Raw genomic sequence first — 52,304 nt, 5'->3', positions numbered from 1 at the left:
TCGCCTGCTTGCCGGCGATGACCAGATCCGCGCCTTCGGCCTTGGCGACCTCGGCGATGATCTTGGCGACGGCCAGCGGCTCGATGTCCTGATGAACGTCATCGGCGGCGACGACCAGAATGGCGCGATCAGCGCCCATGGCCAGCGCGGTGCGCAGGGTTTCCTGGGCCTGCTTCACCCCGATCGACACGGCGATAACTTCGGTCGCGGTGCCTTTTTCCTTGAGCCGGATCGCCTCCTCGACCGCGATCTCGTCGAACGGGTTCATCGACATTTTGACGTTGGCCAGATCGACACCCGAACCGTCGGCCTTCACACGGGCCTTCACGTTGTAGTCGATCACGCGTTTGACTGGCACGAGAACCTTCATCGTCCTCTCTCCCTTTTAGTTGCGTCACCTGTTCGGTGGATTTGTTAGCGGGCTGGTCGGGGCAATGACAGGGAAAAAACGACGCCGTAACGTCGCATCGCAACGATCCTGCCCCGATGTCGCTAGCGGCTGGCGCCGGGCACCCAGAGGATGTCGTTGGTGCCGTTTTCATTGGCGATGCGACCCGCCACGAACAGCCAGTCCGACAGGCGGTTGAGGTATTTCAACGCGGCGGGGTTGGCATCCTCGGTCGCGGCAAGGGCCACGGCGGCGCGCTCGGCGCGGCGGGCGACGGTGCGGCACAGGTGCAGATGCGCGGCAAGCGGGCTGCCGCCCGGCAGGATGAAGCTGCGCAAAGGCGTCAGCGCGGCGTTCATCACGTCGATTTCGGTTTCCAGCCGTGCCACCTGCGAATCGATGATGCGCAGCACCGGATAGGGGGCCTGAGCATCCTCATCCATACGCGGGCGCGACAGATCCGCGCCCAGATCGAACAGCTCATTCTGGATGACCGCGATCTGTCCGGCCAGATCGCCTGTCGCATGCAGGCGGGCCAGACCCAGCGTCGCGTTCAGTTCATCCACGGTGCCATAGGCTTCGACGCGAGGGGCGTTCTTGGGCACGCGTTCGCCATTGGACAGGGCGGTGTCGCCCTTGTCGCCGGTGCGGGTGTAGATTCGGTTCAGGACGACCATCAGTGCCCCCTTGCCCAGAGATAGATCAGGAACACGGCAATCGCGACGGCCTGCGCGATGATGCGCCAGCGCATCAGCCGGTTGCCGTGCTTGCGGTTGAATTCGCCGCCCTTGGCAAAGCCGCCGATGCCGGTCGCGAGGATGGCGACAACGGCCAGGCAGCAGATCGCCAGCAGGATGAGCAGGGTTTTGTCTTGCATCTTGGGGGCCTTTCCGGGCGAGCCTAGCTGCGGCGTGCGAACCAGTCCAGTGCGCGCGTCGAAAACAACCTGCGCCCGATCCCCGAGATATAGGTGGGCGTGGTCACATAGTAGCGCGGGCGGGGATTGGCGCTTTCCAGCGCCTGTGCAATCCGCGCGCTGACGGCCGAAGGCGGCAGCTGGAAGCGGTCCTTGCGACCGGCGGCATCGTAAAGGCGCTTGATCAGGGTGTTGCGATACTGATCCGCCCGCGCGCTGGATTGCCAGTCGATCCAGCGTTCGAAATGCGGGATCGAGTTCTGGCGGATCTTGGTGCCGATCGGGCCGGGCTCGATCAGCACGAATTTGACCGGGGTGTCGGACATTTCCACCCGCAGCACGTCGGTCAGCCCCTCCAGCGCGAATTTCGTCGCCACATAGGCGCCGCGCCACGGAATCCCCACCAGCCCAAGGACCGAGCTGATATTGACCACCCGCCCGCCATGCTGACGGAAATGCGGCAACATCCGGCGGGTCAGGTCATGGGTGCCGAACAGGTTTGCCTCGAATATGGAACGCAGCGCGCCGCGGGGCAGATCCTCGGCCGCACCCGGAATGGCGAAGGCCGCGTTGTTCACCAGCGCGTCGATCCGTCCCAGCGCCAGCGCGGCTTCCGCGGCGCGGGCCACGCTGTCGTCGTCGCCCAGTTCAAGGTGGATCGCGTCGAAACCCTCGGCGCGGCGGGCCTCAAGGTCCTCGTCCCGGCGGCAAGTGGCGATGACGCGCCAGCCGCGCCCGCGCATGTGATGCGCCGCATCCAGCCCGATGCCCGAGGAACAGCCGGTGATCAGAACGGTTTTCATACCAAGGCCCCTTGTTGCGCGATGGTTCTGCGCCAAGCGGGGCGTTCGCGCAATACGCGCATTTCCGGCTGGACCGAAGGCGCGGGCGGGAATATTCAGGCTGGCATGTCAGACGATCCGAACGTTCCCGATCCCCGCGAGGATCAGACCAGCACCGAGCCACTTTCGCGCGCCATTGGCGAGCGTTACCTGACCTATGCCCTGTCGACGATCATGCACCGGGCCTTGCCCGATGCCCGCGACGGGCTGAAGCCGGTGCATCGCCGCATCCTTTATGCGATGCGCGAGTTGCGGCTGTCGCCCACCGGGGCCTTCCGGAAGTCCGCCAAGATCACCGGCGACGTGATGGGCAACTATCACCCGCATGGCGACGCGGCGATCTATGACGCGATGGCGCGTCTGGCCCAGCCCTTTGCCATGCGCTACCCGCTGGTCGACGGGCAGGGGAACTTCGGCAATATCGACGGCGATAACCCGGCCGCCGCGCGCTATACCGAGGCGCGGTTGACCGCCGCCTCCGAGGCGTTGATGGAAGGGCTAGCCGAGAATGCGGTCGATTTCCGCCCGAACTATGACGGCACGCTGGAGGAACCGATCGTTCTGCCCGCGGCCTTCCCGAACCTGCTATGCAACGGGGCCAGCGGCATTGCGGTCGGCATGGCCACCAACATCCCGCCGCATAACCTGCACGAGGTCATCGACGCCTGCCTGCATCTGATCAAGGCGCCCGACGCGCGGGATGAAACCCTGATCAACATCATGCCGGGGCCGGATTTCCCGACCGGCGGCGTGCTGGTCGAAAGCCGCGAGACCATCGCCGAGGCTTACCGCACCGGTCGCGGCAGCCTGCGCCTGCGCGCACGTTGGGCGGTCGAGGATCTGGGCCGCGGCAGCTGGCAGATCGTCGTCACCGAGATCCCCTATCAGGTCCAGAAATCCAAGCTGATCGAGCGCCTAGCCGAGGTGATCCAGCTGAAGAAGGTCCCGATCCTTGCCGATGTCCGCGACGAATCGGCCGAGGATGTGCGGATCGTGCTGGAACCCCGCGCCCGGACGGTCGATCCCGAGCAATTGATGTTGGCCCTGTTCCGGGTGTCCGAGCTGGAGATCCGCTTCGGCCTGAACATGAACGTGCTGATCGACGGCCGCCAGCCCAAGGTCTGCTCGCTCAAGGAAGTGCTGCGCGCCTTCCTCGATCACCGGCGCGAGGTGCTGGTGCGCCGGGCGAACCACCGGTTGGACAAGATCGCGGCACGGCTTGAGGTGCTGGAAGGCTATATGATCGCCTTCCTCAACCTTGACCGGGTGATCGAAATCATCCGCTATGAGGACGATCCGAAAGCGGTCTTGATGGCCGAATTCAAGCTGTCCGATGTTCAGGTCGAGGCGATCCTGAACATGCGCCTGCGTGCCTTGCGCCGGCTTGAAGAAATCGAGCTGCGCGCCGAGCATGAAAACCTGACCAAGGAACGCGAAGGTCTGGTTGCCATGCTGTCGGATGAGGGCAGCCAATGGGCCAAGATCGCCGAGCAGCTGCGCGAAACGCGCGGCAAGTTCGGCAAATCCGCCCCCGGCGGCCAGCGCCGCACCGAGATCGGCGAGGCGGGCGAAGTCACCGCGATCGACATGGATTCGATGATCGAGCGCGAACCGATCACCGTCATCCTGTCGAAAATGGGCTGGATTCGGGCGATGAAGGGGCATCAGCCTCTGGATGCCGAGGTCAAGTTCAAGGATGGCGACGGGCCGTTCATGGCGCTGCATGCCGAGACCACCGACAAGCTGATGGTCTATGGCGCGAATGGCCGCTTCTATACCCTGCCCGCGAACAACCTGCCGGGCGGGCGCGGCATGGGCGAGCCGCTGCGCCTGATGATCGACCTGCCCAATGATGCGGCGGTGATCGACATGTTCCCGTGGCGGGACGGTGCGCGCTATCTGATCGCGTCAAAGGCCGGTGACGGGTTCATTGTGACCGCCGCCGATATTCTGGCCCAGACTCGTGCCGGCAAGCAGGTGCTGAACGGCGATGCGTTGCTGTGTCGTCCGGTCAGCGGCGACCATGTCGTGACCGTGGGCGAGAATCGCAAGATGCTGGTCTTTGCGCTGGACGAACTGCCCGAGATGGGCCGCGGCAAAGGCGTGCGTCTGCAGAAGTTCAAGGATGGCGGATTGTCGGATGCGATCTGCATCACGCTGGCCGAGGGGCTGCGCTGGCAGGAATCCGGGGGTCGCACCCGGACCGAGCCGGACCTGACCGAATGGTTGGGCAAACGCGCTAGCGCAGGCTTCATGGCGCCGCGCGGCTTCCCCCGCGACAACAAGTTCAACTGACAAGCAGCTGGGGCCGGGGATCACCCGGCCCCGTTGCGTTTTAGCTGTTCGTCCGCGGCCTCAGGATGATCGTCGTGCCATCTGGCGCGGTGGTCGTTGATGCAGTCGTGTCTGTCTTGGTCTTGCTATAGGGGCAGGCCGACAGGGGCAGGGCGGCCACGGACAGGATCATGGCAGCGGCGGCGATGATTTTCGTCATGTCGTCGACTCCGTGGGTCAAGGGCGCGAATGGAGAATTGGGCCGTCATCCGCGCACGGTTGGCCGGTTCAGCGTCTCACGCCAGGATGATTCGTTCAATTACACTGCCTAGCGATCACGAACCTGTTTGCGCCCGTTCAGCATTGGCCGCACCAGATCCTCGCGCTTCCAGAAGCGGTAGAACAGGATCACCGCGACATGCAGCAGGACAAGGATCAGGATGACGTTCGCGCCGAATTCATGCCAGCCGACGGCCTTGGACCGGGTGCTGCTGCTGACATAGGACGCCAGCGGGCCGACATTGATATAGTCGTCGGGGTCCGAGATCAGCCCGCTGCTGACCTGCGCTGCCAGCACCGCCAGCATGGCGATGACCGAAAGCGCGCCCAAGGGGTTGTGCCCCGGCCAATAGCTGGGCTCGCGCAGCATCAGCCCGCGCAGATAGCCCGCGACCGCCCCCGGCCCGCGCAGGAAATGCGAGAACCGCGCCGGGGCCGGGCCGACAAATCCCCAGACCAGCCGAAACAGCAACAGCCCGATCACGACATAACCGCACCAGAAATGCAGGGTCATCTTGGCCGGGCCGAACTGGCCCAGACACCATGACGCCGTGACGAAAAAGGCCAAGGCCCAGTGGAACCCGCGCAGGAACGGGTCCCACAGCCTGACCTCGCGGACGGGGTCAGGGCTGGGGGCGCCCTTCGGCATCAGCTTTTCTCGCGATAGACGTCATGACAGGCCTTGCAGGCGCCGCCCAGTTTGCCGACCACCGGGCCGACCTTGTCCTGCCCGCCCTTCACGGCCTCGGAGGCGCCGGTCGCAGCTTCGACCAGCCCGCCGAACTTGGTCTTGAAATCGTCCATATTGGTCCAGATCTCGGGCTTGGCCGCGCTGTCCTTGATCTGCCCCGAGGCGGTTCCCTCAACAAAGAGGCTGGGCAGGTCGTAATGGGTCAGCGCCTCGATATTGGCGGCGGCGCGGCTGGCGGTTGCCTCGTCATAGGGGGTCTCGCCCTTGGCCATGCCGGCCAGCGTGCCCATGTTCATCGCAAGCATCTGGTAGAAACCGTGCCGGGCCTCAAGCAATTCGTCCAGCGCCTCATCGGCGTGGGTGGTCATCGGCAGGGTTACGGTAAAGGCAAGGGCAGCGGCGGAAAGAAGGCGCATGTCGTCGTTCCTCTCATGTGGCTCTTGGGCTGCAAGTGTCTGACGCCACGCAAGAGTTGCACAGGCCGGGCATTCTGCCAACGCCCGCGTCATGCCGATTTCGTGAGCAGTCTAGCCCAGCAGATCGGTGGCCGGATTATCGGCGATCTCGATATCGGCGTAATAGCTTTGTGCCTGATTGACGCTGCGATGAAGCGACAGCTGCATGGCCGCGGCCAGAGGTGCGCCGTCCAGCGCCGCCTGCGTCAAAAACCCGGCGCGCAGCCCGTGCGGACTGGCGAAATCCGGCGGATAACCCGCCAGAACCAGACGGCGGCGCAGCATGTCGCGCAGCCCGTCGGCGGAGAGGCGACGGGTCAGCACCCGATCGGCAAGGCTGACCGGGCGAAACAGCGGCCCCGATTCGATGCGCGAGACCACGATCCAGCGCATCACCGCCTTGGCGGCACGGCCTTTTAGCGGCAGGCGCGGGGCGCGGTCCTGCCCGGTGGTCTTGGTGGTCAGCAGCCGGATGCGCAGCAGTCCCTTCTCGGCAAACTCCTCGGTGTCGATATCGTCGCGGTTCAGCGCCACGATTTCCGATCTGCGCCGCCCGCCCGAGGCCCAGCCCAGCATCAGCGCCGCGCGGTCGCGCATGCCGCGATGGCTGTGGTCGCAGGTGGCCAGGATCGCTTCCAGCACGTCGCGGGTGATCGGATGTTCGGATTTGCGCTGGCGCGGCCGCGCCGCCGCCCGCCTTGCCCGCCCCCTTGCCTGCGAGATCAGCGGCGCATCAAAGGGCGAGGGCAGGTTCTTCATCCGGTGAAAGGCCCGCCAGCTGGCAATGCGGCGATCCAGCGTCGAGGGTGCGGGACAGGCCAGACTGCGGCGCAGCCCGGCGGCGATCAGCGCATCTGCGACCTCGCGCGCGGGGGTCTGCACGGTGCCAAGGTCGATCGAGTGATCCAGAATGAAGCGCAGCGCCACGGCCTCGGATTCCGGCCAGTCCAACGCCGCGCCAAAGGCCGCCTGTTTCCAAGCCGCCAGATAGGCCAGATCGCGTTCCCATGCGCGGATGGTATTGGCGGGCGTACCACGGCGGTAAAGCTCGGACAGAGCTTCGGCTTCGGCGGCGGACAGGGCTGGGGGCGCGACGGGCAGGATCATGCCGCCATCCTTTCCGGCTGCGCGGGTGGCGGTCAAGACGGCTTCTCGACCGAAGAAAGGGCTGCAGCACCATGCATCCGTAGGTTGCGCTCCGCTTTTTTCAGCGTCTGGGCGAAATTTTGGCGAAAACTTGGGCAGAACTGCAGTCGGGACGGGCGACGATTGGTTTCCAGTTGAGCGATTCTGCAATGCAGCGCAACCTGAGATGGACGGGGGTCCGCATCCCCGCCAACCCCGAGCCGCACGGGGTCTTCATGGCAGTGCCGCCGTTCCAGTCGCGTCTCTCCTCCCTCCAACGCGTCACCGGAACGGCGGCCTTTTCCCGCTCACCAGTCCAGATCGACCCAGACCAGCCGATGGGCCGAGGCCGTGGTCACGACTGTCGCCATCTCGCCGCTGGCGGGCCAGACCACGCCCGAATCCAGCACGCGCAGATCCTTGGCGGGCAGGACGTAATCGACGCGCAGGTTTCCCGGCGGGCGGTCATCGGGCCAGTCGGCGGTGTCCAGCGCCGGGTCGCCCTTGTGCTTGGCGTTCAACCCCGAACCGGCCGCCACCTTGCCCCCCTCACTGCGGGGCTGGGGGTCGATGACATGGGTCATGATCCGGGCCAGCGACTCGGGGCGGCCCTCGCTGTCGGCGGCGTCGAAATTCAGGTTCCCGGCCAGCACATAGGGCGCTTGCGGCAGGTGGTTCTGCCAGAAGGCCAGTTCATCATGGTTGCGGCGGCCATTGCGATCCTCGGGGCCGTCAAAGACCGGAGGCGTTGCCGACATCGCCAACAGATGCAGATCGCGGCCAGCGACCGATACCGTCGCGTCCCAATGTGCCACCGAGGACAGGCGCTGCTTGGCCGCGACCTCCGGGGTGGCCTCTGGCATCAGGTTGCCGGGCAGGTCGTGCCATAGTCGATCGCTGTAATCCGCGACCGCGCTGATCGGGTGGCGGGACAGGATTGCCATGCCGCCCTGTCCGGTGAAGCGGCCAAAGCCCTGCCGGTCCTGCGCCTCGCCCAGTTTGCCGTCGCCGTCCAGATCCAGCCCGCTGGGCATGCCCGCATTCGGACGGGCGGCGAAGCTGTGGGGGTAATCGATCCCGGCCTTGGCCAGTCTGTCGCGCAGGGCGGCCAGCGCCCGGCCGTCGCCATCCCAGTCAAGGCTGGTCAACAGCAGGATATCCGGATGCGCTTCGGCAATAACGCGGATGGCTGCGTCGATCTGGTCATCCTTGCGGCCCAGATCGCGCAAAAGAAGCCCCGGCCCGTCGCGCGACAGGTCGGGGTCATAGGTCGCGATCCGCAGCGGATCGGCAGATGCGGGCAGGCCAAGGGCGGCAATCAGCACCGCCCCGGCCAAATACCTCAGACCCAAGGGCGGCTCTGGGCCATTTGCGCCTCATAGGCGTCGATCGAGCCGGATTTCTCCATGGTCAGCCCGATATCGTCCAGCCCGTTCAGCAGGCAGTGGCGACGGAACGGGTCCAGTTCAAAGCCGAAGCTCTGCCCGTCCGAGGTGGTGACGGTCAGGTTTTCCAGATCGACGGTCATGCGGGCGTTGGCACCCTTGCGGGCATCCTCCATCAGCACGTCGACGACTTCGGCAGGCATCACGATCGGCAGGATGCCGTTCTTGAAGCAGTTATTGTAGAAAATGTCGGCGAAGCTGGTCGAGATCACGCAGCGGATGCCGTAATCCAGCAGCGCCCAGGGCGCGTGCTCGCGCGACGAACCGCAGCCGAAATTGTCGCCCGCGACGATGATCTGGGATTCGCGCCAGGCCGGCTGGTTCAGCACGAAATCCGCGACTTCGCTGCCATCGGCATTGAAGCGCATCTCGTCGAACAGGTTCTTGCCCAAGCCCGAGCGATGGATGGTTTTCAGGAACTGCTTGGGGATGATCATGTCGGTGTCGATGTTGACCAGCGGCATCGGCGCCGCGATTCCGGTCAACGTGGTGAATTTGTCCATTTACTTCCTCGCAGAATTGACTGGCCGCGTAGGTGGCCGTTAACTTTTTCGGCGACGGATTGTGTATTCCGCCACTGGGATGGTGTGATGATCGAGTATTCTGGTTTCGCCGGCCTGCGCCGTTGCATTGCGGCCGACTGGTCGCCCCGGATCGGAGATCCGAATATCGGGGCGTGGATTACGGTGGTGGCCTATCTGGCCTGCTGCGTTCTTGCGGTGATGGTGCTGCGACGGCGGCCAAGGGGTGCTGCCACCGGACTTTGGGCCGTGATCGCGCCGCTGACCGGGTTTCTGGCCGTGAACAAGCAGCTGGACCTGCAAAGCGCGCTGACCGCCGCAGGACGGTGCATGGCGCATATGCAGGGCTGGTACGATTACCGCTTCTTCGTGCAGATCGCCTTCATCGCAATACTGGTGATGGTCGTGGTGATGGCGTTGATGACGGGCCTGCGCCTGCTGCGCGGTCAGCTGCTGTCGAATGGCCTTGCCCTGCTGGGGCTGGCCATCCTGTGCGGCTTCGTGCTGGTGCGGGCGGTGGGTTTCCATCATGTCGACCGTCTCATCAGCATGGATTTCGCGAACATTCGTTTCAACTTCCTGTTCGAGAATGCCGGGCTGGTGATGATTGCCTTGAATGCCATCTTCCTGCTGAGGCGGGGCGCAGCGCCCCGCCGTACAGGGTTCAGGCCATCTCGGCCATGAACTCACGCACATCGGCCAGATGGCCCTTGATGCCCGCGACGGCGGCCATCACCGGCGACATCAGGTGCGTGCGGCCACCACGGCCCATACGGCCCTCGAAGTTGCGGTTCGAGGTCGCGGCGCAGCGCTCGCCCGGTGCCAGCTGGTCGGGGTTCATGCCCAGACACATCGAGCAACCGGCCAGACGCCATTCGAAGCCGGCATCGGTAAAGATCTTGTCCAGACCTTCTTCCTCGGCCTGCAGACGGACCAGACCCGAGCCGGGAACGACCATGCCGCGCACGCCCGGTGCCAGTTTCTGGCCTTTCAGGATGCCAGCGGCGGCGCGCAGGTCCTCGATCCGGCCATTGGTGCAGGAGCCGATGAAGACCGCGTCGATCTTGATCTCATTCAGCGGGGTGCCGGGCTTCAGGCCCATATAGTCAAGGCTGCGGCGCGCGGCCTCGATCTTGCCACCTTCGAAATCCTCGGCGGCAGGAACCTTGTCGGTGATCGCCAGCACGTCCTCGGGCGAGGTGCCCCAGGTCACGACCGGGGCGATATCCTCACCGCGGATGGTGATGACCTTGTCGAAATGCGCGCCTTCGTCGGTGAAAAGGGTCTTCCACCAGCTGACGGCGGCTTCCCATGCGGCACCTTTCGGCGCATGCGGGCGGCCCTGGCAATAGGCGAAGGTCTTTTCGTCCGGAGCGATCAGGCCAGCGCGCGCGCCACCCTCGATCGCCATGTTGCAGACGGTCATGCGGCCTTCCATCGACAGCTCGCGGATGGCTTCGCCGCAATATTCGATGACATAGCCGGTGCCGCCGGCAGTGCCCGTCTTGCCGATGACGGCCAGCGTGATGTCCTTGGCGGTGACGCCGGGCAGCAGCTTGCCGGTGATTTCGACCTTCATGTTCTTGGAACGCTTCTGGATCAGCGTTTGCGTCGCCAGAACGTGTTCCACTTCCGAGGTGCCGATGCCATGCGCCAGCGCGCCGAAGGCGCCATGGGTGGCGGTGTGGCTGTCGCCGCACACCACGGTCATGCCGGGCAGGGTCCAGCCCTGTTCCGGGCCGACGATATGGACGATGCCCTGACGGACATCCGACATCGGATAGTAGTTCAGCCCGAATTCGCGGGCGTTCTTGTCCAGTTCCGCGACCTGGATGCGGCCCTCGGGGTTCTCGATGCCTTGGACGCGGTCGGCGGTGGTCGGAACGTTATGGTCCGGCACGGCGATGGTCTGGTCGGGGCGGCGCACCTTGCGGCCAGCCATGCGCAGACCCTCGAAGGCCTGGGGCGAGGTGACTTCGTGGACCAGATGGCGGTCGATATACAGCACGCAGGTGCCGTCATCGCTGCGGTCGACCACATGTGCGTCGAAGATTTTGTCATAGAGCGTACGGGGCGCGCCCGCATTGGTGTTGCCGGTCATGGCTGTCTCTTTCCGAAAGAGTAGCTGGGGAATAGCGGAAAAGGGGGCCGCAAGCCGCGGCAGGGCGCTGCAAAAGCGCCGTCCACCGTCAAAGTCGCGCTGTGACGGACAGGCTTTCGCCGTAGAACCGGCCCGGCAGGCGGGCGCGGTCATGGATGTCGAAATAGACGAATCCTCGCATGCGGGAACTAATACGCCGGTTTGTCTTGTCAGGCAATATCAGCGCACGGAGGTGTTAATTCCAAATTGACGACATGCCGCTATCCTCGCCCACAACAAAAAAGGAGGTTGAGGGCATGTTGATTCGCGTGGTGCTGCGCACGATCCCGCTGTTTCTGGTGGCGATTTTCGCGCTTGGCGTGCTGGTTGTGGACGGTCCGGCCGAGCGTGCGCGGGACATGGCGCGGCTGCAGGTGCATCAGCTGGCCTGGGCGCACGGCATGGTCAAATGCCCGGAAGCTTGGGGAAATCTGCCGATTGCGGCCTGTACGCCGGGTAATTCTCCAATAAAACCGCCTTCCGCTCATTGAGCAAGCGCTGATTCATGCTACATTAGAGGGGCCCGGCGCCGGGGGTTGACGGCGCGATGACCGGAGGATGAACCCCTGTCCAATACCGCTTCGCCGGCGTCTACGCCGGCTGCGCCCACCGCGGAGCCTGAGCTGACCAGCGATCAGCTACTGGACCGCATCCTTACCTCGCTTGACGATGACAAAGCCGAAGAGGTCGTGACCATCGACCTGCGCGGTCGTTCCGCTATGGCCGATCACATGGTGATCGCCTCGGGTCGTTCGTCGCGTCAGGTCGCTGCCATCGCCGAAAAGCTGGTGCAGCGTCTGAAAGAACAGACCGGCCGCTCGGCTCGGATCGAAGGCAAGGAAACCGGCGACTGGGTGCTGATCGACACGGATGACGTGATCGTCCATGTTTTCCGCCCGGAAGTGCGCGAATTCTACCAGCTCGAAAAGATGTGGATGCCCGCGGACGCGCTGCGTTCGGCGACGCTTGATCGTCTGCGCGCCGAGCATGCGGCCGAAGAAGCCCGCCGCAACCAGATCTGATACGGAACTGAACGCATGCGGATGGTCATTGCCGCGGTCGGGCGGCTGCGGCAAGGCCCCGAGGCGAAGCTGATTGACGATTACCTTGATCGTCACGCCAAGGCCGGACGTGCTCTGGGCCTGCCGCCCGTCACTATTTCCGAGGTCGAGGACAAGCGCGGCGGCGGCATGGCCGCCGAGGCTCCGTTGCTGGAGCGCGCCATTCCCGACGGCGCCGCGCTGGTCATCATGGATGAGCGCGGCCAGATGCTGAGCTCACCCGAATTCGCGCAAAAGATCGCGGGCTTTCGCGATCAGGCCCGCGACATTGCCTTTGTCATCGGCGGCGCGGATGGGATCGATCCCAGTCTGCGCGCCCGCGCCGATCTGGCGATCAGCTTTGGCCGCATGGTCTGGCCGCATATGCTGGTCCGGGTGATGCTGGCCGAACAGATCTACCGCGCCACCACCATCCTGGCCGGAAGCCCCTATCACCGGGTCTAGGCGGCAACGCCTTTTCCGGATCTGCTTTGAGGCCGCATCGCAGGCCACCGATCACGTCGCCCATTCGGGATCGGTGGTAAAGGCGATGGTCAGCCAGCGATCCGGGCCTTCATCGCCAATGTCGCGGCCAACCTCATCGCGGATCTGGTCCCATTCCTCAAGGCTGCGGGCAGGCGCCCCGCGCGGCACGATGAAGAACAGTTCGATCTGCCGCCCGCGCCCGACGCGCGCGACATAGGCGACATGGCCCAGAAAGCCGTGGCGGGTGACGATGCTGCACGCGACCTCATCGACATGGGTTTTCAGGTCTTGCGGCGTCACCAGCATGATATCGGCCAAGGCCTGACGCACGGTCGGCAAGGGCGCGGGCAGGACCACCAGACAGACCAGCGCCAGCACCGCCGGGTCGATATAGGGCGAGATGCTCTGCCAGGCTGTGCCCTGAATGGCCCAGCCAAAGGCAAAGGCCACGAACAAGGCCCCGGTCATCGCGGCCGAGATCATCCACGCCTTGGCGTCCAGTTCCAGAAAGGCCGATCCGATCCGGCGATTGGCCCTGCGCACGAACAGCGCCATGCCCAAGGCCACACACAGCGTCAGCGCGGCGTAAAGAATGGCGTGGTCGAAGGCCAAGACCCGCCCGCCCGACAGCAGGCTGCTGACCGCGTTGGCCAGCGCATATCCGGCAGCGCCTATCAGCAAAAAGCCACTGAGCCCCAGCACCATCGGCTCAAGGTGCCAGAAGCCCATGGTGAAATGGCGGACCAGACGGGCGCGGGTGCGCTCTCCCATGGACTGAGTGATCAGCCGCGACACCAGCAGGGCAAGGATCGTCATGCTGGCGTCGAGGGCGGAATAGATCCCGTCAAAAATGATCGAGGATGACCCCGTCAGTACCCCGAACACCACCCCGAATGCGGCCAGAGCGAAGGTCACAAGGATCGATAGCCTCAGGATGCCTTGTTCGGTCTGCATGACATCTGCCTTCGCTTGAACGCAAGGCGGGGCGCATCCTCAATGGTCGTTCACCCCGCGCTCAGGCGCAGGGCAAGGGCCAGTTGTCGATGATGGCCACGGCCTCTTCGGCGGTTTCGACAAAGCTGATCAGCCCCAGATCGTCGCGGCTGATGGTCCCGGCCTCGGCCAGAGCGTCCCAGTTGATGATCTTGTGCCAGAATTCTGTGCCGAACAGGATGAAAGGCACGCGCCGCATCCGCCCGGTCTGGATCAGGGTCAGGGCCTCGAACATCTCGTCCAGCGTGCCGAAGCCGCCGGGGAAGATGGTCACGGCCTTGGCGCGCATCAGGAAATGCATCTTCCGGATGGCGAAGTAATGGAAGTTGAAGCACAGGTCGGGCGTCACATATTCGTTCGGAGCCTGCTCATGGGGCAGGACGATCGACAGCCCGATCGAGATGCCGCCCGCCTCATGCGCGCCCAAATTGCCGGCCTCCATCACGCCGGGGCCACCGCCGGTGCAGATGACATCCTCGGCGCCATAGCTTTCCAGACTGCGCTCGGTCATCAGCCGGGCGAATTTGCGCGCCTCGTCGTAATAGCGCGAGAGTTCCGCCAGTTCCGGCGTGCGGGCGCTGTCGCGATGCTCGGGCGCGGGAATGCGGGCCCCACCGAACAGCACGATGGTCGAGCGGATGCCGCGCGCATCCATGATCATCTGCGGCTTGAGCAGCTCCAGCTGCAGGCGAACCGGGCGCAATTCCTCGCGCAGCATGAAGTCGTCATCGGTGAAGGCCAGACGATAGGCGGGCGCACGGGTCTGCGGCGTATCGGGCAGCTGACGCGCGGCAACGGCGTCCTGCTGGCTGTCACGGATCGGGTGGTGGCGCTCGTCTTCTTCGATCATCGAAACCTCTGAGGCGCGGCAGGCGCGGATTGCGCGGCCGCTCCCCCCCGGTCTATAGCCCTTGCAAGACAGTTTCCACCCGAGTTCCAGCAAGAGAGACACACCATGTCGAACGCACAGCTTGAAGCCGCCATTGAGGCCGCATGGGATATCCGCGACCAGATCACCCCCGCGACGACCGGCGAGGCCCGCGACGCCGTCGAGGCGACGCTTGAGGCGCTGGATCAGGGCACGCTGCGCGTCGCCGAAAAGCGCGGTGCCGACTGGCATGTGAACCAATGGGCGAAAAAGGCCGTGCTGCTGGGCTTCCGCCTGAAGGACATGGAGATCCATACCGGCGGCCCGCAAGGCGGAGGCTGGTGGGACAAGGTCGACAGCAAATTCGCCGGTTGGGGCGAAAACCGCTGGCGCGAGGCGGGCTTCCGCGCCGTCCCGAACGCGGTGGTGCGCAAGTCGGCCTATATCGCCAAGGGCGTGGTGCTGATGCCGTCCTTTGTGAACCTCGGCGCCTATGTCGACGAGGGCACGATGGTCGACACCTGGGCCACCGTCGGTTCCTGCGCCCAGATCGGCAAGAACGTCCACCTGTCCGGCGGCGTCGGCATCGGCGGCGTGCTGGAACCGATGCAGGCCGGCCCGACCATCATCGAGGACAATTGCTTCATCGGTGCGCGTTCCGAGGTGGTCGAGGGCTGTATTGTCCGCGAAGGCTCGGTGCTGGGCATGGGCGTTTATATCGGCAAATCGACCAAGATCGTCGACCGCGAAACCGGCGAAATCATGTATGGCGAGGTTCCTGCGGGGTCGGTCGTCGTCTCGGGCTCGCTGCCGTCGAAGAACGGCGTGAACCTGTATTGCGCTGTGATCGTGAAGCGCGTGGACGCGCAAACCCGATCGAAAACCTCGATCAACGAGCTGCTGCGCGACTGACATATCTGCGTGAACCTTGACGGGGGTGTCGGCGTTAACCGCTCAGACACCCCTTCAAAAGGAGAAGCGCATGGAAGGCTTGGGCTGGATCGCCGCCATCATCGTGGGCGGTATTGCGGGCTGGATCGCCAGCAACATCATGAAGGCGGATACCGGCGTATTCCTGAACGTCGTTCTTGGCATCGTCGGCGCGGTCGTGGGCAATGCCATCCTTGGCGTCCTCGGCATGAACGCACAGCACGGCAGCTGGATCGCACAGGGCTTTGTCGGCCTGATCGGTGCGGTGATCCTGATCTGGCTTTACCGAGCGGTCGCCAGGTAGCTTTCCGGGGGCGGTTTCCGCCCCCTTTTTCATGCCGTGAACTCGGCCATCTTCGCGCCGGTGATGCGGATCAGCTCATCGGGCGCGATCGAGAACAGGTGTCGCGGTGTTCCCGCTGCGGCCCAGACCTCGGGGAATTGGGTCAGGCGCGGGTCGATATAGGCGTCGATGCGTTGCAGATGCCCGACAGGGGCGACGCCGCCGATGGCAAAGCCGGTCTCAAGGCGGATCTGCGCGGCATCGGCCTTGCCCAGGGGCTGGCCCGCGACCTGAGCCGCCTTTTCCGCATCGACCCGGTTGCCGCCCGCCGTCAGGAACAGCACGACATGGCCCGAACTTTCGCCGCGAAAGATGATCGACTTGGCGATCTGGTCGACCTCGCAGCCGACGACTTCGGCGGCCCCCGCGGCGGTGCGGGCGCGGTCATCCGTTTCGCGGATCTGGGTGGTGGCCCCGGCGGCATCCAGCGCGGCGCGCACACGTGCTAGGCTCTTGCTCATTGTCACTCCCATGTGTTTCGGGGATATGAGCGCAAATCGCATCAAGGGGAAAGTCATGGCGCAGCAGGTCTATACGCTTCTGGTTCAGGTCGGCAGGGCCGATGAGGACGGATTGCCCGAGGATGCCACCGGCGCGGCGCTGGTCTGCTACGCCTCGGGCGTCGATGAGGCCGAGGCCGTGCGCGAAACCGTCGCTATCCTGAAACAGGCCGGGCTGTCGCCGATCGAAGTGACCGGGCATGGTTCGCTGGACGAGCGGCTGGCCGAGGGTCACGACATCCCCGAGGAAGAGCGCGAGTTGATGGACCGCGCGCTTGAAGAAAACGCCGTTATCGTCGCCCAGATGGAGCCGCTTTTCGGCGACGAGGACGACGAGGACGACGCCTGATCCAAGGTCCGACGCGGGCCTATCCAGCCGTGCCATGCTGGGTTAGACTGGTTTCAACCAGAACAAGAGCACGGAACGGGACAGGCACAATGACAGGACGGAACCTCCGATTTGCGACTGCGACCTTGCTGGTCTGCGCGCTGGCCAGTTGCGGTGTATCGAACCGCACACCCGGCGCGGGCGGCAATTACAGCGGGCTGCCCACGGCGGGCGGGCATGGCTCGGAAGCGGGGTTCCAGAACTGGGTGGTCAGTTTCCGCCCGCGCGCCATCGGGGCGGGTGTGTCGCCGCAGGTCTTTGACAGCGCGATGGCCGGGACGCATTACCAGCCCAGCATCGTTGCACTGGACGGCAAGCAAAGCGAGTTCTCCAAGCCGATCTGGGAATATCTGGACGGCGCGGTCGGCGGCAGCCGGACCTCGACCGGTCGGCAGATGGCCGCGACCTATGGCAGCACGCTGTCCGCGATCGAGCGCCGCTACGGCGTCCCGCGCGAAATCGTGCTGGCCGTCTGGGGGATGGAATCGAATTACGGCGCGAACCGCGGCAATACCCAGACCGTCCCCGCGCTGGCGACGCTGGCCTATGACGGGCGGCGCGGCGAGTTCTTTGCCGGTGAGCTGGTCAGCGCGCTTCGCATCATTCAGGCGGGCGACGTGGACAACAGCCACCTGGTCGGCAGCTGGGCGGGGGCGATGGGGCATACGCAGTTCATGCCATCCTCGTTCCTGTCGCATGCGGTCGATTTCAACGGCGACGGGCGGCGCGATATCTGGTCGAACGATCCGACGGATTCGCTGGCCTCGACCGCCTCTTACCTGCGCGAGAACGGCTGGCGCCCCGGCCAGCCCTGGGGGACCGAGGTCATCCTGCCGCAGGGCTTCGACTATAATCAGGTCGGCAAGTCGGTGGTGAAATCGGGCGGCCAGTGGCAGGCAATGGGTGTGCGCGCGGCAAATGGCGGCGCGGTGCCTTCGGGTGCGATCCTTGCTCCGGCGGGGGCGCGTGGGCCGGCCTTCCTGATTACCGACAACTTCCGCGCCATCCTGAAATACAACGCCTCGGACAGCTATGCGCTGGGGGTGGCCTATCTGGGCGAGTCGATCGCCGGGCGATCGGGTATCCGCGGCAGCTGGCCGCGCGGCGACCGCACGCTGTCCAACACCGAAAAGGCCGAAATCCAGCGCCTGCTGATGGCCAAGGGCTTCGATACCGGCGGGGTCGACGGCAAGCTGGGCAGCAAATCGGTCGATGCGGTCAAGGCCTATCAGCGCTCGCGCGGGATGGTGCCGGATGGCTATGCCGACGCCCAGCTGCTGGGCATGCTGCGCGGCTGACCCATTCTGACGGACGACGGGGCGGCCCTGGGCCGCCCTTTGCTTTTCGCGAATGCCGCCGGATTAGGCCCGTTGATCGAAACACGGGCAGATAATCCGGCCGGCTGAAACGCGCTGTCCGGCCATTGCCCTTCAACTTGGCAAAAATCCCGACTCGCTGCCCTCATCGTTTTCAGCCGTCACGCGGCATAATCAAACGAGAGGGAAAACAGGGATGAAGATTTACAGCACCGCCTTGGCCGCCGCCCTTATGTCGGTTGGCCTGGCGGGCGCCTCGTGGGCGCAGGAAGACACCATCAAGATCGGCGTGCTGCATTCGCTCTCGGGCACCATGGCGATTTCGGAAACCACGCTGAAAGACACCGTCCTGATGATGGTGGACCAACAGAACGCCAAGGGCGGCCTGCTGGGCAAGAAAATCGAGGCGGTCGTGGTCGACCCGGCCTCGGACTGGCCGCTGTTTGCCGAAAAGGCGCGCGAGCTGATCTCGGTCAACGGGGTCGATGCGATCTTTGGTTGCTGGACCAGTGTCAGCCGCAAATCTGTGTTGCCGGTCATCGAGGAGCTGAACGGGCTTCTGTTCTATCCGGTCCAGTATGAGGGCGAGGAATCCTCGAAGAACGTGATCTATACCGGCGCCGCCCCGAACCAGCAGGCGATCCCCGCCGTCGATTACATGGCCGAGGAACTGGGCGTCGAGAAATGGGCGCTGCTTGGGACCGACTATGTCTATCCGCGCACCACGAACAACATCCTTGACGCCTATCTGAAGGGCAAGGGCGTCGCGGCGGGCGACATCTTCGTCAACTACACCCCCTTCGGTCATTCCGACTGGTCCAAGATCGTGGCCGACGTGGTCGCGCTGGGTGCCGACGGCAAGAAGGTCGGCGTCGTGTCGACCATCAACGGCGACGCGAATATCGGCTTCTACAAGGAACTGGCGGCGGCGGGCGTCTCGGCCGATGACATCCCGGTCATGGCCTTCTCGGTCGGGGAAGAGGAACTGGCCGGTCTGGATACCACCAACCTTGTCGGCCATCTGGCGGCCTGGAACTATTTCGAATCCGCCGACAGTCCCGACAACAAGACCTTCATCAAGGAATGGAAGAAGTTCACCAAGAACGACAAGCGCGTGACCAATGACCCGATGGAAGCCACGGTCATCGGTTTCAACGCCTGGGTGAAGGCGGTCGAAAAGGCGGGCACCACCGATACCGATCCGGTTCTGGATGCGCTTGTCGGGGTCGAGGTTCCGAACCTGACCGGCGGTACCGCCAAGGTCCTGCCGAACCACCACCTGACCAAGCCGGTGCTGATCGGCGAGATCCGCGCCGACGGTCAGTTCGACATCGTCAGCCAGACCGATGAGGTCGCGGGCGATGCATGGACCGATTTCTTGCCGGAAAGCGCCAAGCTCGACTCGGATTGGCCGGGCAAGAAATGCGGCATGTGGAACACCGAGACCAACAGCTGCGTCCAGGAAAAGTCGAACTACTGATCCCATGCTGACCGGGGTGGCGTGATACGCCGCCCCTATGCCCGCTTCCGAGGACTCCATGCGCCTTTTCCTGCTTGCTCTGGCCTTCGTCGCGTTGGCCCTGCCCTTTGCCGCACAGGCGCAGTCGCCCGATCTGGGTGCGGTCATTGCCCAGCATCGCGACCAGATCGAGAAGCCCTCGCGGCAGTCGGTCGGGCCGGTGATCGAGGCTATTGCCGCGTCCGGTCCGCTGGGTGCGGCCCTGCTGCAGGCATGGGGTGATCGCCTGTTGGCCACCCGCAAAAGCGACGGGCTGCTGGTCATTACCGCCCCCGACGGGGACGGCCTGATCCTGACCGATGCCGCGACAGGCGCGGGTCTGGGTGCGGCTGCCGAAGGCGATGTGACCCTGCTGCGCCCGAATTCGGGCGTGCGCGGGGTAATCTCGGCGGCCTTGGCGGGGAATGCGCTGTCCGACCCCGATCCGAAACGCCGGATCGAGGCGCTGGATTCACTCTCGCGCCGGGCCGATGCCAGTCAATTGGCCCTGCTGCGTCAGGCGCTGGACGATCCCGATCCGGCACTGACCGCCCGCAAGGCGCGGCTGGAGCGCTTGTTGACCATCCAATACGATCCCGATCCCGCAGCGCGCATCACGGCCATCGAAAGCTTTGGCGGCGATAGCGGGCTGGATTTTCGCGCCAGCCTGAACCCGATCCTGACCACCCGCCGCGTGGCGCTGGAGCAGGTTCCGGCGGATGCGAATATTGCGCGGAAGCTGTCGCTTGGTAGCGATCTGAGCCGGGACGAGGCCTATGCCATGCTGGTCGCGGACGGAACTGCACCCGCCCGCCTGACCTCTGATGCGATGCGGGCCACGCTTGCCCAGCATATTGCGGATGGCATGGTCGGCGGCGTGTCCCTTGCGCAACTGGGTGATCAGGCGGCCCGCGACCGTGCCTATACCGCGCTGGAGACCCAAGGCATCGTGCAGCCCGCCGCCAGCGAGGCCGAGGTCGACGCAGCCCTGTCCCGTTACAACTTCCTTGATCTTTATGCCGAGCCTGACGCCGACGTGACCACCGCCGCCCGCGCCGCACTGCGCGGCACCGAGACGCGGATCGGGCTGATGCAGGCTGCCGATCTGTCGCTGGACGCGCTGTCCTTGGCCTCGATCTATTTTCTGGCCGCCATCGGGCTTGCCGTCACCTTCGGGGTGATGGGCGTCATCAACATGGCGCATGGCGAGTTCATCATGATGGGCGCCTATACCGGCTATGTCGTCCAGCAGTTCATCACCGACAAGACCGTCTCGCTGATCGTGGCGCTGCCCTTGGCGTTCGCCGTGACCTTCGCGGCGGGCGTCGCGCTGGAGCGGCTGGTGATCCGCCACCTGTACAAGCGCCCGCTGGAAACCCTGCTGGCGACCTTTGGCGTGTCCATCGCGCTGCAGCAATTGGCCAAGAACATCTTTGGCACGCAGGCCCGCCCGCTGACTTCGCCCGCATGGCTGGATGGGGCGCTGACCTTCAACGATGTGGTGTCGATCAGCTATATCCGCATCGCGATCTTCGTCCTCGCGCTGGTGTTTCTGGGGCTGTACCTGTTCATCATGAACCGCACCCGGCTGGGGCTTGAGGTCCGCGCCGTGACCCAGAACCCCGGCATGGCGGCCAGCATGGGCATCAGCCCCGACCGCATCAATATGCTGACCTTTGGCCTTGGCTCGGGCATCGCGGGGATCGCGGGCGTGGCCATCGGGCTGTTCGCGAAAGTGACCTCGGAGCTTGGCAGCGACTACATCGTGCAAAGCTTCATGACGGTCGTCGTCGGCGGCGTCGGCAATATCTGGGGCACGCTGGCGGGGGCGGCGCTGATCGGCTTCCTGCAAAAGGGGATCGAGTGGTTCAACCCGGCCAACACGCTGGCTGCGCAGACCTACATGATCCTGTTCATCATCATCTTCATCCAGTTCCGGCCGCGCGGCATCATCGCCGCCAAGGGCCGGGCGGCGGGGGCCTGACATGCGCAAACCACTTGTCCTGCGGCATCCCTCAATTCTGGTCTTCCTTGGCGTACTGGCGGTGTTCACCGTCGCGGTCACCATCCTGTCCACGGGCTATGGCACCGGCGCGATCTCGACCAGCATGGTCAAGACGCTGGGCAAGACCCTGTGTCTGGCGCTGGCTGCCGTGGCGATGGATCTGGTCTGGGGCTATGCGGGCATCCTGAGCCTTGGGCAAATGGCGTTCTTTGCCCTTGGCGGCTACATGATCGGCATGTGGCTGATGGTCGCCCGCACCGAGGGCATCGTCACCGGGACGCTGGCGAACCTGCCCATTCCGCCCACGGACACGGAAATATCCGCCGCCGTCGCCACGCAGATCTTTGGCGTGGTGGGCTCGGATCAGTTTCCACTGATCTGGGTCTTTTCCGGTTCGCTTTGGGGGCAGCTGCTGATGGTCGTGCTGGTGCCGGGGCTGCTGGCGCTGGTCTTTGGCTGGCTGGCCTTCCGTTCGCGGGTGAACGGGGTTTACCTGTCGATCCTGACGCAGGCGATGACTTTGGCCTTGGCGCTGTACCTGTTTCAGAACGATTCTGGGCTGCGCGGGAATAACGGGCTGTCGGGCTTGCAGAACATCCCCGGCCTTGACGCGGTGGGGCAGGAGAAACTGTCGATCTGGTTCCTTTGGGCCTCTGCTGTGGCGCTGGGGCTGGGTTATCTGCTGATCGCATGGGTCGCCTCGGGCAAGTTCGGCAGCGTCACCCGCGCCATCCGCGATGATGAGGCCCGCGTGCGTTTCCTTGGCTATTCCGTCGAAGGCTACAAGCTGGTGGTCTTTGTGCTGGCCGCTGTCGTCACAGCCATCGCGGGCGCGCTTTATTACCCGCAAGCCGGGATCATCAACCCGGCCGAGCTTGCGCCCATCGCTTCGATCTATCTGGCGGTCTGGGTCGCCATCGGCGGGCGCGGGCGGCTTTACGGGGCAGCCATCGGGGCGGTGTTCGTGTCGATGCTGTCCAGCTGGTTCACCGGTGGCCGCGCGCCGGACGTCAATCTGGGCTTCTACACAATCAAATGGGTGGACTGGTGGCAGGTGCTGCTGGGCCTGTCCTTTGTCCTTGTCACGCTGTTCGCGCCCAAGGGGATTTCCGGGCTTGTCGACTGGTTCGAGGGGCTGCGCCCGCCGCGTCGTCGCGGTGCCGCCCTTGGTCCCGATATGGGATCGCTGCGCGAGAAGGAGGCCGTGGAATGACCGCGCTACTTGAGGTCCGGGGCATTTCCGTCAGCTTCGACGGATTCCGCGCCATCAATAACCTGTCCTTCGAGATCGGCGAGTGCGAGTTGCGCGCCATTATCGGCCCGAATGGCGCGGGCAAGACCACTTTCATGGATATCGTCACGGGCAAGACGCGCCCGAATGAGGGGCAGGTCCTGTGGGGGGAGGGCTCAAAAAGCCTGCTGCGCATGAACGAATCCCAGATCGCGCAAGCTGGGATCGGGCGCAAGTTCCAGCGTCCCACCGTCTTCGAGGACCAGACCGTGGCCGAAAACCTGACCATGGCGCTGAGCGCACCGCGTGGGCCGTTCAGCGTGCTGCGCTGGCGTCCGTCGGCGGACAGCGCGGCGCGGGTCGCAGAACTGGCCGCCGAGGTCGGGCTGGCCGAGCACCTGTCGCGCAAGTCGGGCGAACTCAGCCACGGCCAGAAGCAATGGCTGGAGATCGGGATGCTGCTGGCGCAGGACCCACGCCTGCTGCTGGTCGATGAGCCTGCCGCCGGGATGACCTTGGCCGAGCGCGAACAGACCACGACGCTGCTGCGGCGGCTGTCGGAAAAGCACGCGGTTGTCGTGGTCGAACATGATATGGATTTCGTCCGCCGCCTCGATTGCAAGGTGACGGTCCTGCACGAAGGCTCGGTTCTGGCCGAGGGCAGTCTGGACCATGTGACGGCCAATCCGGAAGTGATCGAAGTTTATCTGGGGCGTGGATGAATGCTTGAGGCACGCGATATCACCCTGCATTACGGCGGCAGCCAGATCCTGCACGGCGTCGACCTGATCGCCGAGCCGGGGCAGGTGACCTGCGTCATGGGCAATAACGGCGTCGGCAAGACCAGTCTTCTGAAGGTCCTGTCCGGCAGTCATCCCCGCTCGGGTGGCATTTTGCGCCTGAATGGCGAGGAGCTGGGCCGGGTCAATGCGCAGGCCATGGCGTTGCGCGGTGTCGGCTATGTGCCGCAGGGACGGATGATCTTTCCACTGCTGACCGTGCGCGAGAATCTGGAAACCGGCCTTTCAGTCCTGCCGCGCGGCGAGCGGCGGATTCCTGACGACATCTTCGAACATTTCCCGGTTCTGGCTGAGATGAGTCACCGCCGCGGCGGCGACTTGTCGGGCGGACAGCAGCAACAGCTGGCGATTGCCCGCGCCCTGATCATGCGGCCACGGGTGCTGCTGCTGGATGAGCCGACCGAGGGCATTCAGCCCAATATCATCCAGCAGATTGGCCGCGTCATCAAAGGCCTGCGTGATCGGGGCGATATGGCGATCGTGCTGGTCGAGCAGTTCTTTGATTTCGCTTATGATCTTGGTGACCGCTTCCTGATGCTGGAGCGCGGCAGGCCAGTGATCTCGGGCCTGCGCGCCGAGGTTCCGCGCGAGGCGCTGAAGGCGCGGCTTGCCGGTTTGGGTGCCGCCGCCTGACATGCTATCCTGCCGCAAAGCAGGAGGAGAGCGATGACCGGAACCGAGAACGACCTTGTGCTGCGCCGCGTGCTGGACGCACCCCGCGCGGCGATCTGGCGCTGCTGGACCGAGCCGGATTTGCTGAAGCAATGGTTCTGCCCCAGGCCGTGGACCGTCTCTGACGTGCGGATGGAGTTGTGGCCGGGTGGCGAGTTCATGACGGTGATGAACGGGCCGAATGGTGAGCGATTTGAAAATACGGGCGTATTTCTTGAGGTGCTTGCGGGCGAGCGTCTGATTTTTACCGATGCGTTTGAACCGGGCTGGCGTCCGGTGGGCAAGCCCTTCATGGCGGCCTGCGTCACCCTCTCGGATATCGACGGGGGCGGGACGCAATATGACGCTCGCGCCATGCATTGGACCGCCGAGGCCAAGGCCGAGCATGAGGCCATGGGATTCCATACCGGCTGGGGGATCGCGGCGGATCAGCTTGAGGTGTTGGCGCGGACGCTATAGGTCCGCGCGCCCGCCGATCGGGTGGTTGATTTTGTTTGGAAACGGGCTGTGACAGTGGACACAGCCCTTATACTGGGCGTCGTCCGTCAGTGGCCGCTGCCCAGCTTCATCGCGATGATGCCGCTGATGATCAGGATGGCGGCGATGATGCGCAGCGGCGTCACCGCCTCGCCCAGAAAGGCGATGCCAAGCACGAATGCCCCGACCGCACCAATGCCGGTCCAGATCGTATAGGCCGTGCCCAGCGGCAGGCTGCGCATCGCGATCGCCAGCAGCGCGAAGCTGCCAATCATCGCGACGATCGTGACGATGCTGGGGGTAAGGATGGTGAAGCCCGCGGATTTCTTCATCGCATAGGCCCAGACGACCTCAAGGATGCCAGCGACGAGAAGATAAAACCAAGCCATGCCTGATCTCCTGTAGATCGGGTCGTCCCGCTTGATTCCCGTGATGGTGAGGTCGTCCTCGGCTGGGAATATGGGACGGGTTCGCGGGCAGGGCAAGGGGGTGCGGCAAATCCGGGATCCGATGAACGGCAGACTTCGCTGCCTTGTCGGGTTATCATCCGGGCCGTGGTTCCTGAGCGGAGGTCGCCATGGGCGAGCGAGATTTGAGCGATGGCGCAATCTATCTGCCGCCCGGCGAGGGAAGGGCCTATGCTCTGGGCTCGATGACGGCGGTGTTCAAGGCCGATGAGGAAGAGACGGGCGCGCGCTACAGCATTTCGGAATGGTGGCTAGAGCCGTACAGCACCGGTCCGGGTGCCCATGCCCATGACGCCAATGACGAGATCTTTTATGTGATCGAGGGCACCGCGACCCTGCTGGTCGGCGCGCAATGGCTGGAGGCACCAAAGGGCACATTTCTGCGTATCCCTGCCGGTACGGTGCATGACTTTGAAAACCGTAGTGCGGCGCGGGCCGGTTTGCTGAACCTGTTCATCCCCGGCGGGTTTGAGCGCAACATGCCAGCCGTTGTCGACTGGTTCAGGAATAATCCGGGCTAGGCGGTTGCAAAGGTCGATCCTTTTCAACGGCTTCTTAACCGGACGGTGCTAGCGTTACCGCGCGTCGTAGGGGGCGTTCAACCCGTTCGTATTGCTGCTGCCTGTCTGGCTGTTTCCGATCTGGGTGATGATCAGCATCACGCCGTTGCTGCTGTCGCAGCGGGGGCGCTGCAATCCTTGCTCAAGCTGTCGGATTGGAATTCGCTACCGGTCGTATCTTGTGGGCCACCGTTGGGGCCGGCGTGGCTGATACCTCACCCCGCTGATCAAGAATTTTGTGAGGTGGGCGAGGACAGGGAGTTCGGGCCTGCGGTCTTAAAGGGGGCGCAGCGCCCCCTTAAGCGACCAGACCGTCGAAGTCCCGGAACACCTGCTCATAGACCGCGCGCTTGAAGGGCACGATGCTGGCGACCAGTTCGGCGGCGGGCATCCATTGCCAGCGATCGAATTCCGGGTGCTCGGTTTCGATGCGCACATCGGCATCCGAGCCGAGGAAACGCAGGGCCAGCCATTTCTGTTGCTGGCCGCCGAAGCGACCTTTCCAGACCTTGCCCAGAAGCTCGGGCGGCAGATCGTAGGTGACCCAATCGGGAGACTCGGCCAGCACCTCGACCAGATCGGGGGTGACGCCGGTTTCCTCGACCAGTTCGCGCAAGGCGGCCTGACGCGGGGTTTCACCCGCGTCGATGCCGCCCTGAGGCATTTGCCAGGCGTGCCCCGGATTGTCGATGCGCTGACCGGCGAAGACCAGACCCTCGCCGTTGATCAGCACCACGCCCGCGCAGGGACGGTAGGGCAGGCCCGAAGGGCCGAGAAGCAATTCGGTCATTGCTTCTTGGCGCCCTCATCGGTCGGTTCCACACCCGCAATGGCGGGTTTGGCGGCGTCGGGCACGGCATCGGCATGGAAGCTGACCGCGGCAAGGCCGGTCAGGATATCGACGGCATAGGCCAGTTGGTAATCCTCATCGCGCAGCTTGGCGGTGGCTTCGACCTGCTTGGCCTCTTCCTCGATTTGCTTGCGTTCCTCGTCGCTGATCGAATCGTTGTTCAGCGCGCCGCGCAGATCGGCTTCCGAGTTCAGGAATTTCGATTCGGTCTTGGGCTTGCCTTCCTCGCCTTCCGCAACGGGCTTGGCCGGGGGCTGCTGGACGATGATGTCGGGCTGGATGCCCAGCGACTGAATCGAGCGGCCGGACGGCGTGTAGTAGCGCGCCGTGGTCAGGCGGATGGCGCTGTCCGAGGTCACCGGCATCACCGTCTGGACCGAACCCTTGCCGAAGGATTTGGTGCCGACGACGATGGCGCGACGGTGGTCCTGCAGCGCGCCGGTCACGATTTCCGAGGCCGAGGCCGAGCCGCCATTGATCAGCACGACCATCGGCTTGCCCTGTGCCAGATCGCCGGTCTCGGCGTTCCAGCGCTCCGATTCCTCGGGCTTGCGGCCGCGGGTCGAGACGATCTCGCCCTTGTCGAGGAAGGCGTCCGAAACCTCGATCGCCTGATTGAGCAGGCCGCCGGGGTTGTTGCGCAGGTCCAGCACGAAGCCGGTGATCTTGTCCATGCCGCCGGCATCCTTGACGGCCTTGGCCATCTCGGTCTTTAGCGTGTCCATGGTTTCGTCGTTGAAGGTCGAGACGCGCAGGACCACGGAATGGCCCTCGATCCGGGTCTTGACCACGGTCAGCTTGATGGTGTCGCGCACGATGGTCAGATCGAAGGGCTCGGGTTCGCCCTCGCGCAGGATGGTGATCTTGATCTCGGAGCCGACCGGCCCGCGCATCTTCTCGACCGATTCGTCCAGCGTCAGGCCCATCAGCGATTCGCCGTTCACATGGGTGATGAAGTCGCCAGCCTTGACGCCAGCTTCCGCCGCAGGCGTGTCGTCGATGGGCGAGATGACCTTCACAAGGCCGTCTTCCTGCCCGACCTCGATGCCGAGGCCGCCGAAGCTGCCGCGGGTCTGGGTCTGCATGTCCTCATAGTCCTTGGCCGACAGGAATGAGCTGTGCGGGTCAAGCGAGGTCAGCATGCCGTTGATTGCGGCCTCGATCAGGGTCTTGTCATCGACCTGCTCGACATAATCCGCGCGGACGCGCTCGAACACATTTCCGAACAGATCGAGCTGTTCGTAGATCGAGGCGTTCTTGCCGGACTCCTGCGCGACGAGGGGGCCCGCGAATTGCGTGGCGACGACTGCGCCCGCCAGAGTGCCGATCGCGCCGGCCAGAAGGTAATGTTTCATTCCGTGTTTCCGTCCTGCCCGGTTTCGTTTTGGCCCATGGTGTCGCGGCTGGCCTCGCCCATGATGGGATTCATCACGAACCACTCGGCCGGGTCCAGTGTTTCCTTGCCTTTGCGGAGTTCAACATACAGTGTTTCGCTCTGTCCAGCACCGCCGCCAAGCGCTGCATTGGCGACGAACTCGGCCCCGAATTCCTCGGCGGGCGGTTCGGCGCCGCCCATCAGCCCGAGGGGCTCACCGGCGGCAAGGACATCGCCGACCTCGCCAAAGACCTGCGACAGGCCCGCAAAGATCATCAGATAGCCGCGCGCCGGCTCGACGATCATGACATTGCCGTAATCCAGCAGCGGGCCGCGATAGCGGATGGTGGCAGCCCATGGCGTAGTCACCAGCGCGGCGGTGCCGGTGGCGATGATCAGGCCGGGGCGTTGGATGCCGGCGGCATCGGGTTCGTTGTAATGGCGCAACACCGTGCCCATGACGGGCAAAGGCAGGCTGCCCTCGGCCCCTTCGAAATCAGCCATCGGCGCGCCGACATCCTGCTCCAGTCCAACGATCCCCGAGGCAAAGGCGTCCAGCGTATCCGCCGATTGGATCAGCGCGGTCAGTTCGGCCGGATTGTCCCCGAAGCGGACCGGCATTTCCGAGCGGTCGGTGACCGCCGAGGCCAGCAGCCGCCGCGCCTCCTGCACCTGCGCCAGCCCCTGCGCCAGCGTGTTCGCGGCATTCAGCTGCAGGGTGCGGACGGTGCGGATTTCCTCAAGCTGCTTTTGCATGGTTTCGGCCTCGGCCTGCAGACCCGGCGCGACCGAGGACAGGATCATCCCCGCGCGGGCCGACGCTTCCGGCCCTGCCGGGTGCAAAAGCAGCATGGTCTCGGGCGAGCGCTGCATGGCGGTCATCACGCCCACCACCCGGCCCAGCTTGTCGCGGCGGGCTTCGAATTCGGCGCGGATCTGCTGTTCGCGGATGCCGGCGCGGCGCAACCCGTCGCGCAGCGCCGACAGGCCCTGCTCATAGGCGCGGATCATCTGAGTGAGCGAGGCGACCTGATCTTCCTTGCTCAAGGCGCTGTCCAGCTGGCCGGTGGCATTGCGCAGCATCTCGGCGGCTTCTGCCGCTTCCTGCGCCGCCTGACCCAGCGTCGCGGATTGTTGCACCGACCCGGCCTGCTGGGCAGGCGCGACCGAGGCGATGCTTGCGGCTAGAAGCGCGGGCAGGAGGAACTTCAGCTTCATGCGCGGTCGATCAGCGAGCTGCCGGTCATTTCAGGCGGCAAGTCCAGACCCATCAGATCCAGCACGGTCGGCGCGACATCGGCCAGACGGCCATTATGCAGACTGGCACCCGCAGGTCCGCCAAAGACGATCACCGGGACCGGATTGACGGTATGGGCGGTATGCGGGCCACCGCTTTCCGGGTCGATCATGGTTTCGCAATTGCCGTGATCGGCGATGACCACCGCGGCACCACCGACCTTTTCCAGCGCCTCCAGCATCATGCCAAGACCCTTGTCCACAGCCTCGCAGGCGCGGATTGCGGCGGGCAGGCTGCCGGTATGGCCGACCATGTCGGGATTGGCGAAATTGACCACGATCAGGTCGTAGCCCTGTTCAATCGCTTCAACCAGCTTGGCGCTGACCTCGGGCGCGGCCATTTCCGGGGCAAGGTCATAGGTCGCGACCTTGGGGCTGGAGGGCATGAAGCGGTCCTCGCCCGGCTCGGGGGTCTCCTTGCCGCCATTCAGGAAGAAGGTGACATGGGGGTATTTCTCGGTCTCGGCCAGACGGAACTGGCGCAGGCCCTTGGCCGCGACCCATGCGCCGATGGTGTTGGCGACCTGCCGCTTGGGATAGGCGGCCTCCATATATTCGTCATGCTTGGCCGAATAATCGACCATGCCCAGCAGCGCCGCCCATTCAGGCCGCTTGCCGGTGTCGAAGGCGTCGAAGCCGGGCTGGCCGATGGCGGCAAGGATCTCGCGTGCGCGGTCGGCACGGAAGTTCAGGCAGAAGAAGCCATCTCCGTCATTGGCACCGGTATAGCCCTCCAACACGGTCGGCTGGATGAACTCGTCGGTTTCCTCGCGCTGATAGGCGCTTTGGACGGCATGGGAGGCGTCGGTGGCAGACAGGCCCTCGGCCCGGACCATCGCGGCAAAGGCGCGGCTGACGCGTTCCCAGCGGTTGTCGCGATCCATGGCGTAATAGCGCCCGATCACCGTGCCGATGCGGACGCCTGCGGGCAGGTTGCCCATCAGCTCGGTGACAAAGCCCATGGCCGATTGCGGCGGCACGTCACGGCCATCGGTGATGGCATGCAGCACGACCGGGACACCCTTGTCGGCCACGGCGCGGGCGGCGGCGATGACATGCTGGATATGGCCATGCACGCCCCCGTCCGAAACGACGCCCATCAGATGCGCGGTGCCGCCGCTGGCCTTGAGCTTGCGGACGAACTCGCCAAGGGGCGTATTGCCGTAGAAGCTGCCATCCTCGATCGCCAGGTCGATCTGGCCCAGATCCATCGCCACAACGCGACCTGCACCGATATTGGTGTGCCCGACCTCGGAATTGCCCATCTGGCCCTTGGGCAGGCCGACATCGGGGCCAAAGGTGATCAGCCTGCCATGCGGGCATTCGCGCATCAGCCGGTCGAAATTCGGGGTCTCGGCCTGATCCGGCGCGCTCTGCTCGGGCCGCGAGGAAATGCCCCAACCATCAAGGATGCAAAGGACGACGGGTTTGCGTTCAGTCATGGGCGCCTCACTCAGGGTCGTCATGCTTCTACGACCCACGCGGGCGCAGGGCAAGTTCGCCGCCGCTTGCCCGCCCGGCCTTGCGCGAATTGCAGCGCCGCATGGGTATTTGTGAAACGGAGAAATCGCCTTGTCGCCGGAAATTGCGCGGCGCTGCGATTTCTCCGTTTCTTAAATACCCATGCAAGGCTTGTGATAGCGCGGGAAGCGCGGGCCTCAGGCGCGGGCTTCGGCGGCGATCTGGGCGGCGTTCTTGCGGCCGCGCTCGGTGGCGGATTTCAGCTGGCCACAGGCGGCCATGATGTCCTCGCCGCGCGGGGTGCGGATCGGGCTGGCATAACCGGCCTTGTGGATGATGTCGGCAAAGGCCTCGATGCGTTCCCAGCTGGAGCGCTTGTAGGCCACGCCCGGCCATTCGTTGAACGGGATCAGGTTGATCTTGGCCGGGATGCCGCGGATCAGCTTGACCAGACGGCGGGCGTCTTCGTCGCTGTCATTCACGCCGTCCAGCATCACATATTCAAAGGTGATGCGTTCCGAGTTCGACAGCCGCGGATATTCGCGCAGCGCGTTCAGCAGCGTCTCGATGTTCCATTTCTTGTTCACCGGGACCAGCATGTTGCGGGTCTCATCGGTGGTGGCATGGAAGCTGACGGCCAGAAGGCAGCCAATTTCCTCGGCCGTCTTGGCGATTTCCGGGACGATGCCACTGGTCGACAGGGTGATGCGACGGCGCGACAGGCTGATGCCCTCATTGTCCATCACCACTTTCATCGCGTCGCGGACATTGTCGAAGTTGTACAGCGGCTCGCCCATGCCCATCAGCACGACGTTCGAGACCAGTCGAGTTTCGTCCTTGGGCGCACCGGGCTGGGGCCATTCGTCCAGATCGTCGCGGGCCAGCATGACCTGGCCGACGATTTCCGCTGCGGTCAGGTTGCGCACCAGTTTCTGCGTGCCGGTGTGGCAGAACGAGCAGGTCAGCGTGCAGCCAACCTGGCTGGAAATGCACAGCGTGCCGCGGCTTTCCTCGGGGATATAAACCGTCTCGACCTCATGGCCGCCAGCGATGCGGACAAGGTATTTGCGGGTGCCATCGGCGCTGATCTGGCGGGTGACGACCTCGGGGATGGTGATCTCGAACCGCTCGGCCAGAAAGACGCGGTAATCCTTGGCCAGATTGGTCATTTGGGCAAAGTCGCGCACGCCCCAGTGATAGACCCATTGCCAGATCTGGCCCACGCGCATCTTGGCCTGCTTTTCAGGCGTTCCGGCCTCGATCAGCGCATCGCGCAACTGGTCGCGGGTCAGGCCCACGATGTTCCTGAGCGCCGTCTCGGGCAGCTTGCGCGGGATGGTCAACAGGTCCTGGGTGATCGGGGCGGTCATGGCTGGGGTGTCCGGGCGACGATGGGGGAAGGCGACTATATAGGGTAATCGGGCCAAAAAGAAAACAGGGGCCAAAGCCCCTGTCCTGCGAATCTTCGGGAAATGCGGCGTTCGGGCCTTATTGGCAGCCGGATTTGGCCTTGTTGGTCATCGCGGTGATGCCCGACAGGCTGAACGTGTCCTTGGTCACGGTGCCACGAGCCGAGCGCCCGGTGATGATGGCGCTTGAGCCGTCGCGCAGTGCCGAGATCAGCTTGCCATCCTCGGAGGCCGAGCCCGGCCATGCGCTTTCACCTTCGGTGAACAGCTTGAAGACCTGACCGCCGATATTCACCTCGACCGCCGAATCGGGGGCAAAGGGATAACCGCCCGAGAAGGACACTTCGCCCGAGGACTGGCCGGGGCGATAGGCGACGTAAAGGCGGATGTCGCCGCGGGTCACGTCCTTGGGGGCGCCGCTTGCATCGGTGTTCGTCGAGGATTTCGGCGCCGAAACCGCCCAGCATTCCTTGGGGCTGCTGGCCGAGAACGCGGTCCAGTCGCCTTCATTGGCGAGCTGCTTGGATGAATCCTGCGCGAATAGGGGGGTGGAAGTGGCGATTGCGACAATCGCGGCTGCCGCCGCCACGCGCGACGCGGAATTCAACATGCTCTGGCCTCCTGCCAAGGTCCGGTTTATCCGGACTTGTTGCCGATGAATGGGGTGGTTTCAACCATCTAGTAGCAGGATAATGCGAAAATCGCAGGTTGAAAAACCCCCGATCGGGGAAATCGCGCGAATGTCAGGGGGAGGGGACAGATGACAGAGGCCCGTTTGATCGAATTGTGGCGTGGAGGCCTGCTGGAAAGCTGCCACCGCGGGCATGTCGTGATCGCCGATGCCAACGGAATCGTCGAGGCCTGGGGCGATCCGGGCGCGGTGATCTTTCCACGCTCGTCCTGCAAGATGATTCAGGCCCTGCCACTGATCGAAAGTGGCGCAGCCGATGCCGCGGGTCTTGGCCCCGAACACCTGGCGCTGGCCTGCGCCAGCCATAACGGCGCCGAAATCCATACGCGCCGCGTCGGCGACTGGTTGGCGTCGCTGGGCCTGAGCGAAGCCGACCTGCGCTGCGGCAGCCACCTGCCCAATGACCCGGAAGCGCGCAAGGCGCTGATCTGTTCCGACAGCGCGCCTTGCCAGGTGCATAACAACTGCTCGGGCAAGCATGCCGGTTTCCTGACGCTGAACCGGCATCTGCATGGCGGCTCGGAATATGTCGAGCTGGCCCATCCCGTGCAAAAGGCGGTGCGCGCGGCATTCGAGGAAGTCACCGGCGAACGCGCGGCGGGCTGGGGGATCGACGGTTGCTCGGCGCCGAATTTCGCCTGCACCGTTGAGGGTTTGGCCCGCGCCATGGCGAGTTTCGCCGCACCGGGCCCCGATTTGCGCGGTGCCGCGCAGACGAGGCTGGTTCAGGCGATGATCGCGCATCCCGAACTGGTCGCCGGTGAAGGCCGCGCCTGCACCGAACTGATGCGCGCCCTTGGCGGTCAGGCCGCGCTGAAGACCGGGGCCGAGGCGGTCTTTGTTGGCATCCTGCCCGAGCGCGGTCTGGGGATCGCGCTGAAGATCGTCGATGGCGGCACGCGCGGGGCCGAGGCGGCGATCACCGCCCTGATGATCCATCTGGGGTTGCTGGATGCCGAGCACCCGGTCGCGCGCAAATACCTGTCCGGGCCGCAGGTGAACTGGCGGGGCAAGGTCACGGGTGAGTTGCGCCGCGCGAAAGGCTTCCCGCAATAGGCGAGGATTCGCCTTTGGGCGGTCATTGTCGACCTGCGGCCTGAGGCGGCAGGCTGCCCCGTGACGCGCAGCGCCCCCGCGGTTTTGCGTCGTTTCCAGCCAGTCGCCGGGACCGGGCCGGGGAAAATCCGCCGATCGCTGGGGGCGGTGTCGTGCTGCGTCGCAGCGACGTCATCGCCATGCCATAAGTGATGCATCACCCTTTGTCTGCATCATGAAAGGAGCCTTTGATGGCGACGCTTTCCTATCGATATTACGCGGTGACCTATGCCGACATGCTGGCCGATGTGGCCGCGACGCTGGATGCGCAGATGGCGCGGCTGGACAGTCTGAACCGGCGCGACGGCACGATGGGCAATGACAGTTTGAACGGCAGTTCCGGTGATGACGGGCTGCTGGGTCTGGCCGGGAATGACAGCATGTCGGGCGGCGCGGGCGTCGATTTCATGCTGGGTGGAACCGGGGATGACAGTTTCTGGGGCGGCGCTCAGGGCGATTTCCTGTTCGGTGATTCCGGCAATGACAGGTTCTGGGGGCAGGCCGGGAATGACTTCATCGATGGCGGTACCGGCAATGACACCGCCTATGGCGGGACCGGGAATGACAGCCTGTACGGGTTTTACGGCAATGACCGGCTGATCGGCGAGGATGGCAACGATTCGCTATATGGCGGATACGGCAATGACAGCCTGATCGGCGGGGCGGGCAAGGACACGCTTCGCGGCGATTTCGGCGATGACACGCTGAACGGCGGCGCGGGCAATGATTTTCTGTCCGGCGGCTGGGGGCATGACGCCTTTGTCTATAATGGCGGGGCCGACCGCATCATCGACTTTGAGACCGGCTTGCGGGAGGACGGCACCGAGACCGGCGCCCCTGCCGAGGACATCACCATCGACGTGGTCGGGATCGACGATTACGCCGCGCTGATGGGCGTGGCGGAAAAAGTCGGCAAGGACGTACTCTTTGATTTCGGCGGCGGCAAGACGCTGGTGCTGGAGGGCGTGCCGCTGGCGCAGCTGGAAGCCTCGATGTTCGACTTCGTCTGAGGTCAGAGCAACTGCCAGATCAACCGCAGAGCAAGGGCGCTGGAGGTGACGACCAGCAGCGGCTTGATCACCCGCGACCCGATCCTTGCCGCCAGCCGTGAGCCCAGAAGCGCCCCCGCGATCTGGGCCACGGCCATCAGCCCGCCCAGCAGCCACAGGGGCTTTGCCACCGCCGCGAATGCAACCAGTCCACCCAGATTCGAAGCGAAGTTCAACAGCTTGGTATGCGCCGTCGCCTTGAGCACGCCGTAGCCCGCCAGCATGACGAAACCCAGCATCAGGAAGGCCCCGGTCCCCGGTCCGACCAGCCCGTCATAGAAGGCGATGGCCGGGATGATGCTGAGGGTGAACATCTCGGGCGACATGCGCCGGGTGCGGTCGATGTCGTTAAGGCCCGGCTTGAAGGCAAAGAACAATGCGATCGTGATCAGCAGGACCGGCAGGAAATAGTAAAGCGCCTGTGTCGGGATCGAGGTCACGAACAGCGCCCCCGACAGGCCTGCGGCAAATGCCACCGCCGCCGCGCCCAGCTGTTGGCCGGGATCGACCAGCCCCTTGCGGGCATAGGATATCGCTGCCGTCGCCGCGCCGAACACGCCCTGCACCTTGTTCGTGGCCAGCGCCTGTGTCGGCGGAATGCCCGCCAGCATCAGCACCGGGACGGTGATCAGCCCGCCGCCCCCTGCAATCGCGTCGACAAAGCCCGCGGCAAAGGCCGCGGCCACAAGGATGAGGACGAGTTCGAGGGAAAGGTCGAGCATTCCCGCCTCTTGGGACGGCGGTCGCGAATTGTAAAGGTCGCTGGTGTCGCAGCCTTGCCGGGGTATTTAAGAAACGGAGAAGCTGCGGGAAAAGCGCAACAGGGCGACAATGGCGTCAGCCGCGCGGATGGGCGGCATGATAGATCGCGAGCAGCCTTGCATCGTCGACGCCGGTATAGACCTGCGTGGTCGACAGGCTGGCATGGCCCAGCAGTTCCTGAATCGTGCGCAGATCGCCCCCCGCTGCCAGCAGATGCGTGGCGAAGGAATGGCGCAGCGCATGGGGCGTGGCCGAGGGCGGCAGGCCCAGCGACTGGCGCATGATCCGCATGGCATGGCCCAGAACCGAAGGGTTCAGCCGCCCGCCGCGCGCGCCGCGAAAGATCGGGGATTCGGGCTCGGCGGGGTAGGGGCAAAGGCGCAGATATTCGGCCACCGCCTGACGGGCGACGGGCAGCACCGGGACCTGCCGTTCCTTCTGTCCCTTGCCGCGGATGGTCAGGGCCTCACGCAAAGGCAGGTCCGAGCCGTTGAGCTGAAGCGCTTCCGAGATACGCAGCCCGCAGCCGTAAAGCAGGGTCAGAACCGCCGTGTCGCGCGCCGCGATCCAGGGTTCGGGGTGGGATTCGGCGGCAATGTCCAGCAGGTCCTGCGCCTGGTCGGGGGCCAGCGGTCGGGGCAGCGAGCGGGTAAACTTCGGCCCACGCGAGGCCAGCGCCTTGGAGGCGTCAAAGCCATGGCGGTCCGACATCCAGCGGATGAAGCTGCGCACCGCCGACAGCCTGCGCGCCAGCGAACGTGCCCCAAGGCCGCGTCCGCGCTCCGATGCCGAAAAGGCGCGCATGTCGGATTGGGTCAGCTCTCCCAGGGTGCCGGGCACGGCGGCGCGGCCATGATAGCCGCCAAGAAAGCCCAGAAAGGCCAGCAGATCGGCCTGATAGGCGCGGATTGTGTGATCGGAACGGTCGCGGGCCGCGCGTTCGCTGTCGAGCCAGCGTTTGAGCTGTTCGGCCATCAGCGGGGCCAGCGCAAGGGGCTGCTCCCCGGTGGTCATTCCCGCAGCCACGAGATCAGGACAAGCCGGAAGGCCTGCCCGAAGAAGCGCAGCAGGTCGGTGCCATGCGCCGGGTTGAAGCGCGACAGATCGGCCGAGCCCATCAGCAGCAGTGCCGGAAAACGTCCGGGGCCAAGATCGATGGGCAGCAGCGCCTCGGACCGGATCGGGGCACGCGAGGTGCCGTGATGGGGCAGGGTCTGTTCGGCGGCACGGCGCAGGATGATGTCGTCGCCCCGCGGTGCGCGACGCCCGCCCGAGATCAGGTCGGCAACGGTTCCGGTGGGCACGATGCCTAGCGGACCCGCGACATCGCGTGGCGGTGCGGCCGTGCCCGATTCCATGATCAGGCGCAGGGTTTCCACCCGCAGGATCGGCGCGACCGAGGATTCGAGATTTTCCAGAAATGCCTCGAAATCCATCGGCTCCAGCAACGACAGAACCGCGCGATGGATGGTGTTCATCCCCGATTGGTTGTCATAGGCGGCCGAAATCACGGATTCATGGGCAGTCTCCAGACGATCGAGGCGGGTTTCCAGCGCCTCCATCGCCCGGCCGCGGATATCGACGACATTGTCGCCGAAATCCGCTTCGCGCGCGCCGATCAGCGCGCGCATCAGGTCGCGGTCGGAAAGGATCAGCTCAGGCCGGGCAAGAAGCCGGGCGCGCAGATCCTCGGGAAGATCGACGGCCTGATCCTTGCTCATCAGCCGATCTTCTGCCCGGTCTTGGCCCAGTCGGCGTCGAATTGCGCCAGACCCTTGTCGGTCAGGATGTGATTCGCCATCGACTTGATGACCGAGGGCGGCGCGGTGATCACGTCGGCACCAACGCGCGCGGCGTCGGCGATGTGGTTCACCGAACGGATCGAGGCCGCAAGGATCTCGGTCTTGAAGTCGTAATTGTCATAGATGACGCGGATGTCTTCGATCAGCTGCATGCCGTCGAGGTTGATGTCATCCAGACGACCGATGAAGGGGCTGATGAAGGTCGCGCCGGCTTTGGCGGCCAGAATCGCCTGAGCCGCGCTGAAGCACAGGGTCACGTTGACCATGTGGCCTTCCGAGGACAGGACCTTACAGGCTTTCAGCCCGTCCCAGGTCAGCGGAACCTTGACGGTGATGTTGGGCGCGATGGTGGCAAGGTGCTTGCCTTCGCGGATCATCTCGGCGGCGTCCTTGGCGACGACCTCGGCGCTGACCGGACCGGTGACGATGTCACAGATTTCCTTGGTCACTTCGATGATGTCGCGGCCCGATTTCAGGATCAGCGAGGGGTTGGTGGTGACGCCATCGACCATGCCCAGATCGTTCAGTTCACGGATGGCGGCGGTGTCGGCGGTATCGACGAAGAATTTCATGGCTCATGCCCTTGTTGCGGCTTTGCGCCGGGTTTAGCCCATAAACCGTCGCGGGTGAAGTCCGGGTGTCCGGCTTGCGACCGATGGACGCCGCGTGTCACACTCTGGCCAGCCTCGCCGGAGAATGCCGTGACTGTCCGACCCATCCAGATCCGAACCGCCTGAACGCATGGACCGGCCACTTTTCTATCCCCATGGTGCGCGCATTGCCGTGCTGACGCAGGAAGTCGTCGGCGTGCTGGATTATCTGGCCCCCGAGGGCGGCGTGCGGCTGGGGCAGCTGGTCGTCGTGCCCCTGGGGCCGCGTCGGGTGATGGGCGCGGTCTGGGGGCCGGGCATGGGCGATTTCGACATGGCCAAGCTGCGCCCCGTCGCGCGGCTGGTCGATGCGCCGCCCCTTGCCCCCGAGATGATCGAGTTCCTGACCCGGATGGGCGAATATACCCTGACGCCCTTGCCCTCGATGCTGCGGATGGCGACGCGGGCGCCGGATCTGGACCAGCCGCCCTCGGCCCGGCGGATCATCCACCGCGCCGGCCCCCCGCCCGAGCGGATGACCGATGCCCGCGCCGCGGTGCTGCGGGTGATCGAGGATCATGGCGGGGCCGGTTTCGCGCCGGGCGAGCTGGCGCAGCTGGCCGGTGTCACCGGCAGCGTGGTGCAGGGATTGGTCAAGGCGGGCACGCTGGCCGAGACGCTTGCGCCCCGCGACACCCCTTATCCGATGCTGGACCCGGACCTGCCCGGCAAGCCCTTGGCCGCCGATCAGGCCGAGGCGGCGGGGCAGTTGCGCGATGCCCTGAAGGCCCGCCGCTATGGCACCACCTTGCTGCGCGGCGTCACCGGCTCGGGCAAGACCGAGGTTTACCTTGAGGCCGTGGCGGAATGCCTGCGGCAGGGACGGCAGGCGCTGGTGCTGCTGCCGGAAATCGCGCTGTCCTCAGAGTTCCTGAACCGGGTCGAGGCGCGTTTCGGCGCGCGTCCGGGCGAATGGCATAGCGGCATCACCCGCACCGAACGCCGCAGGTTGTGGACCATGGCTGCGACCAACCATGTCGGCATGGTGGTGGGGGCGCGCTCGGCCCTGTTTCTGCCTTTTGCCGATCTGGGTCTGATCGTCGTCGATGAAGAGCATGACGGGTCCTACAAGCAAGAGGATGTGGTGTTCTACAGTGCCCGCGACATGGCGGTGCTGCGCGCCAGCATTGCCGGGGCGCAGGTGGTGCTGGCCTCGGCCACGCCCTCGCTGGAGTCTTGGGTGAATGCGGGGGCGGGGAAATATGCCCGGATCGACTTGCGTTCGCGCTATGGCACGGCGGAGCTGCCGGAAATGGGCGCAATCGACCTGCGCCAGCAGGACATGGAGAAGGGGCGCTGGATCTCGCCCCGGCTGGCCGTCGAGATCCGGGCGCGACAAGCGAGGGGCGAACAGTCGCTGCTGTTCCTGAACCGTCGCGGCTATGCGCCGATCACCGCCTGCCGGGCCTGTGGCCAGCAGGTCGGCTGCGATCAATGCGATGCCCGCATGGTCGAACATCGCTTCCAGAACCGTCTGGTCTGCCACCAATGCGGTGAAACGAAGCCGATCCCGGTCGCCTGTCCCAGTTGCGGGGTCGAGGGGCGGATGACCGCCATCGGGCCGGGCGTCGAACGTCTGGCCGAGGAAGTGGCCGAGCGCTTCCCCGATGCCCGCGCGACGGTGCTGTCCTCGGACCTGTTTCATTCCGCCCGTGCGTTGAAAGAAGCCATCGCCCAGATCAGCGAGGGGCAGACCGATATCATCATCGGCACGCAGATCGTGGCCAAGGGTCACAACTTCCCCGGCCTGACACTGGTCGGTGTGATCGACGCGGATCTGGGCCTGCAAGGCGCCGACATGCGCGCGGCTGAACGCAGCTTTCAGTTGATGCGGCAGGTGGCAGGGCGTGCGGGGCGCGAGGGGGGCGATGCGCGGGGTCTGGCCCTGTTGCAGACCCACCAGCCCGAGCATCCGGTGATCCGGGCGATCCTGTCGGGCGAGGACGAAGATTTCTGGGACGCCGAGGCCGCGCAGCGCAGGCAGGCCGGGATGCCGCCCTTTGGCCGGTTGGCGGGGGTGATCCTGTCCCATCCCGACCAGCCCGTGGTCGAGGATTACGCCCGCGAACTGGTCCGCCGCGCCGCGCCCCTGCAACGGATCGGGGCCGAGCTTTGGGGTCCGGCCCCCGCGCCCATCGCCCGCATCCGCGGCCGGTTCCGGGTGCGGATGCTGATCCGCGCGCCCCGGCAGGCGCCGGTGCAGCAGGCGATCTCGGACTGGTTGGCCATGGCCCCGAAACCACCCACCAACCTGCGGCTGTCGGTCGATATCGACCCGCAGAGCTTCTTTTGACCGCCCAATCCAAAGTTGATCCGCGCGGACATCGCAGCTAGCCTTCAGAAGCAATCGGCGGGGCCGAGGCCCTGTCTCTTTCGGATGAAAGGTGGCTCTCCATGATCTCGCGTTCTCGTCGAAATGTCCTGAAACTCGCGCTGCTTGCCGGGGCCGTGCCGATGCTGGGCGGGGTCGCCCGACAGGCGCTTGCCGGCGATCGCCCCTATGCGCCTGCGGCCAGCGACTGGCGCAAGTTTCAGACCCGCACCGTCATCACACTACCCGAAGGGCCCGGCCCGGCGCAGGTCTGGTTGCCGGTGCCCTCGGTCGACAGCGACTATCAGCGCAGCCTTGACGACAGCTGGACCGGCAATGCGACCTCGGCCGAGCTGGTGACCGACAAGTCCGGCGCGAAATTCCTGCATGCCAGCTTTGAAAACGGCGGCGCGCCGCATCTGGAACTGGTCAGCACCGTACAGACCCGCAATCGCACCATCGACTGGACCAAGGAATCCGCCTTTAAGGAGGACCCGGCAATCCTGAAAGCCGCGCTGCAACCGTCCGGCTATAAGCCTTTGGATGGCGTCGTGGCCGAGACGGCGGCCAAGATCACCAAAGGGGCCGAGACCGATGTGGATCGGGTGCGTCTGATCTATAATTGGATCGTCGAGCATTGCTACCGCAACATGGACACGCCTGGCTGTGGTCCGGGCGACAATGTGGCGACGCTGACCACTGCCGGGCTGGGCGGCAAATGCGCCGATCTGAACGGGCTTTTCGTGGGTCTTGCACGGGCCTCCGGGGTGCCGGCGCGGGATGTGTTCGGGGTAAGGGTCGCGCCCTCGGCCTTTGGCTACAAGCAGCTTGGCGCGAACAGCGCGACCATCACCGGGGCGCAACATTGCCGCGCCGAGGTCTACCTGACCGGTTATGGCTGGGTGGCGATGGACCCGGCGGATGTGCTGAAGGTCATGCGCGCCGAGACCGAGACCTGGATCAAGGACCCGGACGATCCGCTGGTCAAGCAGGTCAATGGCGCGCTGTTCGGCAATTGGGAGGGCAACTGGGTCGCCTATAATACCGCCGAGGATCTGCATCTGCCGGGCCGTGCCGCCGTGCTGCCCTTCATGATGTATCCGCAGGCGAATGTCGGCGACCAGATCGTGAACGAACTGGACGCCAAGGCCTTCACCTATGAGATCACCGCCGCCGAGGCGTGATCCCGCGCGGGAAGCCGGGACACCGGCTTCCCCGCCCTAGCGGCAGGACGCGGCGCTGACCCCGATGCCACGCAGCCCCCAATCCGTCATCTGTGCCAGCAATTGCTGGCCCGCCGCGTCAAAGGCCGGGATCAGGTCGGACGTGCGGGTCGAGGCCGAGGTGGTCGTCACACTGAACGTGCTCCGCGCCGCGACCGAGGCGCTCATTTCATTGACCAGTTGCGCATCGACGGTCATGCGGATCACCGCGCCCTTGCCCGAGACTTCGGCGTTGAAATCGTGGATCTCGCTGAGCAGCGCATAATCCCCGGCGGTGCCCAGTGGCGCGCGTCCGACATGGGTGAAGACATCATAGGCGCCAAAGCCGCGCACCAGCAGGTTCTGCAGCGTGACCGGCACGGTATCGCCCCATTGCGCATCGGGCAGGTATTGCGTCTGGATCGCCGAGGGGCGGATCATGATGCGTTCGGTGTTCAGCGTGCCGCGCGATTTCGGTTCCTCGATCACCAGTTCCGCGATGCGCCCGCGCCCGCAATGTTTCGCGCTGGGGTCAAGTGGGCGCAGCTCGAACACGTCCAGACGCGGGCCACCCGACAGGTTCGAGATCGCCGCGCAGCCCGCAAGCAGCGGCATCAGGGCAAGGGCAATCAGCGGGGACAGGCGGGCCATGTTACCTCTCAGCGACGGAATTCGGGCGTGCGCGGCCCGGTGATGATCTGGGACGGGTTGCGCTTCAGCGCGTTCACCAGCTGGTTCAGGTTGCCCACCAGCCCGCGCAGGTCGCGCGCCAGCCCGGTGAATTGCGGCAGCCCTTCACGCGTGAAAGCCTGCACCGGGGCGCGCGCGCCGTCCAGCATGGCGCTAAGGCCGCTGAAGGCACTGTCGGCACTGTCGGCGGCGGCGCGCAGCCGGGCCGTGATTTCGGGAATGTCCTCGGTCACGCTGCCGATGGCCTCGTTGAAACGGGCAAGAGTGGCGCGCAGGTCGGCAGCGACCGGGCCGATTTCGGAATTGATCATGCGGTCGGCCCCGTCAAAGGCGCGCTCGGCCGAGGCGAGCGTGCGCCCGCCCACCTCAAGCGCGGCATCGATGCGGTCCATGGTGCCGCCGGCGCGGTCGGTCAACCGGGTCAGGTCGGCCTGCAAGCTGGTCGCGGTCTGGTCCAGCCTTTGCGTCAGGCCGCGCAGGTCTTCGGTGACATAGCCGCGCAATTCGTCCAGCGTCGCGGTCCCTGAAATCAGCGCGGCATCGGCCTTTTTCGCGGTGTCGTTGAATTGGGCCAAGGCGGTATCGGCATTGCCGAAGGTGGTTTCGGCCGCCTTGCCCAGACTGTCGAGCTTGCTGCCAAAGCCGGAAATATCCGAGGCCGCCGAGGCAATCGAGTCGGTCGCATGCGTCACATCGGCCAAGGCCTTGTCCAGATTGGCGCTGGAGCGTTCGACATTGCCCAGAATGGCGGTGACGCGGCCTTGGTTTTCCTCGCTCAGCAGGCGGGTCATCTGTTCGGCCACGGTGTTCAGCCGCGAGATCATCTCGGGGCCCTGATCGCTGAGCGTCTGCAGCGCCGAGCGGTTGGCGGGGATCACCGGGACCGCGCCCGGACTGATCTCGCGCAGCAAGGGTGCGTCGGTGGTGCCTGCGCTGATCGCCACGTTGGAAATGCCCGTCACCCCCTGAATCTCGATCGAGGCGCGGGAATTGGTGCGGATGGGCGTGTCCTCGGCCACCTGCACCTGAACCTTGACCGCGCCACCGGGCTGGTTCGACAGCGACATGTCCACGACGCTGCCCACCGACAGCCCGGCAAAGGTCACAGTCGAGGACGAGCCCAGCCCCGAGACCTCGTTGAAATAGATGTCATAGGTGGCGAATTGCTGACGCAGTTCGATCTTGGCAAAGACCATCAGAAAGCCCAGCAGACCCAGAAAGCCCGCAAGGGTAAAGGCGCCGATCAGAACGAAATTGGCCTTGGTCTCCATTCCCTCACTCTGTCCCGGCTGTCACGGCGCGGGCGCGCGGGCCGTGGAAATAGTCATGCACCCAAGGATGGTCTACTTTCAGCATCTCGGCCATGGTGCCGGTGGCCAGAACCTTTCTTTCGGCCAGAACCGCGACGCGGTCGCAACAGGCATGCAGCGTATCCAGATCATGGGTGACCAGAAACACCGACAGGTTCAGCGCATCGCGCAGGGCGACGATCAGCCGGTCAAAGGCATCCGCGCCGATCGGGTCCAGCCCGGCGGTGGGCTCGTCCAGAAAGACGATTTCGGGGTCCAGCGCCAAGGCTCGTGCCAGCCCCGCGCGCTTGCGCATGCCCCCCGACAGGTCCGAGGGATATTTCCCGTTCGCGTTCCATGGCAGCCCTGCCATCGCGACCTTCAGCTGCGCCAGCCCCTCGCGTTGTTCGGGCGTCAGGCCGGGAACGGCACGCAGGGGCACCTCGACGTTTTCCTGAACGCTCAGGGCGGAAAACAGCGCGCCGTCCTGGAACATCACGCCCCAGCGCCGCTCCAGCGCCTCACGCGCAAGGCCCGACAGCGATTGTACGTCCTGTCCCAGCACCCGGACCTGACCGGCGGCGGGCCGGATCAGCCCGACGATGGTGCGCAGCAGCACCGATTTCCCGGTCCCCGAGCCGCCGACCACGCCCAGAATCTCGCCACGGCGCAGGTCCAGATCCAGCCCCTCATGGACCACATGTTCGCCGAAACGGGTGGTCAGCCCGCGCACCTCGATGACGTTTTCGCTCACAGCCCGACCTCGGCAAAGAAGATCGAGAACAGCGCGTCCAGCACGATCACCGCGAAGATCGCATTGACCACCGCGGTCGAGGTCTGCGCGCCCAGCGATTCCGCGTCCTTGCCGACTTTCATCCCGGCATGGCAGCCGATGATGCCGATGACCACGGCAAAGACCGGGGCCTTGAGCATGCCGACGATCACATGGTCGACATCGGTTTCGGTGATCAGCCGATAGCGGAACATGGCGGGCGAAATACCCAGCTCATACCATGTCATCAGCCCGCCGCCGACCAGACCCGCGACATCGGCGATCAGCCCAAGGATCGGCAGCGTCACCACCAGCGCCAGCACGCGCGGCAGGATCAGCACCATGTCCGGGTCCATGCCCAAAGTGCGCATGGCGTCGATTTCCTCGCGCATCTTCATCGAGCCGATCGAGGCCGTCAGCGCCGAGGCCGTGCGTCCGGCCACGATGATCGCGGTCAGCAAAATGCCCAGTTCGCGCAGGATCGAGATGGCGATCAGGTCGACGACAAAGACCTCGGCCCCGAATTGTTGCAATTGCACTGCGCCCTGAAAGGCCAGCACCACGCCGATCAGAAAGGACATCAGCGCCACGATCGGCACGGCGCGCAGCCCGGTTTCCTGACAGTGATGCACGAAGGAGGTCAGCCGGAAATCCGCAGGGTGGCGGATGGCACGGGCAAGGGCGGCCAGAAAGCGGCCCAGATATTCGGCGATCTCGCGCAGGAAGATCAAAGCGCGGGTGACGCGCTGTCCGATCCCTTCCAGCAGCCGATGCCAGAACGGATCGGCAGCGGTCGCGGTATCGGGACCGGGGCTGGCGGCAATCACGGATTCAAGCAGCTTGTCCTGACCGGGCGTCATGCCCGCCAGCACCGCCCCCGAGGCCCGGCGTTGCGCCAGATACCATGCGGCGGCAGTGTCGAAGCGGGTCAGGCCGGACAGGTCGATATGGCGTGCCGAGGCGGCGGATTCGGGCAGTTGGGGCAGGGTCCAGACGGTGAACTCCCCGGCCAGCCGCAGTGCCTCGCCCTCGGCGCTGATCGTCAGGTGATGGTCCTTGGAAAGATCGTTCATGGCAATCCCTGCCGTGGCCTGCCTAGTCAACCTTCTGGCGAAAACCGGGCAATGTCAAACCCCTGCGGGCGGCGACCAGTTCGTGCGTCCCTGCGACAAAGCGCGCATCATCCGTACCGGCTCGGTTCGGGCCAGCCGCAGGACATGGGCCATATAGGGCTGGGCAAGGTCATCCTCGCGCACGGCGGCGTAAAGGCGGCGCAGCATTCCCTGCGGTCCCAGCGGCAGCAGCGCCAGTTCCGGATTGCCGGCATGGGCGCGCAGAACCCAATCCGGCATCACCGCCACCCCGCGCCCCGAGGCGATCAGCATCAGGGCCACGGCGGTCTGTTCGACCTGCCGGTGATGGGCGGGTTCGACCCCGGCGGGATCAAGGAATTGCGAATAGACATCCAGCCGCGCCCGATCCATCGGATAGGTGATCAGCGTTTCGGTTGCGAAATCCTGCGGCTCGGCAAAGCCCTTGGCGACCAGCGGATGGGCGGCAGGGACCACCATGGTCGGGGCATAGTCGAACAGCGGCTGATAGGCGATGCCCGGCATGTCCTCGGGGTCTGACGAGATCACCAGATCGACTTGCCCCCGGACCAACGCCGGCAGCGCCTTCAGCGCGAGGCTGGAGCGAATGTCCAGATCGACCTCGGGCCAGGCCCGACGGAACTGGTCCAGCACCGGCAGCAGCCAGTCGAAGCAATGATGGCATTCCATCGCCACATGCAGCCGTCCGGCGCGGCCCAGTTCCACCGCGCGGAATTCGGCCTCGGCGGATTCGATCAGTGGCAGCACCTGTTCGGCGGTGCGCAGCAGCCGCATCCCGGCGGCGGACAGACGCAAAGGCTTGGTCTTGCGCAGGAACAGCTCGACCCCGGCCTGTTCCTCCAAGGCCTTGATCTGATGGGAAAGCGCCGATTGCGTCAGGTTCAGCATCTCGGCGGCGCGGGCCAGACCGCCCTGTTCATGGATGGCGCGCAGACTGCGCAAATGGCGAAGTTCCAGATGCATCTTGAATGAAACTCATCACGATCTTGAAGATTATGAATTTGTCTCACGTCATGGACCATGTCACAAGTCCCGCCAGAAAAAGGACCATGCCATGACCACGCCCGCCGTCAGCTTCGAATTCTTCCCGCCCCGGAACCTCGACCAGTCGTTCCGGCTGTGGGATACGGCGCGCGCGCTGGCACCCTTGGGCCCGGACTTCGTCTCGGTCACCTATGGCGCGGGCGGCACCACCCGGCAGTTGACGCATGAGGCGGTGACGGCGCTGGCCAGCCATTACGGGCTGAATGTCGCGGCGCATCTGACCTGCGTCGATGCCACGCGCGAGGAAACCCTGCAGATCGTCGCCGATTACGCAGCGGCGGGCGTGCATGAGATCGTCGCCTTGCGCGGCGACGCGCCGCAAGGTCAGGACCGCTTCACCGCGCATCCCGACGGCTTCGCCAATTCGGTCGAGCTGATCGAGGCAATTGCCGCGCGCGGCGACATGAAGATCCGCTGCGGCGCTTACCCCGAACCGCATCCCGACAGCCCCGATACCGCCGCCGATGTGGCATGGCTGAAGCGCAAGTCGGATGCGGGTGCGACCAGCGCCATCACCCAGTTCTTCTTTGACGCCGACACATTCTTCCGTTTCCGCGATCAATGCGAAAAAGCGGGCATCACCGCCGCGATCCTGCCCGGCATCCTGCCGATCCAAAGCTGGGCTGGCGCACGCCGTTTTGCCGAGCGCTGCGGCACCTCGGTTCCGGCATGGGCCGAGGAGGCCTTTGCGCAGGCTGGCAAAGAGGGCGAGGCGCGACTGGCGCAAGAAGTCTGCGTGAAGCTGTGCGAACAGCTGGTCGCGGGCGGCGTCGACCGGCTGCATTTCTACACGCTGAACAAGCCTGATCTGGTGCTGAAGGTCTGCGCCGCGCTTGGCGTCACCCCCAAGGGCGCGCTTCCGAACGTCGCCTGATCAGGCGTGCGCCGAGTGATCGGTGCCGCCATCGCCCGGCAGCCGCAGCCGGAACCGCGGCCTTTCCGGCGCTGCCGTGGCCAGCGCACCGACCAGATGCGCCGGACCGGCATAGGGCAGGGGCACCGACGGATGCAGCGCCTCTCCGGTGGCCAGCCCGACCTTGCGGGCCGAACGGCGCAGGAAGGCCTTGCCCCAGCGATGCCACGATCCCAGCCGGGGCGCGTCGGGGTCGCAGGGGTGCTGGTCCTGCCAGTTTTCGGGCAGGGGCAATCCATCCTCAGCGGCGCGCGACAGCAGCCAGACCAGCGGCAGGTTGGCCAAGGGCCGCGCGGCCTCGTGCCCTAAAAGCTGGCCGCCGATATCGGGATGAGCGCCGCGAAACCACAGCTGTTCAATGCGCTGGTCCTGCCTGCCCTCGGTCCATAAGACCGGGGCAAAGGCGTGGCGGGTTTCGTCCAGCGCCAGCGCATGAACACCGCGCGCCACGTTGCCTGCCAGCCGCCCCTTGGAATAGTCGAACCCGTCCCCGGCGCTGTCCGAAAACGGCAGCGACATCACCGTGTCCAGCAGCCCGACCATGCGGATCGGGACGTGATCGTGCCGCATATGCGCCGCAATCGGTCCGCCGTCGTAGCGATAGCTGTTCCACGCGCAAAGCAGGTTCTGATCGCTGGCCTCTTCTCGGCGCAGCAGGCCGATGCGGTCGATCATCTCGGCCAGCGCGCAGATGCCCATGCCACCGCGCGAATATCCGAACAGGAACAGCGGTTCACCCGGCTGCCATGTCCGCGCCAGCCAAGCATAGGCGTTTCGGATATTCTGTTCGACCGTCTGCACCGAGATCAGCAGGGGCAAGGTGCGCCAGGCCGCCCATTGCTGGCCTGGCGCATAATGCAAATTCACCTTGCCCTGCAATGGGCCGAGCCGGCCCGAAAGCATGGCGTGAATTCGGGTAATGGACGATCCCTGACCCTCTGCCAGCGAAGCGAAGGTTCCGTCCATCAACACCACATGAAAAATGGATGCGTGATCAGATTCCATAAGCTCAGGCTAGCATGGAATCAGCAACCGGGAATTGATCGCGTCAGGAAAGTGACCGAACAGACAGGTGCGCCATCTGCCCGAAGCCATTGAAGCGGGTGTTCGTCACGGTCGAATACGCGCCCGCACCCTGAAAGATCAGGTAGTCGCCCTCCTGGATATTGGCGGGCAGGGCAATCTCTCCGGGCAGCCGGTCGAGCGAGTCGCAGGTCGGCCCGAAAACGGTGCGCGGGATGGGATCGCCTGAGCGGGGGGCGCCTTCGGGGGTCAGGACCTGCAGCCGGTCCAGATTGCCGATCTGCGGCAATTCCGTCAGCCCGCCATAGACGCCATCATTCAGGAAAACGGCTGCGCCGTCGCGTACCGCCTTGACCCGCGTGATCAGAGCAAAGGCATCGGCGCACATGCCGCGCCCCGGCTCGCAGACCAGTTCCGGGCGGTCGGCGCCGAATGCGGCCTCGGTGGCGCTGTCGATCAGTTCGAAGATCGTGGTCAGGTCCGGCGCAATCGCCTGCACCCGGTGCGAGGGGAAGCCGCCGCCCACATTCAGCCGCCGCGCCTTGACCCCCGCCATGTCGCAGATCCGCGCGGCGGTGGTGATATAGCTTTCCCATGCCTGCGGATCGCCGCATTGCGTGCCGGGATGGAAGGTCAGCGACGGGATATAGCCGCGATCCGCCACCGCCCGCAGCAATTCTGCCGCCAGTTCCGGCGAAGCGCCGAATTTCGAGCCGAAATCATAGGCCGCCCCAGACACCGGCAGCTTGAAGCGGGGCGAGATCTCGCAATTTTCGGATGGGACGCGCTGGAACAGCTTCTCCAACTCGGACCAGCTATCCACCGACCATGACTTTACCCCCGCCGCGACGCCATGGGCGATCTCCGCGCGCGCGCGGACCGGGTTGTGGTAATGGCGCGCGGCATGGGGGGCGAGACGGCCGATCAGGTCGATCTCATAGGGCGAGGCGACATCGAATCCCTTCACGCCAGCCGCAGCAAGGGTGCGGATGATCGCCTTGTCGGGATTGGATTTCACCGCATAGGTGACCAGACCGGGAAAGCCGCGCAGGAAACGCTGCGCCGTCGCGCGCAGGACCGCGGGATCAAAGACCATGACCGGATCTTCCGGGGCCAAAACGCGAATGATCTCGGCGGGGTTGTTCCAGACGGTCTTGGGGCCACGGCCTTCGGTCAGTCCCATCGGCAGATCCTTCCTTTGCGTTCGGGAACGGGGGTGACCTCAAGTCTGCGCCTGATTGTTTCCGGTTGATGCAACGAAAAGGGTGGAATTGCGCGCTGGATCGGTTAAATCGACCAAAATGGCGTCAATATGTCAGGTGTTGAATTTGGACGAGCTGGATCGGGGCATTCTGGCCCATCTTGCGCAGGATGCGCGGCAATCGGTGGCGGTTCTGGCGCGGCGGCTGAAAGTTGCGCGCTCGACCGTGCAGGCGCGGCTGGAGCGGCTGGAAACCTCGGGGGCGATTGCCGGTTATACGCTGCGGTTGGGGGATGCGGCGCGGGAAAACCGCATCCGTGCCACCTGCCTGCTGACCATCGAGCCGCGCTCGCAGGCGGGTATCCTGACCCGACTGCGCAGCCTGCCCGAGGTCGAACGCATCCACACGACCAGCGGAAGGGTGGATCTTTTGCTGCAGCTGGCGGCCACATCGACCAGCCAGCTTGACGATGTGCTGGATCAGATCGGCAGTCTGACCGGGGTCAGGTCCAGCGAAAGCCTGATCCACCTGTCGACCAAGCTGGACCGGGCGACCTAAGCCGTCTCGGGGCGCAGCAGGGTGATGACCGTATCGCCATATTTGCGCTGATCGATCCGCTCCAGCCCCGTCACGGCGGGCGGGGCGGAAGATTCCTCCCAGACGATCATCGCGCCGGGGGCGATCCAGCCATTGGCCAAGGCCGAGGCGATGGCCTGTTCGCCCAAACCCTTGCCATAGGGCGGGTCCAGGAAGATCAGGTCGAAACCTGGTCCTCGGTTTTCGCCCAGCTTGGTCGCGTCGCGCCGCCAGACATCGGTGACACCCATGGCGCGGGCCTTTTCGATATTCTGGCGCAGCAGCGCGCGGGCCGCGACGCCGTCATCGACAAAGGCCACGCGGGCCGCGCCGCGCGACAGCGCTTCAAGCCCCAGCGCACCGGTGCCCGCGAACAGGTCCAGCACCCGCGCGCCGGGGATCGGATTGCCATGCGTGCCATTGACCAGCAGGTTGAAGATCGACTCGCGCACCCGGTCGGTGGTCGGGCGCAGATGGGCCGCAGTGTCGCCCGCGCCCACATCCGCCAGTTTCAGCCCGCGCAGATTGCCGCCGATGATCCGCATTACATCAGGGCCTTCAGATCGGTGGCCTCGGTCACGGCCTCGGGCGAGGGCGACTTGCCGCCCTCGATCAACCGCTTGCCGATCATATAGGCGCGGGCGTCGTTCAGCGCATCGACGGCGATCAGGCGGCCGTCACGATAATACCAGACCGAGCCGCCATGCGTGCCCGCGCCCGGCCGGGTCACGACCTGATCATAACCGGCATTCAACCCGGCGATCTGCAGTTTCGCGTCGAACTGATCAGACCAGAACCACGGTTTAGGCAAGTAGTCCGCGCCAGCGCCCAGCATGTTCGCGGCAACCGCCTCGGCCATGTCGATGGCATTGCCGACACTTTCCAGCCGCATCTGCCCGTCAGGGGCAGGGAAGCTGGCGCAATCGCCCGCCGCCCAGATCGCCGGGTCCGAGCTGCGCCCCTGCACATCCGTGGCGATGCCGTTATCGACCGCCAGTCCGGCGGCCTCGGCCAGGGCGGTTTCGGGGGCAACGCCGATGCCGCAGATGACCAGATCGGCGGGCAGGTGACGGCCATCCGACAGGGTCACGCCGTCGGCGGCTTCCGTCCCGGTGATACGCTCGATCCCGACGCCTTCGATGATGTCCACGCCATGCGCGCGGTGGAGTGCGCGGATCATGTCGGCGGTCTGGGCGCTGGCGACCCGGCCAAGGATGCGCGGCGCGGCTTCGACCAGCGTCACATGCAGCCCCAGCTTGCGGGCGACGGCGGCGGCCTCAAGTCCGATATAGCCGCCACCGATCACCACCAGACGGCGGCCCGCCACCAGCGCGGGTTTCGCCGCCGCGATATCGGCCAGATTGCGCACCACATGCACGCCGGGCAGGTGGCCACCCATCGTCTGCGGCAGGCGGCGGGGGCTTGCGCCCAGCGTCAGGGCCAGCGCGTCATAGGGATGCTCACCCTTGTCGGTCACGACGACCCGTCGCGCGCGGTCGATGCCGGTCGCGCGCTCGGCCAGATGCAGGGTGATCCCCTGTTCCGCCCACCATTCCGCGCCGCGCAGGGTCAGCCGGTCCAGCCCCATTTCGCCCAGCAGATAGGCTTTCGACAAAGGCGGGCGCTGATAGGGCGGCTCGGCCTCGTCTCCGATCAAGGTGATCGGCCCCTGATGCCCCAGCGCCCGCAATTTCGCCGCCATCGAGGCCGCTGCCTGCCCCGCACCAAGGATCACGATATTCATTCTTTGCCCTTACTGGTCTGCCCAAGGCGCGCAGCCTATAGTCCGCCCCGCATTGATGCAATTCATGGAGAACGCGCATGTCCATTTCGAAAGGCGACAAGCTGCCCGCAGGCAAGCTGTTCAAACTGGGCGAGAATGGCCCCGCCGAGGTCGACACCGCCGAACTGTCGCAGGGCCGCGTGGCGATTTTCGCCGTGCCCGGCGCCTTCACCCCCACCTGCTCGAACAGCCACATGCCGAGCTTTGTGAAGAACGCTGACAAGTTCCGCGAAAAAGGCGTCTCGCGCGTCGTCTGCGTGACCGTCAACGACCCCTTCGTCGCGGGCGCATGGTCGA

At 65.0% G+C, this 52,304-nt stretch carries 56 protein-coding genes and 1 pseudogene (1 of these 57 only partly in view); 23 read left to right on the top strand and 34 right to left on the bottom strand.

From position 1 onward, the window contains the following. From IB235_RS05095 to IB235_RS05080, 4 genes and pseudogenes are all read right to left on the bottom strand, one after another. Positions 1-370: pseudogene (locus tag IB235_RS05095) on the bottom strand (electron transfer flavoprotein subunit beta/FixA family protein); the annotation flags it as partial. Positions 371-492: 122 nt separating this feature from the next. Beyond that, a complete protein-coding gene (locus tag IB235_RS05090) occupies positions 493-1,065 on the bottom strand; it encodes a cob(I)yrinic acid a,c-diamide adenosyltransferase (protein ID WP_192335883.1) in 573 nt (190 codons plus the stop codon). Beyond that, positions 1,065-1,265 (bottom strand): twin transmembrane helix small protein, encoded by a 201-nt coding sequence (locus IB235_RS05085; RefSeq protein ID WP_155038495.1) that lies wholly within the window; start codon positions 1,263-1,265, stop codon positions 1,065-1,067. Before IB235_RS05085 ends, IB235_RS05090 begins: the two co-directional genes overlap by 1 nt. Positions 1,266-1,288: 23 nt before the next feature. Beyond that, on the bottom strand, positions 1,289-2,107 hold the full coding sequence (locus IB235_RS05080) for an SDR family NAD(P)-dependent oxidoreductase (protein ID WP_192335882.1): 819 nt from the start codon (positions 2,105-2,107) through the stop codon (positions 1,289-1,291). Between the two features lie 105 nt (positions 2,108-2,212). Between IB235_RS05080 and parC the strand changes: the two genes are divergently transcribed. Then, complete coding sequence (parC, locus tag IB235_RS05075) at positions 2,213-4,441, top strand: DNA topoisomerase IV subunit A (protein ID WP_155038578.1); 2,229 nt, start codon at positions 2,213-2,215, stop codon at positions 4,439-4,441. A 40-nt stretch (positions 4,442-4,481) separates the two neighbouring features. Here the strand turns inward: parC and IB235_RS05070 are convergent, their stop codons facing one another. From IB235_RS05070 to leuD, 6 genes are all read right to left on the bottom strand, one after another. After that, positions 4,482-4,640 (bottom strand): hypothetical protein, encoded by a 159-nt coding sequence (locus IB235_RS05070; RefSeq protein ID WP_155038493.1) that lies wholly within the window; start codon positions 4,638-4,640, stop codon positions 4,482-4,484. 108 nt (positions 4,641-4,748) lie between these two features. Beyond that, the gene (locus IB235_RS05065) at positions 4,749-5,348 is read right to left on the bottom strand and encodes a cytochrome b/b6 domain-containing protein (protein ID WP_192335881.1); all 600 of its coding nucleotides are present in this window, start codon (positions 5,346-5,348) and stop codon (positions 4,749-4,751) included. After that, complete coding sequence (locus IB235_RS05060) at positions 5,348-5,806, bottom strand: cytochrome c (RefSeq protein WP_192335880.1); 459 nt, start codon at positions 5,804-5,806, stop codon at positions 5,348-5,350. Before IB235_RS05060 ends, IB235_RS05065 begins: the two co-directional genes overlap by 1 nt. A 111-nt stretch (positions 5,807-5,917) precedes the next feature. After that, entirely contained in the window at positions 5,918-6,988 is a 1,071-nt protein-coding gene (locus tag IB235_RS05055; RefSeq protein WP_225612042.1) for a tyrosine-type recombinase/integrase, read from the bottom strand. A gap of 290 nt (positions 6,989-7,278) precedes the next feature. Continuing rightward, positions 7,279-8,322 carry an endonuclease/exonuclease/phosphatase family protein gene (locus tag IB235_RS05050; RefSeq protein ID WP_192335879.1) on the bottom strand — a complete coding sequence of 348 codons (1,044 nt, stop codon included), beginning with the start codon at positions 8,320-8,322 and terminating at the stop codon, positions 7,279-7,281. Further along, positions 8,313-8,918 carry a 3-isopropylmalate dehydratase small subunit gene (gene leuD / locus IB235_RS05045; protein WP_155038488.1) on the bottom strand — a complete coding sequence of 202 codons (606 nt, stop codon included), beginning with the start codon at positions 8,916-8,918 and terminating at the stop codon, positions 8,313-8,315. Before leuD ends, IB235_RS05050 begins: the two co-directional genes overlap by 10 nt. Positions 8,919-9,005: 87 nt before the next feature. On the opposite strand from leuD, the gene IB235_RS05040 reads away from it, so the two are divergent. After that, a complete protein-coding gene (locus IB235_RS05040) occupies positions 9,006-9,620 on the top strand; it encodes a hypothetical protein (protein ID WP_225612041.1) in 615 nt (204 codons plus the stop codon). Here IB235_RS05040 and leuC read toward each other — a convergent pair. Further along, on the bottom strand, positions 9,601-11,037 hold the full coding sequence (gene leuC / locus IB235_RS05035; protein WP_155038486.1) for a 3-isopropylmalate dehydratase large subunit: 1,437 nt from the start codon (positions 11,035-11,037) through the stop codon (positions 9,601-9,603). The two genes, IB235_RS05040 and leuC, sit on opposite strands and share 20 nt — an antisense overlap. Positions 11,038-11,333: 296 nt before the next feature. On the opposite strand from leuC, the gene IB235_RS05030 reads away from it, so the two are divergent. The 3 genes from IB235_RS05030 (at position 11,334) to rlmH (ending at position 12,581) form a co-directional block, all read left to right on the top strand. Beyond that, entirely contained in the window at positions 11,334-11,567 is a 234-nt protein-coding gene (locus IB235_RS05030) for a hypothetical protein (RefSeq protein WP_192335877.1), read from the top strand. A gap of 75 nt (positions 11,568-11,642) precedes the next feature. Beyond that, positions 11,643-12,098, top strand: a complete 456-nt coding sequence (gene rsfS / locus IB235_RS05025; protein WP_225612074.1) for a ribosome silencing factor — start codon at positions 11,643-11,645, stop codon at positions 12,096-12,098. Between the two features lie 15 nt (positions 12,099-12,113). Next, positions 12,114-12,581 carry a 23S rRNA (pseudouridine(1915)-N(3))-methyltransferase RlmH gene (gene rlmH / locus IB235_RS05020; protein WP_155038483.1) on the top strand — a complete coding sequence of 156 codons (468 nt, stop codon included), beginning with the start codon at positions 12,114-12,116 and terminating at the stop codon, positions 12,579-12,581. Between the two features lie 51 nt (positions 12,582-12,632). Here the strand turns inward: rlmH and IB235_RS05015 are convergent, their stop codons facing one another. Together IB235_RS05015 and IB235_RS05010 are read right to left on the bottom strand one after the other, a co-directional pair. Next, the gene (locus IB235_RS05015) at positions 12,633-13,556 is read right to left on the bottom strand and encodes a cation diffusion facilitator family transporter (RefSeq protein WP_192335876.1); all 924 of its coding nucleotides are present in this window, start codon (positions 13,554-13,556) and stop codon (positions 12,633-12,635) included. A 61-nt stretch (positions 13,557-13,617) separates the two neighbouring features. Then, positions 13,618-14,445 carry an LOG family protein gene (locus IB235_RS05010; RefSeq protein WP_192335875.1) on the bottom strand — a complete coding sequence of 276 codons (828 nt, stop codon included), beginning with the start codon at positions 14,443-14,445 and terminating at the stop codon, positions 13,618-13,620. A gap of 105 nt (positions 14,446-14,550) precedes the next feature. Here IB235_RS05010 and dapD point away from each other — a divergent pair, with 105 nt between their 5' ends. Both dapD and IB235_RS05000 read left to right on the top strand, forming a co-directional pair. Beyond that, a complete protein-coding gene (dapD, locus tag IB235_RS05005) occupies positions 14,551-15,375 on the top strand; it encodes a 2,3,4,5-tetrahydropyridine-2,6-dicarboxylate N-succinyltransferase (protein ID WP_192335874.1) in 825 nt (274 codons plus the stop codon). A gap of 70 nt (positions 15,376-15,445) precedes the next feature. Further along, positions 15,446-15,697, top strand: coding sequence for a GlsB/YeaQ/YmgE family stress response membrane protein (locus tag IB235_RS05000; protein ID WP_155038479.1), 252 nt, complete (start codon positions 15,446-15,448; stop codon positions 15,695-15,697). A gap of 29 nt (positions 15,698-15,726) precedes the next feature. Here the strand turns inward: IB235_RS05000 and IB235_RS04995 are convergent, their stop codons facing one another. Further along, positions 15,727-16,197 carry a YbaK/EbsC family protein gene (locus tag IB235_RS04995; RefSeq protein ID WP_155038478.1) on the bottom strand — a complete coding sequence of 157 codons (471 nt, stop codon included), beginning with the start codon at positions 16,195-16,197 and terminating at the stop codon, positions 15,727-15,729. Positions 16,198-16,252: 55 nt separating this feature from the next. Between IB235_RS04995 and IB235_RS04990 the strand changes: the two genes are divergently transcribed. From IB235_RS04990 to IB235_RS04955, 8 genes are all read left to right on the top strand, one after another. Further along, the gene (locus tag IB235_RS04990; protein WP_192335873.1) at positions 16,253-16,585 is read left to right on the top strand and encodes a hypothetical protein; all 333 of its coding nucleotides are present in this window, start codon (positions 16,253-16,255) and stop codon (positions 16,583-16,585) included. A gap of 89 nt (positions 16,586-16,674) precedes the next feature. Further along, positions 16,675-17,922: a lytic murein transglycosylase gene (locus IB235_RS04985; protein WP_192335872.1), complete on the top strand. Its 1,248-nt coding sequence runs from the start codon at positions 16,675-16,677 to the stop codon at positions 17,920-17,922. Between the two features lie 250 nt (positions 17,923-18,172). Beyond that, entirely contained in the window at positions 18,173-19,420 is a 1,248-nt protein-coding gene (gene urtA, locus IB235_RS04980) for an urea ABC transporter substrate-binding protein (protein ID WP_370576833.1), read from the top strand. A gap of 58 nt (positions 19,421-19,478) precedes the next feature. Next, the gene (urtB, locus tag IB235_RS04975) at positions 19,479-21,422 is read left to right on the top strand and encodes an urea ABC transporter permease subunit UrtB (RefSeq protein ID WP_192335870.1); all 1,944 of its coding nucleotides are present in this window, start codon (positions 19,479-19,481) and stop codon (positions 21,420-21,422) included. A gap of 1 nt (position 21,423) precedes the next feature. Beyond that, complete coding sequence (gene urtC / locus IB235_RS04970; protein WP_192335869.1) at positions 21,424-22,656, top strand: urea ABC transporter permease subunit UrtC; 1,233 nt, start codon at positions 21,424-21,426, stop codon at positions 22,654-22,656. Continuing rightward, positions 22,653-23,396 carry an urea ABC transporter ATP-binding protein UrtD gene (gene urtD, locus IB235_RS04965; RefSeq protein WP_155038472.1) on the top strand — a complete coding sequence of 248 codons (744 nt, stop codon included), beginning with the start codon at positions 22,653-22,655 and terminating at the stop codon, positions 23,394-23,396. Before urtC ends, urtD begins: the two co-directional genes overlap by 4 nt. Then, complete coding sequence (gene urtE, locus IB235_RS04960; RefSeq protein ID WP_155038471.1) at positions 23,397-24,107, top strand: urea ABC transporter ATP-binding subunit UrtE; 711 nt, start codon at positions 23,397-23,399, stop codon at positions 24,105-24,107. It begins immediately after the preceding gene. Positions 24,108-24,140: 33 nt separating this feature from the next. Continuing rightward, positions 24,141-24,605 (top strand): SRPBCC family protein, encoded by a 465-nt coding sequence (locus tag IB235_RS04955; protein ID WP_192335868.1) that lies wholly within the window; start codon positions 24,141-24,143, stop codon positions 24,603-24,605. Between the two features lie 86 nt (positions 24,606-24,691). Here IB235_RS04955 and IB235_RS04950 read toward each other — a convergent pair whose 3' ends face one another. Then, positions 24,692-25,012, bottom strand: coding sequence for a multidrug efflux SMR transporter (locus IB235_RS04950; RefSeq protein WP_155038469.1), 321 nt, complete (start codon positions 25,010-25,012; stop codon positions 24,692-24,694). A gap of 188 nt (positions 25,013-25,200) precedes the next feature. Here IB235_RS04950 and IB235_RS04945 point away from each other — a divergent pair, with 188 nt between their 5' ends. After that, positions 25,201-25,611 carry a cupin domain-containing protein gene (locus IB235_RS04945; protein WP_192335867.1) on the top strand — a complete coding sequence of 137 codons (411 nt, stop codon included), beginning with the start codon at positions 25,201-25,203 and terminating at the stop codon, positions 25,609-25,611. A gap of 337 nt (positions 25,612-25,948) precedes the next feature. Here the strand turns inward: IB235_RS04945 and IB235_RS04940 are convergent, their stop codons facing one another. The 6 genes from IB235_RS04940 to IB235_RS04915 form a co-directional block, all read right to left on the bottom strand. Then, the gene (locus IB235_RS04940) at positions 25,949-26,440 is read right to left on the bottom strand and encodes an RNA pyrophosphohydrolase (protein WP_155038467.1); all 492 of its coding nucleotides are present in this window, start codon (positions 26,438-26,440) and stop codon (positions 25,949-25,951) included. Next, a complete protein-coding gene (locus IB235_RS04935) occupies positions 26,437-27,855 on the bottom strand; it encodes a S41 family peptidase (protein ID WP_155038466.1) in 1,419 nt (472 codons plus the stop codon). The genes IB235_RS04940 and IB235_RS04935 overlap by 4 nt, the downstream gene beginning before the upstream one ends. Beyond that, positions 27,852-29,093, bottom strand: a complete 1,242-nt coding sequence (locus IB235_RS04930) for a murein hydrolase activator EnvC (protein WP_155038465.1) — start codon at positions 29,091-29,093, stop codon at positions 27,852-27,854. The genes IB235_RS04935 and IB235_RS04930 overlap by 4 nt, the downstream gene beginning before the upstream one ends. Further along, positions 29,090-30,613: a 2,3-bisphosphoglycerate-independent phosphoglycerate mutase gene (gpmI, locus tag IB235_RS04925; RefSeq protein WP_192335866.1), complete on the bottom strand. Its 1,524-nt coding sequence runs from the start codon at positions 30,611-30,613 to the stop codon at positions 29,090-29,092. Before gpmI ends, IB235_RS04930 begins: the two co-directional genes overlap by 4 nt. Positions 30,614-30,829: 216 nt before the next feature. Next, positions 30,830-32,002, bottom strand: a complete 1,173-nt coding sequence (rlmN, locus tag IB235_RS04920) for a 23S rRNA (adenine(2503)-C(2))-methyltransferase RlmN (RefSeq protein ID WP_192335865.1) — start codon at positions 32,000-32,002, stop codon at positions 30,830-30,832. Positions 32,003-32,120: 118 nt separating this feature from the next. After that, positions 32,121-32,651: a hypothetical protein gene (locus IB235_RS04915; protein ID WP_192335864.1), complete on the bottom strand. Its 531-nt coding sequence runs from the start codon at positions 32,649-32,651 to the stop codon at positions 32,121-32,123. 150 nt (positions 32,652-32,801) lie between these two features. Between IB235_RS04915 and IB235_RS04910 the strand changes: the two genes are divergently transcribed. Further along, entirely contained in the window at positions 32,802-33,788 is a 987-nt protein-coding gene (locus tag IB235_RS04910) for an asparaginase (RefSeq protein ID WP_192335863.1), read from the top strand. Positions 33,789-34,018: 230 nt separating this feature from the next. Next, a complete protein-coding gene (locus tag IB235_RS04905; RefSeq protein ID WP_192335862.1) occupies positions 34,019-34,837 on the top strand; it encodes a calcium-binding protein in 819 nt (272 codons plus the stop codon). Positions 34,838-34,839: 2 nt separating this feature from the next. Here IB235_RS04905 and IB235_RS04900 read toward each other — a convergent pair whose 3' ends face one another. The 4 genes from IB235_RS04900 to fsa form a co-directional block, all read right to left on the bottom strand. After that, the gene (locus IB235_RS04900; RefSeq protein WP_192335861.1) at positions 34,840-35,598 is read right to left on the bottom strand and encodes a TSUP family transporter; all 759 of its coding nucleotides are present in this window, start codon (positions 35,596-35,598) and stop codon (positions 34,840-34,842) included. 115 nt (positions 35,599-35,713) lie between these two features. Then, the gene (locus IB235_RS04895; RefSeq protein WP_192335860.1) at positions 35,714-36,652 is read right to left on the bottom strand and encodes a tyrosine recombinase XerC; all 939 of its coding nucleotides are present in this window, start codon (positions 36,650-36,652) and stop codon (positions 35,714-35,716) included. Then, positions 36,649-37,359, bottom strand: coding sequence for a DUF484 family protein (locus tag IB235_RS04890; RefSeq protein WP_155038457.1), 711 nt, complete (start codon positions 37,357-37,359; stop codon positions 36,649-36,651). The genes IB235_RS04895 and IB235_RS04890 overlap by 4 nt, the downstream gene beginning before the upstream one ends. Continuing rightward, complete coding sequence (fsa, locus tag IB235_RS04885; protein ID WP_192335859.1) at positions 37,359-38,012, bottom strand: fructose-6-phosphate aldolase; 654 nt, start codon at positions 38,010-38,012, stop codon at positions 37,359-37,361. The genes IB235_RS04890 and fsa overlap by 1 nt, the downstream gene beginning before the upstream one ends. Positions 38,013-38,181: 169 nt before the next feature. Here fsa and IB235_RS04880 point away from each other — a divergent pair, with 169 nt between their 5' ends. Both IB235_RS04880 and IB235_RS04875 read left to right on the top strand, forming a co-directional pair. Beyond that, on the top strand, positions 38,182-40,383 hold the full coding sequence (locus IB235_RS04880) for a primosomal protein N' (RefSeq protein ID WP_192335858.1): 2,202 nt from the start codon (positions 38,182-38,184) through the stop codon (positions 40,381-40,383). 101 nt (positions 40,384-40,484) lie between these two features. Next, the gene (locus IB235_RS04875) at positions 40,485-41,585 is read left to right on the top strand and encodes a transglutaminase-like domain-containing protein (protein WP_192335857.1); all 1,101 of its coding nucleotides are present in this window, start codon (positions 40,485-40,487) and stop codon (positions 41,583-41,585) included. Positions 41,586-41,621: 36 nt separating this feature from the next. Here IB235_RS04875 and IB235_RS04870 read toward each other — a convergent pair whose 3' ends face one another. Genes IB235_RS04870 through IB235_RS04850 form a run of 5 tightly spaced genes read right to left on the bottom strand, consistent with a single transcriptional unit; the run spans position 41,622 to position 46,429 of the window. Next, a complete protein-coding gene (locus IB235_RS04870) occupies positions 41,622-42,254 on the bottom strand; it encodes an ABC-type transport auxiliary lipoprotein family protein (RefSeq protein WP_155038453.1) in 633 nt (210 codons plus the stop codon). An 8-nt stretch (positions 42,255-42,262) separates the two neighbouring features. Further along, a complete protein-coding gene (locus IB235_RS04865) occupies positions 42,263-43,564 on the bottom strand; it encodes an MlaD family protein (protein ID WP_192335856.1) in 1,302 nt (433 codons plus the stop codon). A gap of 4 nt (positions 43,565-43,568) precedes the next feature. Continuing rightward, positions 43,569-44,336: an ABC transporter ATP-binding protein gene (locus IB235_RS04860; protein ID WP_192335855.1), complete on the bottom strand. Its 768-nt coding sequence runs from the start codon at positions 44,334-44,336 to the stop codon at positions 43,569-43,571. Next, positions 44,333-45,427 (bottom strand): ABC transporter permease, encoded by a 1,095-nt coding sequence (locus tag IB235_RS04855; RefSeq protein ID WP_155038451.1) that lies wholly within the window; start codon positions 45,425-45,427, stop codon positions 44,333-44,335. The genes IB235_RS04860 and IB235_RS04855 overlap by 4 nt, the downstream gene beginning before the upstream one ends. Before the next feature lie 54 nt (positions 45,428-45,481). Continuing rightward, entirely contained in the window at positions 45,482-46,429 is a 948-nt protein-coding gene (locus tag IB235_RS04850) for a LysR family transcriptional regulator (RefSeq protein ID WP_155038450.1), read from the bottom strand. Positions 46,430-46,520: 91 nt separating this feature from the next. Between IB235_RS04850 and metF the strand changes: the two genes are divergently transcribed. Then, positions 46,521-47,384, top strand: coding sequence for a methylenetetrahydrofolate reductase [NAD(P)H] (gene metF, locus IB235_RS04845; RefSeq protein WP_192335854.1), 864 nt, complete (start codon positions 46,521-46,523; stop codon positions 47,382-47,384). Here metF and IB235_RS04840 read toward each other — a convergent pair whose 3' ends face one another. Further along, on the bottom strand, positions 47,385-48,389 hold the full coding sequence (locus IB235_RS04840; RefSeq protein ID WP_192335853.1) for a DUF2235 domain-containing protein: 1,005 nt from the start codon (positions 48,387-48,389) through the stop codon (positions 47,385-47,387). An 82-nt stretch (positions 48,390-48,471) separates the two neighbouring features. Further along, a complete protein-coding gene (locus IB235_RS04835) occupies positions 48,472-49,629 on the bottom strand; it encodes a type III PLP-dependent enzyme (protein WP_192335852.1) in 1,158 nt (385 codons plus the stop codon). A 145-nt stretch (positions 49,630-49,774) separates the two neighbouring features. On the opposite strand from IB235_RS04835, the gene IB235_RS04830 reads away from it, so the two are divergent. Next, positions 49,775-50,206 carry an Lrp/AsnC family transcriptional regulator gene (locus IB235_RS04830; protein ID WP_155038446.1) on the top strand — a complete coding sequence of 144 codons (432 nt, stop codon included), beginning with the start codon at positions 49,775-49,777 and terminating at the stop codon, positions 50,204-50,206. Here the strand turns inward: IB235_RS04830 and rsmD are convergent. Next, entirely contained in the window at positions 50,203-50,769 is a 567-nt protein-coding gene (rsmD, locus tag IB235_RS04825) for a 16S rRNA (guanine(966)-N(2))-methyltransferase RsmD (RefSeq protein WP_192335851.1), read from the bottom strand. The two genes, IB235_RS04830 and rsmD, sit on opposite strands and share 4 nt — an antisense overlap. Beyond that, on the bottom strand, positions 50,769-51,968 hold the full coding sequence (locus IB235_RS04820; protein WP_192335850.1) for an NAD(P)/FAD-dependent oxidoreductase: 1,200 nt from the start codon (positions 51,966-51,968) through the stop codon (positions 50,769-50,771). Before IB235_RS04820 ends, rsmD begins: the two co-directional genes overlap by 1 nt. 77 nt (positions 51,969-52,045) lie before the next feature. Here IB235_RS04820 and IB235_RS04815 point away from each other — a divergent pair, with 77 nt between their 5' ends. After that, positions 52,046-52,304, top strand: partial view of a peroxiredoxin gene (locus IB235_RS04815; protein ID WP_155038443.1) — the 5' portion only. The gene runs 224 nt beyond the window's last position; only the first 259 of its 483 coding nucleotides appear in the window; its start codon is at positions 52,046-52,048; its stop codon lies off the right edge, out of view.

This window comes from Paracoccus sp. PAR01 (assembly GCF_014851995.1).
In the GTDB taxonomy this organism is placed as follows: Bacteria; Pseudomonadota; Alphaproteobacteria; order Rhodobacterales; family Rhodobacteraceae; genus Paracoccus; species Paracoccus litorisediminis.
Note: the sequence above shows the minus strand (reverse complement) of the source record. Positions and strands in the feature narration are given on the sequence as shown.

Bases quoted from the DNA above. Each gene is read 5' to 3' on its own strand.
- IB235_RS05090 (WP_192335883.1), bottom strand. From the start codon at position 1,065: ATGGTCGTCCTGAACCGAATCTACACCCGCACCGGCGACAAGGGCGAC.
- IB235_RS05085 (WP_155038495.1), bottom strand. From the start codon at position 1,265: ATGCAAGACAAAACCCTGCTCATCCTGCTGGCGATCTGCTGCCTGGCC.
- IB235_RS05080 (WP_192335882.1), bottom strand. From the start codon at position 2,107: ATGAAAACCGTTCTGATCACCGGCTGTTCCTCGGGCATCGGGCTGGAT.
- parC (WP_155038578.1), top strand. From the start codon at position 2,213: ATGTCAGACGATCCGAACGTTCCCGATCCCCGCGAGGATCAGACCAGC.
- IB235_RS05070 (WP_155038493.1), bottom strand. From the start codon at position 4,640: ATGACGAAAATCATCGCCGCCGCTGCCATGATCCTGTCCGTGGCCGCC.
- IB235_RS05065 (WP_192335881.1), bottom strand. From the start codon at position 5,348: ATGCCGAAGGGCGCCCCCAGCCCTGACCCCGTCCGCGAGGTCAGGCTG.
- IB235_RS05060 (WP_192335880.1), bottom strand. From the start codon at position 5,806: ATGCGCCTTCTTTCCGCCGCTGCCCTTGCCTTTACCGTAACCCTGCCG.
- leuD (WP_155038488.1), bottom strand. From the start codon at position 8,918: ATGGACAAATTCACCACGTTGACCGGAATCGCGGCGCCGATGCCGCTG.
- IB235_RS05040 (WP_225612041.1), top strand. From the start codon at position 9,006: ATGATCGAGTATTCTGGTTTCGCCGGCCTGCGCCGTTGCATTGCGGCC.
- leuC (WP_155038486.1), bottom strand. From the start codon at position 11,037: ATGACCGGCAACACCAATGCGGGCGCGCCCCGTACGCTCTATGACAAA.
- IB235_RS05030 (WP_192335877.1), top strand. From the start codon at position 11,334: ATGTTGATTCGCGTGGTGCTGCGCACGATCCCGCTGTTTCTGGTGGCG.
- rlmH (WP_155038483.1), top strand. From the start codon at position 12,114: ATGCGGATGGTCATTGCCGCGGTCGGGCGGCTGCGGCAAGGCCCCGAG.
- IB235_RS05015 (WP_192335876.1), bottom strand. From the start codon at position 13,556: ATGCAGACCGAACAAGGCATCCTGAGGCTATCGATCCTTGTGACCTTC.
- IB235_RS05010 (WP_192335875.1), bottom strand. From the start codon at position 14,445: ATGATCGAAGAAGACGAGCGCCACCACCCGATCCGTGACAGCCAGCAG.
- dapD (WP_192335874.1), top strand. From the start codon at position 14,551: ATGTCGAACGCACAGCTTGAAGCCGCCATTGAGGCCGCATGGGATATC.
- IB235_RS05000 (WP_155038479.1), top strand. From the start codon at position 15,446: ATGGAAGGCTTGGGCTGGATCGCCGCCATCATCGTGGGCGGTATTGCG.
- IB235_RS04995 (WP_155038478.1), bottom strand. From the start codon at position 16,197: ATGAGCAAGAGCCTAGCACGTGTGCGCGCCGCGCTGGATGCCGCCGGG.
- IB235_RS04990 (WP_192335873.1), top strand. From the start codon at position 16,253: ATGGCGCAGCAGGTCTATACGCTTCTGGTTCAGGTCGGCAGGGCCGAT.
- IB235_RS04985 (WP_192335872.1), top strand. From the start codon at position 16,675: ATGACAGGACGGAACCTCCGATTTGCGACTGCGACCTTGCTGGTCTGC.
- urtA (WP_370576833.1), top strand. From the start codon at position 18,173: ATGTCGGTTGGCCTGGCGGGCGCCTCGTGGGCGCAGGAAGACACCATC.
- urtB (WP_192335870.1), top strand. From the start codon at position 19,479: ATGCGCCTTTTCCTGCTTGCTCTGGCCTTCGTCGCGTTGGCCCTGCCC.
- urtC (WP_192335869.1), top strand. From the start codon at position 21,424: ATGCGCAAACCACTTGTCCTGCGGCATCCCTCAATTCTGGTCTTCCTT.
- urtD (WP_155038472.1), top strand. From the start codon at position 22,653: ATGACCGCGCTACTTGAGGTCCGGGGCATTTCCGTCAGCTTCGACGGA.
- urtE (WP_155038471.1), top strand. From the start codon at position 23,397: ATGCTTGAGGCACGCGATATCACCCTGCATTACGGCGGCAGCCAGATC.
- IB235_RS04955 (WP_192335868.1), top strand. From the start codon at position 24,141: ATGACCGGAACCGAGAACGACCTTGTGCTGCGCCGCGTGCTGGACGCA.
- IB235_RS04950 (WP_155038469.1), bottom strand. From the start codon at position 25,012: ATGGCTTGGTTTTATCTTCTCGTCGCTGGCATCCTTGAGGTCGTCTGG.
- IB235_RS04945 (WP_192335867.1), top strand. From the start codon at position 25,201: ATGGGCGAGCGAGATTTGAGCGATGGCGCAATCTATCTGCCGCCCGGC.
- IB235_RS04940 (WP_155038467.1), bottom strand. From the start codon at position 26,440: ATGACCGAATTGCTTCTCGGCCCTTCGGGCCTGCCCTACCGTCCCTGC.
- IB235_RS04935 (WP_155038466.1), bottom strand. From the start codon at position 27,855: ATGAAACATTACCTTCTGGCCGGCGCGATCGGCACTCTGGCGGGCGCA.
- IB235_RS04930 (WP_155038465.1), bottom strand. From the start codon at position 29,093: ATGAAGCTGAAGTTCCTCCTGCCCGCGCTTCTAGCCGCAAGCATCGCC.
- gpmI (WP_192335866.1), bottom strand. From the start codon at position 30,613: ATGACTGAACGCAAACCCGTCGTCCTTTGCATCCTTGATGGTTGGGGC.
- rlmN (WP_192335865.1), bottom strand. From the start codon at position 32,002: ATGACCGCCCCGATCACCCAGGACCTGTTGACCATCCCGCGCAAGCTG.
- IB235_RS04915 (WP_192335864.1), bottom strand. From the start codon at position 32,651: ATGTTGAATTCCGCGTCGCGCGTGGCGGCGGCAGCCGCGATTGTCGCA.
- IB235_RS04910 (WP_192335863.1), top strand. From the start codon at position 32,802: ATGACAGAGGCCCGTTTGATCGAATTGTGGCGTGGAGGCCTGCTGGAA.
- IB235_RS04905 (WP_192335862.1), top strand. From the start codon at position 34,019: ATGGCGACGCTTTCCTATCGATATTACGCGGTGACCTATGCCGACATG.
- IB235_RS04900 (WP_192335861.1), bottom strand. From the start codon at position 35,598: ATGCTCGACCTTTCCCTCGAACTCGTCCTCATCCTTGTGGCCGCGGCC.
- IB235_RS04895 (WP_192335860.1), bottom strand. From the start codon at position 36,652: ATGACCACCGGGGAGCAGCCCCTTGCGCTGGCCCCGCTGATGGCCGAA.
- IB235_RS04890 (WP_155038457.1), bottom strand. From the start codon at position 37,359: ATGAGCAAGGATCAGGCCGTCGATCTTCCCGAGGATCTGCGCGCCCGG.
- fsa (WP_192335859.1), bottom strand. From the start codon at position 38,012: ATGAAATTCTTCGTCGATACCGCCGACACCGCCGCCATCCGTGAACTG.
- IB235_RS04880 (WP_192335858.1), top strand. From the start codon at position 38,182: ATGGACCGGCCACTTTTCTATCCCCATGGTGCGCGCATTGCCGTGCTG.
- IB235_RS04875 (WP_192335857.1), top strand. From the start codon at position 40,485: ATGATCTCGCGTTCTCGTCGAAATGTCCTGAAACTCGCGCTGCTTGCC.
- IB235_RS04870 (WP_155038453.1), bottom strand. From the start codon at position 42,254: ATGGCCCGCCTGTCCCCGCTGATTGCCCTTGCCCTGATGCCGCTGCTT.
- IB235_RS04865 (WP_192335856.1), bottom strand. From the start codon at position 43,564: ATGGAGACCAAGGCCAATTTCGTTCTGATCGGCGCCTTTACCCTTGCG.
- IB235_RS04855 (WP_155038451.1), bottom strand. From the start codon at position 45,427: ATGAACGATCTTTCCAAGGACCATCACCTGACGATCAGCGCCGAGGGC.
- IB235_RS04850 (WP_155038450.1), bottom strand. From the start codon at position 46,429: ATGCATCTGGAACTTCGCCATTTGCGCAGTCTGCGCGCCATCCATGAA.
- metF (WP_192335854.1), top strand. From the start codon at position 46,521: ATGACCACGCCCGCCGTCAGCTTCGAATTCTTCCCGCCCCGGAACCTC.
- IB235_RS04840 (WP_192335853.1), bottom strand. From the start codon at position 48,389: ATGGACGGAACCTTCGCTTCGCTGGCAGAGGGTCAGGGATCGTCCATT.
- IB235_RS04835 (WP_192335852.1), bottom strand. From the start codon at position 49,629: ATGGGACTGACCGAAGGCCGTGGCCCCAAGACCGTCTGGAACAACCCC.
- rsmD (WP_192335851.1), bottom strand. From the start codon at position 50,769: ATGCGGATCATCGGCGGCAATCTGCGCGGGCTGAAACTGGCGGATGTG.
- IB235_RS04820 (WP_192335850.1), bottom strand. From the start codon at position 51,968: ATGAATATCGTGATCCTTGGTGCGGGGCAGGCAGCGGCCTCGATGGCG.